The sequence below is a fragment of the Pseudoalteromonas sp. NEC-BIFX-2020_015 genome (assembly GCF_012952265.1).
Classification (GTDB): domain Bacteria; phylum Pseudomonadota; class Gammaproteobacteria; order Enterobacterales; family Alteromonadaceae; genus Pseudoalteromonas; species Pseudoalteromonas neustonica.
This window is the reverse complement of the sequence record NZ_JABCJL010000017.1, coordinates 1-57,671: the sequence shown is the minus strand read 5'-3', so window position 1 is coordinate 57,671 and position 57,671 is coordinate 1. Positions and strand designations below refer to the sequence as shown.

The following is a 57,671-nucleotide window of genomic DNA, read 5'->3' as shown; positions in this document are numbered from 1 at the left end:
GCGATTAAAATCGATATCTGGGTTCTTCGTGTCTAAACGCAGCTGATATACTTTATCTAACGAAATATCAACATGATCAGTCGTAAAGAACCAACCACGCCAAAACCAATCTAAATCAACACCTGACGCTTCTTCCATAGTCCGGAAAAAATCAGCTGGGGTAGGGCGCTTATACTTCCAGCGCTGGGCATATTCTTTAAAGGCAAAATCAAATAACTCGCGACCTAAAATCACTTCGCGCAGAATGTTCAGTGCAGCAGCAGGTTTAGTATAAGCGTTAGGGCCTAAACGTAATACACTATCTGACTGAGTCATTACAGGAACTTGGTTTTCAGATTTCATATACGCGACGATATCACGCGGTTCAACACCCCATGGAATTGTTGGATCCCACTCACGACCTGCAACACCATCTAAAAAGCTGTTTAACCCTTCATCCATCCACGTCCATTGACGCTCATCTGAGTTAACAATCATTGGGAAATAAATATGACCCACTTCATGGATAACCACGCCGATTAAAAAGCGCTTTTCGGCTTGAGAATAAGTACGCGTACCATCATCTTGTAACTTTGTACGCGGGCCATTAAACGTGATCATTGGGTATTCCATACCGCCAACAGGGCCATTGACTGACTGCGCTACAGGATATGGATAATCAAATGAATAACGGGAGTACACATCCATCGTATGGATCACTGATTCTGTTGAATATTTTTTCCATAAATCGCCCCCTTCTTTAGGGAAGAATGACATCGCCATTACTAATGGCTGCTCTTTGCCTCCTTGTTGGTAACCTTTGGCATCCCACATAAATTTACGCGAAGAAGCCCATGCAAAATCACGCACGTTTTCAGCTTTAAAGTGCCATGTTTTGGTTTTGTCTGAGCCTTCTTTTTCGTTCTCTAGTGCTTCTTCTTCAGTGACGATAAAAACTGGCCGTTTTGCTTTTTCAGCTTCTTTTAAACGGTTACGTTGAGTGCGGGTTAACACACTGCTGGCGTTATCAAGCTTACCCGTTGCCGAGACGATGTGATCAGCAGGAACAGTGATCTCAACATCATAATCCCCAAACTCTAAGGTAAACTCACCACTGCCTAAGAAAGCTTTATTAGTCCATGCTTCATAATCAGTGTAAGCAGCTAAACGCGGAAACCACTGCGCAAGTAAAAATATATCATTGCCATCTTTTTCAAAGTGCTCGTAACCAGAGCGTGCACCTACGGCATCTTCTTCCACAATGTTGAAAGCAAAGTTCATACTAAATTCAACATCTTTACCCGGCTTAAGTGGCTCATTTAAGTCAATACGCATAAGGGTATCAACAACCGTTACTTTTAGTGCTTTACCGTTATCGTCTTTTACATCAGCAACGGTAAAACCTAATTCGTTATCACCCATAAATTGTTGACGACGCAATTGGCCTAAGCTCAACTTTGCTGGTTTTTGATCTGGGCGACCTTGTAATTTATTTGTATTAAAAGTTGATGTGCGCTCTGCAATTGAATCGCTTTTAAAAATATTTTGATCCAGTTGTAACCATAAATACTTTAAAGTGTGTGGTGAGTTATTTTTATATTCAATCGTTTGGCTAGCCGTTAAACGGCGCTTTTTTTCATCTAACTTTACATCAATATCGTAGTTAACTTCTTGTTGCCAATAATTTTCAGCAGGAGCACCGGCTGCATTGCGATATACATTTGGCGTAGGCAATGCCTCATCAAGTTGGCGAAACTTATCAACAAACGAACCCTTAGTTTGCTCAACTGACGACGCCATTACAGTACTTGAAAGTGCCAGAGGTACTAAGAGTGCACCCAAGGTCATCACTGCTTTTTTCATAATTGTTCCTGTTAATTTTGTGTAATGTTACTGTGTCAAAATTGCATACACTATTCAATCTATTAGCGATAAACCCACGCATTTATAGGGTAAAAAATAATGTATTCCTAAATCTCTTACTTTTACAATAATATTGGTATCGTAAAGGGGGTTTACAGTCATAGATTCATGCAAATGTTTTACTGTTAGTACAGAAGCAAACTTGAAATCAGAGCAACTTGAACACGTTTTTGTAAAAGGGAAAGTATGAGATTTTACATCGTAACAAATGATCGTATTGCAACAATTCCAGCGCAAAACGCTCAACTGAATAAATACAAAAAACAGGCTTTAAATTCATCGATATTGCCGATTAATACGATGAAAATGATGCATTAAATCGTATACCTAAATATAAGAAAGTAGATACAATGTGGCTTGTTTTATGCAGTATTTTAGTGCTTTTAAGCCTAATTTCGGCTATTTATACGTTAATTACAAAATAGTGAAGTTTTTAGTTGATCTTTATAGTCATTTGTATTTAAAATCGCCCACTTTTTTGATTTGAGGGGTAAAAGAGCACAGCTTTTTCCTTCAAAAGTGTTTCGAAATAATGCAGAAAATGCGGTGGTCATATGGATTTTTATATCCTAAAAAAACAACAAGAACTAATTGCAATACCAGCCGACGAACAAAGCTGTAAACAATACTTAGACTCTGGGTATTTTTATATTGATAAAGTAGCGGCCTGCAACGAAACAAATGCATTAAAAGTGTTGCAGTCAAAACAAACTAAAGCACTCAAGGTGCCATTAATTATGGCTTTATTTGCTTTACCTCTTGTTCTTTTTGCTTGGTACAGTCTAAGTAATTAAAGATTAAGCTTTTCACCCTTGCATCTTAATATAGCTTGGGTATATTGACGCTCTTAACCGTTTTTAAGAGCGTGACATGAAAGTTTTACATACCTCAGATTGGCATTTAGGCCAGCATTTCTATGAACACAGCCGTAGCCAAGAACATCAACAATTTTTTAATTGGCTGATTGATACGCTCGCTAACGAAAACGTCGATTTATTACTCGTTTCAGGTGATATTTATCACACAGCAACGCCTGCAGCGAGTGCTGAGAATCAGCTTTATCAATTTGTAAAAGACGTAAAAAAACGCTGCCCTAATTTACATATTGTTATTATTGCTGGAAATCATGACTCAGCAAACAGAATTATGACCGCACAGCCGTTACTTGCCCAATTTGATACCCATGTAGTAGGGCGCTTTGATGTGAATAACCCAGATGAGGTGGTCATTCGTTTGAACACTGATTTTATCAACACCCATATCGTTGCTATGCCCTTTTTACGCGCAAGTGATGTTAGCCTCCTCAGCAACAATGAAAACGGCCACGATTACGCTCAGGGCATTGCTAAGGCCTATCAGCTTAGCACTGAATGCGCATTACAAGATAAACCCGCTATCACACCTTTAATCGTGATGGGGCACTTACATGCCAAAGGCGGGGATATCTCCAGCGACTCAGAACGCAATTTAGTCATTGGCGGTGAAGACGCAGTCACTGCACAGGTATTTAGTACCAATGCAGACTACGTCGCACTTGGGCATCTACATAAAGCACAGAAAGTGGCTAAATCAGATTTTATTCGTTACAGTGGCACACCAATGCCTATGTCGTTCTCAGAGCGTCACTATCAACATCAAGTCTGTCTTATTGAATTTAAAACCAGCGAAAAAGGGACTATCGAAACCACTGTAAACCCCCTTTACATTCCACGTACAAATGACGTTATTTTACTGCCCGAAGGTGATTGCGTGCCCCTTGCGCAATTATGTGAGCAAATAACCGAGCTGGACTTAAGTAATCATGCTCATGCCCCCTATTTACGAGTGAAACTCAGCGCAGGTGACACCGATACCACCTTTAGAGAGCAAATTGAGAATGCTCTAGAGAATAAAGATATACACTTTTGTGGCATAGAGCGTGTTCGTCAAACAAATAAAGAGCACAACACACCGGTATTTGAAGACTTAACGCAAGTAGAAATGCTCAACCCGCACACACTATTAGAGCAAGCCTTTGCAGCAAATAAAGATTTAGCGGGTGAAGAAGTATCAAACGAACTTAAAAGTCTACTAACTAATGTAATTGCTGAGCTTGAGGAGCAAGAACAACAATGAAAATCCTCGCGGTACGAATTAATAATTTAGCATCAATCGTCGATGCACAAATAGACTTTGAAAGCGCGCCTTTGAAAGACGCGGGCTTATTCGCAATCACAGGGGATACCGGCGCAGGTAAAAGTACAATTTTAGATGCTATTTGTTTATCTTTATATGCTAAAACCGCACGTTTAGGTGGCGACCATGGTAATAAAGTCGAGTTTCAAGGTGACAATATTAGACTCAATGACGCCCGTAATTTATTGCGCCGTGGAGCAGGGCAGGGCTTTGCAGAAGTTGACTTTATAGGCCAAGATAAACAACGTTACCGTGCTCGATATGAAATAGCCAGAGCAAGAGGCAAAGCAAACGGTAATTTAAAAAGCGCAGAACACACGCTATTTAGCCTGCCAGATGAGTCTTTACTTGTCAGTAGTAAAAGCGCTACCAGTAAAGAAATTGAGCGCATTATAGGTTTAAGTTTTGAGCAGTTTTCGCGTGCGGTATTATTGGCACAACATGAGTTTGCCGCTTTTTTAAAAGCCAGCGCAGATGAACGCGCACAGCTCTTAGAGTGCCTAACGGGTACCGATAAATTTAGTTTAATTGGTAAACGTATTTATGAGCGTCATAAAGAGCAACTCAGTAAATTAGAAATGCTAAAAGCAAGCGTAGCTAGTTATACACTATTAACAGATGAAGAATTGGCAACAAAAACAACCGTTCTTGCTGATTTGAAAAAACAAATTGAATTAGCGAAACAAGACTTAGCCAACACCGAACAAGGGATTAATTGGCATAAACAAGCCAATACATTAGATAAAGCCCAACAGGCTGCATTACAAAACCAACAACAAGCAAACAACGCGCTTGAACTTATTGCTCAAAAAAGTGAGCAAGCAAAACAGGCACAAAGTACACTTGAAATTAAAGATAATCGCCGTCGTTTTAAAGATTTAACAGTTCAAAATACAGAGCTAACAGCTAAAATCAGTGATTTAAAAAAAATTGACCACGCAGCATTAATCACGGATCTTGCTAGTACATTAGAAACACACAGCGATACGCTAAAAACGGCGAAACAACAAAAGCAAAGTGCTGAACCAGTTATAGCTAAAGCACGCGAGCTCGACAACAACATTGCGATACAAGCACAAGCAATTACAACCATCACTCAGCAAACTGAAAAAGAACAAAAACAACTAACTCACTTACAACAGCAACATAAAAAAAACCACACAGATCATAATGAGGCTGTAAAACTCACAGAAAAACACCAGCAATGGCTAGAGCAGCACAACCAACTCAAGCAATTAGCCAGTGATTGGAATTACTATAAACACAGTTTTAATCAGTTTTTAAGTGCTAAGCAGCAATTAAGTATAACAACAGAGCAAAGCCAAAAGTTAAAAAACGAGCAAATAGAGCAAACCGAGTTACTCGCCAAACATAATGAAAAAGTTACGTTTAATGAGCAAGCGCTTATACACGAGCAACAAAAACTAAATCAATTAAATACGCAACAAAATGAATTTAATATTGAGCATTACGACGCCCAACTTAAAGCGATTGATTATTTAAAAGAGCAGCGTGAACGTTATAAACAATTTAACCTTGAGCTTAAGCAAAGTACGCAGCAACAAAGTTCGACTACAGCAAAGCTTGCCCAAAGCCAACAAACACAAACATCGCTTAAACAAAAACTAATTCAATGCGAGCAAGCGCTTAAACACAGTGAATACGCACTGAATCAAGCGCGCCTACGTGCCAGCGAAAATGTTGAGCATTTACGCACGCAACTAGCACCCAATGAGCCATGTGTAGTCTGTGGTGCAACCGAACATCCATTTGCCAGTAACCAAAACCAGCAATTTGATAATTTAATAACTGATTTTGAAAACAACTTTAACAACGTTAAGCAACACTATGATCATGCTTTAACTGAGCTTCACCAACATCAAACCCAGCATGCCGTCTTAGTTGCCGAGCATACTCAGCATAGTCAAGCGATACACACTGCACAAAACAAGCAACTTGAAATTAAAAACACCATGCAAGCGGCCCGCAGTGAGTTGAATGAGCTTACCCCTGAGCAACTTAATACCACATACACACAACTTAGTGAGCAAAAAGCACACTATTTTGAAACTCAAAAAACACAGCGCAGCTTACAAGAGAAAGTAAATCAGCTGCAAAGTACATTAAAAACAGAGCAACAAACTCAACAAGTTTTACACACTAAGCATGTTGATTTAACCAACCAACAAAACCAACTTAGCAACAAGTTGGACGAACTAAATACACAAATTAATGAGCTGAGCACAGCGCTTAATTCGCAGTTTGAAAAGGCCGAGTTTTGGCAGCAATTGCAAAATAACACATTAAATTTAACTGACTTAAATCAGCAAGTAGAGCAATTTCAGCACGCCCAAGAACAGCTAGAGCAAAGTCAAAAACGCCGTGATGCTGCGGATCAACAAATACAACAACTAACCCCACTTATAACCGATGCTGAGCTAATACTAAAAACACTCAATGACGACTCAAGCACAGCTCAGCAACTGCAAAGCACAACGCAAAGCGAACGTTTAGCGCTATTTAATGGGGAACACATTAGTGCAGACGACTATCTGGCAAAACTAACAGCTCAACAAGAACAATGCCAAACACAGCTTAATGAGAGTCAAAAAGCCCACGATAACGCAATTAAAAAGCGCGACGAACACGCTATAAGCCTTAAGAACGATGAACAACGCCTACTTGAAAATACTCAAGATCAAGTTTCACTTAGTGATCGTTATAATGAATGGTTTGCTGAATTTAAAACCCTGTACGTTGATGCTAGCCATGCACAGGTCGAAATTTTACTAACTCTAAACGGTGAGGATATTAAAGCGCAATTAACACAACACGCGCAATTAACCCACGCTTTAGTTGATGCCAACGCCGCATTAAAGCAGCAGCAAAATGCACATGCGCAGCATCAAAATAACGATAAACCAAAGCATGATCATAGCGAGCTTGTTGAGCAATTAAATAGTATAAACGAGCAATTAACAGCGCTACACAAGTCACAACTTGAAACCAATACGGCGCTTGAGCAACACAATCAAAATAGTCATCTACTGCAGAACAAACAAGCTGAATTGATCACATTACAAGCGCAGGCACAGCAGTGGCATTTACTAAACAAAGTACTCGGTGATGCAACAGGTAAAACCATGCGTAATTTAGCGCAAACACAAACACTAAAAATACTGCTTCATTATGCAAATAGCCACTTACGCACTTTGAACAAGCGCTATGAGCTCACTGCAATTGATCAAACTTTAGATATCGCTATTGTTGATAAAGATATGGCTGATGAAAAACGTTCGGTAAATACTTTATCAGGCGGGGAGTCATTTTTAGTTTCCTTGGCATTAGCGCTTGGCCTTGCATCGCTGTCATCAAACAAAGTTAGCATTAACTCTTTGTTTATTGATGAAGGCTTTGGTACGTTAGACAGTGAGACTCTTAGTATTGCCATGGATGCACTCGATTCATTACAAGCACAAGGTCGCAAGGTGGGAGTTATTTCTCATGTAACACAAATGACTGAGCGAGTTGCCACACAAGTACACGTCGCTAAAAAGCCTGGTGGTTATTCAACTATTTCGATTATTTAAAGGATTGATACTATGCCAACATTTACCAATGACGAAGCAACTGAGTATGACTCACGCATAACCCGACTCGTCCCAGGTTATGATTTACTCCATAGCACCACCGCGGCACAGCTAAAAGCAACGCTGGGCGATCACGCGCATATTTTAATCGTAGGTTCTGGCACAGGCAAAGAAATCGCACAGCTTGCCACACTAAACCCAACATGGCGTTTTACCGCGCAAGATATCTCAATTGATATGCTTAACATTGGCCAACAGCGCTTCGCAGATATGGGCATTAGTGAACGCGTGACAATTCATGTAGGGGATGTGGCAACGTTAACAGACCCTGTAGATGCTGCAATATGTTTGTTAGTACTACACTTTTTAGCTGACAATGGCGATAAGAAAACCATGCTAAAAGCAATTTCTAAACAGCTAAAACCGCAAGGGCAACTATATCTAGGCGACCTAATGCGCCCAGAGACGACCTTTGAACGTGATGCTCAGTTTATATTATGTCAGCAGTTGGGCTTAACTGAAGTGGGTATCGAGCGAATGAAACATAATTTTGAGCATGAGTTTTTTGCTCTAGATAGAATGCGTTTAGCCGATCTACTTAATGAGTCTGGTTTCAACACTGCAAAGCTGTACTTTAAAGCGTTAAGCTTTAGCGGTCATGTTATACAAAAACGCTAATAATGGCACTGGGTTAGTCCATGTTTAATAATGTCGGCTAACCCCTGTTATCATATAGGTTACAGTTAACGCATTGTTCAGCAGGAAATAAGAGATTGATTTTTAAGTGTAATTTATTGTTATTAATCTTTGTACCCAATAAACTTGCAACCTAGAAAAATACTGTTACGCTATATATTCATCTTTTACAGGACGTAAACCAATGAATAAATGGATTTTTTTAATCATCCTAGGTTTTAGTAGCCAAGTAAATGCAACAACGCATACTGAATGTAAACTACTAAAAAAAGAACGTACATCCATATATCAGCAGCTAAACCAAAGTGCGTTACTCGTTAACGTCCAGCAATTAAAAAAACGTCACGCGATCCTTACAGCCAGTTTGTCCCAGCATTGTAATAAAACGACACCAAGTAACGCACGCATGACTTTGCCTTTAGTAGGTAGCGTTAATACGTATGAAAAAAAACAAACAACCTTACAAGAAGCATTTCATTTATTACCCTCTAGCTGCGATTCTGCCACACTTATAAGGAATGCCCATTGGTGTGATACACAAAAAAAACCTCTATCGACAGCAAAAGTAAGCACAATGATAAAGCAGATTGAAATAGAATCAGATGACCACATTTTTAATATTTCACACTCATTTGAAAGCGCGACAATAACGACTATTTCACCATCTAAAGTTAAGCAACTAAGCCAAAATAACTTATTTCATAACGCAATTATTGTTGTCGCCGGGCTATTTTTTCTAAGTGTGGCCATATTACTAGGATTGTGTTGGCGACAAACACGTTCAAATAACAATACCTACTTTATATTTCGACCTTAACAGATAATTCTGTAGCGGCAGATAGTTGCCGCACTCATGCTTAATAAAGATTAACCGCTTTGCAAGCAACCTTACTGATACCCTCCTACTGTCCAATACTAAGTAACTTTGCCCACGGACTCGACCTATCCTCTAAGTTTTTTCCCAATTCATCTGGAGCAATGCCTCCTAATAAAGCATTTTTTTGATCTTCCAACTGCGCTGTAAACCCTTTAATTGCATCAATAAAATCTTCTTTATCTGTTGCTAATAATGACTGAGATTCTTTTATATCATTTTCAGCCAGGCTTAGCATTTCTTGGCGAAGCCCCAATTCTTTATAGGCTAAAAAATCAATCCCTAAGGAATTAAACAAAGCAGCTTCGCGCATTTCATCTCGTTCAATCACCACTTTTATAGGGACTTCCATTATTTCTTGAATCGACAGCTTATAAAAATCTTGCTCGTAAGTCCGTGTATCGGGGTTTTTCTGTAACTGAGCACGAACTTCATATTTAATATCTTGATAAAGCGCCTTGGCTTGTTCAGACACGTTCTCATGGTTATTGGCAACATTAACAGCCATGTCGACTTTAACCGGCTTAGGTGCTTGTGCGTGCTGTAGCTTTTTAGAAAATTCTGTGTGCTTATTGATGCTACTTGTATGAGAGTCATCCGCTGTTGGGTTAATAGCCGCATACCCAGCTATCGCCTTGATCATTGAGATTGAAGACATAATAAATCCTTGTTGTGTGTTCCCCCTCTGATACAGCAATTTCAATACCAGTTTTAAAAAAAGGCTAATATCTTAAACGACCAATCTATTTTCATTCCTACCCAAAGGTGCTAATTCTGCAGTTTAAGTATAAAGTGATATTTAGCATTAAATAGATCCGCGTTAATAAAAGGTATTTATATGGAAAACTTAGGTTTTATTTTCGGAATTATAGGGATGTCGATGGGCCTTGCTGGCTTTATATTTAGCATCGTAGCAATGTCAAAAATAGATAAACTTGAAAGTAAACTCAAGCAACTTGATGTCTTGAATCAAGATTTCAAGTTGGACTAGCGCGGGTATTCATGATGTTTAATAAAGATAAACAGGCCTTAATAGTTACAATTAAGGCCTGAATCTAATAAGCATAATGCAGAGAAAGTGTTTAGTACTTCCTCCGTTGCATTTTTACAAGTAATTAAAAATTAGTCATCCGTTTTTAATTGCTTAGCGCGCTCCTCTGCGGCAATTAATTCAGGTGACTTTGGTACAATTTTTTTAGGCTCAATTGTTGGCTTTTCATTTGAATCAGGTGCCCAAGTAGGATCTAAAGATAAGTTGGCAAATGGGTTCGCTTTTTTAGCTTGTGGATCAGCCGATGTTGAAGCCTTTGTTTCAACTGCTTTTTGTTGCTCTGCTACTAATTCATTGTTTAATTCGGTAAGTGCTTGCGCAACTTCATCATTTTCAGCCATATTTTCGGTCTCAGCATTTAATGCAGTAACAGCTTCAACGGATACCAATGGCTCATTTTTAATCGGATCAACAACGGTTGTCGCAGCAGGCACCTCATGTGAGCTTGAAACTTCAGGGTGAATGTTTTGCGGCTGGGTAGGCTGGGTATCTTCAGTACGCTCACTAGGCGTGTCACTTGGCTTCGCCTCATCGGACTCAATAGGCTCTTTAGTTGGTTCACTCTTTATAGGTTTAGTCCCAGGTAAAGGCGCATTAGGATCAAATATGCGAATTTCTGGCTCTTCAAAATCATGTTCATTTTTAAAAATACGTTGGGTTAGATCAATACGGTTGACTGTAGGTTTTTCTACCGGTTCATTAGGCGTAATTGCAGGCTCACAGTTACTGACTTCTTGTGTGTCTGTAACAGGATCGACTGATATTGGTTTAATAGCAGGTTGAGGCGCTTTTACTTGCGTGGTTAATTCAGGCGCTGGCGTTATTGGCTCAACCGCTGTTTTATTTTTTTCTCGTATACGAAAAACGATAAATGCAGCTAATAACAATACACCTAAAAGCAACATCGTAGGAATTAATAATGATGCTGATTCTGTTTGTTGACTTTCAACAACGGGGGGGACATATTTCACAACAGCTTGTGTCGGTTCAGTTTGAACGGTTAGCGGTTCAACTGTTTCTGCATTGTTTGTTTCTGCATTGTTTGTTTCTGAATTGTTTGTTTCTGCATTGTTTGTCTCTTCACTTATGTCAATAATTGCGGGGGTGCTATCTTTTACTTGTTCTAGTGTATCATTGCTATTTACTGACTCCGCTTGTGCACTATTAGCTGCACCCGCTTGAGTGTCAAGGGGGTTTACAGTAACTGTTTGTGTTACTTCTTCTGTTAAAACTTCTATTGGTTCAACAGTCGCTGAAGTATCAGCATGAAAAGTCGGCTCATCTATTACATTCGACTTTGCCGATTCTTGTTTTTCAATTTGGATAGGCGGCGCTTTGCTGCAATTTTTTTTGTAGTCTCTGGCAGCATTGCGGTAACTTTGGCTACTTGTATTATCTTTATGTTGCTGCATTTGCTGCTTATACAAAATACATAAAGCTTCACTGTATTTAGCAAAACTATTAAAACTACAAGTGAGTAAAAAAAATAAGCTAAGTCGTATAAATAAGGTCATCATTAATCTATTAAAGCAAAATAACACAATGACCCCAGTTTAATAGCACTGAAGAAATTAATCTAGCCACGTATTGCTTATTCTATCACCATCAACGCGCGATACTCATCGTAAGCAAATTGATCAGTCATACCACTAATATAGTCTTGGATAAGCCTACACCTGTAATAAAACTCGTAAGCCAATACATGATCAGGCTCTGCTTGCATTGCGTCAATGGCTTGTGAATAGCTGTTCAAATGCTTTTTAGATAGCTTTTTAAGTAATCTAGTTTCAATTAAAAAGCGTTGGTCGCCTTTAGTAACCCGTTTAAAATCGTCATGGCTTAATTGTAATAACGGCTTATAACAATCAAGTAAGCCATTAATAATGCGATAACCTTGTAACTCAAGTTTTTCAACTTCTTTATGAGAAAAAACATGTTCTAAAGCAACCTGTTTTAGCGTTTTAGTTACCGCATGTAAATGACTTCTATCTTCTAATAGTGCTTGATTGAAATCGCCATGAAATACCGCTTCAATATTGTTTATAAAGCGCTTAGCTGCATAATTTACAAGTGGATGTAACAATGAAACGCGTAAATATATAAAAAACTCACTATTAAAATTATAGGGTTGTTGAGCCGCCTTCTCTAACGCATAATTTACTGCTTTTTCAACCATCAGCTGATGTTCACCATCATTAATAGCAAAGTTTATTAGCGCTTTTTTATAATGTAGCTTGAGTTTTTCGCATAATAACTCAACGCTTATAATGTCTTTCTCAACGGCATCTTCAATATCTGCCAGACAATATGAAATATCATCTGCCGCTTCCATTATGTAACTCGCTGGGTGGCGACACTGTGGGTCTATTTCAAGTTCCTTTTGCAATGATTCTACAAAGTTTTTTTCGCTAAAGTAAAAACCCACTTTTTTCATTAAATAATTTTTGCTCTGAGGAATATCTGCTTTTTGCATTGTGGCGGGACGAGTGTATTTTAATATTCCTGCCGTTTGGCTGTACGTTAAGTTTAGACCAAGCAGTGAATGAACAATACGAATACCTTGTGCATTGCCTTCAAAATTACATACATCTTGCGCTAAGTGCTTAAATATAACACCAATACCTGTGTGCGGATCTGCACAGCGCTGTGGTATCAATGCAGTGAGGTTCTTGTCAAACCAATGATTAATTGCTGCTTCACCAAAATGTCCAAACGGAGGGTTACCAATATCGTGCATCAGGCAAGCCATTTCGACCAAACTTTCCAAGGGGCGCTCTAAATCTATTAAACCAAACTCACGCTGCTGCTGATCGCTTAAGTAATTAAAAATACGCTGCACGATAAAGCGGCCAACTTGTTGTACTTCAAGCGAGTGGGTAAGTCGAGAGCGCACCGCAGCATTGCGCTCTAATGGAAAAACCTGCGTTTTTTGCTGCAACCGACGAATTGCAGCGCTGTTAATGATACGGCCACGGTCGCTTTCAAGCGCAGTTTGTAAATTAGGTGTGGAGCGAACTTCTCGAGCGGGGGTTATTTTTTTAGTAAAATCGATCATAGTAGTTCCTTCTTAAAGTCTTTTTAAATTAACAGCTTTATCCAACAATTCTAAATTAATACGTTATATTTATAAAAAAATATCGTTAAACTCAGCAATTATAAATTTTTTATTACCGAACGGAAAAATTATGAAGTGGCTCATCCATCTCTTGCTATTAACTTTTTTAGCTTTTAGCTCCTTAACTATAAGTGCTAAAACCGACAATACTGTCGTACTTATCTCCCTTGATGGCTTTCGCTGGGATTATATTGAAAAACACAGCGCACCCAATCTAGCAAAAATGGCGGGATCTGGTGTACGTGCGAAAAAAATGCGCCCTGTGTACCCAACTAAAACATTTCCAAATCACTTGTCGATCATAACCGGTTTACTTCCGATTAATCATGGTATTGTTGATAATCGTTTTTGCGATAGTGACCGTAATGACTGCTACAGCATGGGCAAAGGATTAAAAGATAGCACATGGCTCAAAGGCATCCCTCTTTGGAATTTAGCCTCTATGCAAGGGCTAAAATCTGCCACCTATTTTTGGCCAGAGTCGGATGCGCGCTTTAACGGTATGACCCCTGATTACTTCTACCATTATTCAAAACATAGCGATTACCAACAACGTATTGATCAAGTGATTCAGTGGCTAGAGCTACCTAAAGCACAGCGCCCACGCCTTATTGTTAGTTATTTTTCATTGGTCGATAGCATGGGTCATGAATATGGCCCTGATGCAACACAAACCCGAGATGCTGTTCATCAGTTAGATGAGTTAATGGGTCAGCTACAGTCACGTATTGCACAGCTGTCGCTTAATATTAATTTAGTGATTGTTTCTGATCATGGTATGAGTGCGGTTGAACCACAGCAAAGTATTGCCCTAAGCAGCCTACCTAAAGATGAAAACTTTATGGTTAAAAATACTGGCCCACGCGTGCTCTTCTATGCAAATAAAGACAGTAAAGCCGATATTCCAGCTTATAAAGAACGTTTAATGAATGCCGCAAAGGGCCGCTATATTGTGCTAACCGATGCACAGCGTAAGGGATATCATTATCAAAATAATGGCCGTACTGGCGATATTATTTTGCAAACTACCGCTCCACGAGTATTTTCAAATAAAGGTAAAGTAGATTACCTTGGCACCCATGGCTATGCCTACACTGATGATATGGCTGCAACTTTTATTGCTAATGGCCCAGCATTTAAACAAGGCTTATTATTAGATGAAGTCAATAATCTTGATATTTACCCGCTGATAGCCAAAGTCCTCGGAATTAAAATACTCAATAAAATCGATAGTGATGGGACAACCTTGTGGCCTGCGTTAGTAGAGTAAGCCGTTTATTGTTACGTTAAAGCTCTGATAGCGATTTAATCGCGAGAGCTTAGAAAACCCTTTATACCCAAGCCACCTCAAGATGCCGTTTCAGTTGGAGTTAAAAGCGATTTAGGCAAGGCATTGATTGCAAATAATGGTTGTTCCCTTGTTAAAATCAATAACGCAGTATAAATTGCTTTTAAACCAACCCGTTGGGCGTTTCACAGGCGCTTACTCTCATCGTTGTTACTTCTTAAAAGGGGCTACCATTGTTGCAAAGTAACGCCTTGATATTAAACACCTGTGAAACGCTGAAGTCTGCATCTTGAGGTGGCTTGGGTATAGACAGGACATGTTTTATCTTTGTGCTCCCATTGTCGTCTGTTTATGAAATAACCCCGTCTGATTTTTTTTGTTTGCTGCCACCACCATATTTGAATAATACTTGCTGATAACATTACGCGGTGGTTAATCCCTACGTTATAAACTCTTTATAATCCGACAATAAAATAAATTGTAAACTAGGTTAATTGATTGTTACCAGATATTGTGCCTATAATAGCACATAGCTAGGTGATGTATCGTTTAACCCCATTAAGGATTGACCAATGAATATTAAAAAATCTATAACATTGGCTGTGATGACAGCGCTGTCTACTATACCGTGGCAGAGCACCGCAAACGATGTATGGCAACAGTCAATTTCATATACCGCTGGCAGTGAAGTATGCTTTGCAAGCACGCTATACAAAGCACGTTGGTGGGCCAATCCAGGTGAAGAACCAGGCTCATCACAATGGGGGGCATGGGTTGCGAAAGCTGACTCAACTGTATGCGATAATACTGTTTCCCCGCCCGTTGAGCCACCGGTCGATCCCGTAGACCCACCAGTTGAACCAATTGTTCCTCCAGTAGAGCCCATAGTTCCACCGATTCAGCCACCGGCAGAACCGCCAGTGACACCGCCATCAGGTGACCCATACGAAACAGGCGTTACAAAAAATCCCGCTGGCGGTTATTTTATTAACCCTGCATTAGTGACAAACACCGAGCTTGAAAAAACATCTTCGCCATTATTTAGCAAAGTAAAAAATACGATTCGTAAGCTTGATAATGCAAGTGTTGAATCTGTAACCCCACTAAGAGCAGCTAACCCTCGCAATGTTAAGCGCTTAGAAGCGATATTAGATCAAGCCAGTTTTGAGTTTTTATTTGCTCAACGTGCACCTGAATATACCTATCGTAAGTTTTTACAAGCGGTGGCAAAGTTTCCTGCTTTTTGTGATGATTATGATTCAGAGCAACAAGCCGAGGCAGTGTGCCGTAAAGCACTGGCAACTATGTTTGCTCATTTTACCCAAGAAACAGGTGGCCACGATCCGCATTCGGCCATTCCACAATGGCGCCAAGGCTTATACTTTATACGTGAAGCTGGCTGTAGCGAAACCAGCGCAGGTTGTGGTTATAACAACTCATGCGGACCCTCAACATGGCAAGGACAAACATGGCCATGTGGTACTGACGAGCAAGGGTTATATTTAAAATATTTTGGCCGTGGTGCAAAACAATTATCGTACAATTATAATTATGGCCCATTTTCAGACGCGATGTTTGGCGACGTAAATGTACTACTTAATAACCCTGAGTTAGTAGCTGATACGTGGCTTAATTTAGCCTCTGCCGTATTTTTCTTTGTGTATCCCCAGCCACCAAAACCAGACATGATGTCGGTTGTTGACGGCTCATGGGTACCAAATGAAGCAGATATCGCTCGCGGTATTAGCCCAGGTTTTGGTGCTACAATTAATATTATTAATGGCGGTATTGAATGTGGCCACGGCTACGACAAACCACAAGCACTTAACCGTATTGCATATTACGAGCAATTTGCAGCGTACTTAAATGTACCTATTGATAATAATGAAGTGCTCAATTGCAGCAACCAAGACAGCTTTACAAATGATGGCTCAGGTGCGCTTAACATTCATTGGAGCGAGGATTGGAGCTGGAAACAATACCGACCAGATGGTAAAAGCTTTGAATGCAAATTAGTGCCTTATCAAACACCTTATTTTGCCCTAAGTGAAGGTGCTTACAAACGCTGTGTAGAAGAGAAATTTAACGCAACAGTAGAATAACGCAAGATTAAATAACAGCCTTGGCGCATAAGGAGCCGGCTAAGGCTGTTATTACTTGAGCTCAATTTAGGTTACTTATAAACGCTGTTTTGATTTACTCTCCAACAAAATAAAACTTAACCCGATTAATGGTATATTCGTTGTTACTGGGTTAAACGCGCCAACAAGTAATTGTGGCTGTAAAACAATAACAAAAAATAACAACCCAATTAATCCTACAATATTGAGCCAGACGACTGTTCGGTTTTTATAAAACAAAATAAAAATTAAGCCAAATACCAGCTCACCAACACCCGCTGCTTTTGTTATTAAATAAGAAATTTCATCCGAAAAACCAAGACTTGCTGTCATCATTTTTTCAATCGGATCAATGTGTAACAATTTTGGAAATAGTCCATGATAGAGCCAGCTAAACCCTATAATAAATCGGGCAATTTGTGTTAATGACATCTAATAACTCCATATGCTTTTAGTCAGATAATCCCTACTACATTAAATGAGTGTACTGTTATACCCAAGCCACCTCAAGATGCAGTTTCAGTTGGCGTTAAAAGGGACGGACAAAGTAACGCCATGATAGTAAGTTCCTTTGAAACGCTGAATTCTACTTTGAAATTACTCAAACATTGAGCGATGATTATTCATAGCCATCAATTTTTATATCTAAACGGGATGTTAACTGCAGTTGCGGTATGAGAAGAAGGAATTTTTATAGAGTTAAATTATTTAATATAAAGAGTAAATAGCGCAGTACCAACTGCGCTATTTAAATCATGCTATATAACCGTTAAACGTTTAAAACGTGTATTTGCAACCAATAGGCAAAATGCACCTAACGCAAGTAACAACATCACGCCGTAGTGTACGCCTTGCAACTGAGCCGGCTGTATTTGCTGTGAAGGTTTAAATAATGGAAAACGTTCAATGTCTTCGGACGTGATCGCTGTATCATTAAATAAATAAGGGTATATAAACTCTCTAATTTGTTGATGGTAAGCGCTCACCTGCAACAAGTAAGCTCGTTGACCCTGTGCATCACTGCCAGCTAATTGATCAAGCGCTTGTTGATACAATAAATTAGGCGAAAGCCAACTCACTAACGCCAAGCTACTCGCACGGGCTTGTTGTTGAGTTAAATGATCTTGCCAATGCTGATCAACTGCAAGGTCGCTAAGTTGTTGCATCGCATAATACCACTTCCAATGAAAGCGTCCGCTAAACTGTGTTTTTTCGCTGTACTGCGGGTATTGCTCAACAAAGCGTTGCAATGAGTCTTGCATATCTTGATCCCAACCATCATTTAAAATTAAGCGTTGCTCTATGCTGGCTTTTAGTGCGGGCTGCTCATTAAATTGCTGGTTAAGCACAAGATGAATAACACCAGGAATTAACACAGCAAATCCGAGCCACACGCTAATAAATGCCAAGCTATTAAATAAGCCGTTCATATTAAAACTAATGATCAAAGTGGCTACTAAAAACCAAAAAGCACAGTAAACAAGGCTGAGCCCTAGTGCTTGTATAAATAGTCCATCAAACGGTAATGAAAGTAGCATTGCTGCAACTAAAAACAGTAAAACAATGATCCCTGCGACTAAATAAAAACGCAGTAACAAAGCGCGGATAATGCTTTTCACAGCCGCATTACCTGCAAAGGCACTAAGCAATCTAAAACGCCCCGATTGACGCTCATCGCTGAGTAAATTAACGCACAATACACCAATCAAAATTGGCAGCATGTAGGCTAATACGAACCCTAAATCAAAACCGCCAGCACGGTATTTCTCAGGGTTGATCACCTCTTTGTTATAAATTTGCCCCTGTAACGCCAAAGCATTGACTTTCATCGCCGCGAGGCTATTTTGACTTTGCCCTACAAACAAAGCAGCCCAAGGTGAAAGCTGCCATTGAGTAGGTGCTTTTGCGTAATAAGCAAGAGAGCCAATTTCAGGTAGCGACTCACGTGCTTTTATATGCTCTCGCTCTTTATCAAACACCACTTGCGCTATGATTTGATCTTTACGCACCTGTTTGTAACCTTGTGCGCCTAAATAAATCGCTAGTAAAACACTGACAAAAAAGACCAATAAACTTATTTGATTTGCACGCGGTGATAGTAAACGCTTTAATTCAAACTTAAGCATGGATAAATGCCCTCCGTTGCACACTCGGTGTTACAAGCACACCGAGTAATAAAGTAATGACCGCTACAAAAGCCAGTATTGCCGTTAAGCTATTGCTTAATGACCAACTTAAACTTGCTGGCTGATAGTGAAACTCAGGGAAATCTTGCCATAAAGATGCAGATACGCGCTGCTCACGGTCATTATGATGGTCAATCTCTTGTGTGTGTATTGTATTTAAACGTTGAATACGTTCAAAACGATGTTGCTCAGCTTGCTGCTCAAATGAAAAGAAATGTCGGCTATCGGCACCACTTATCGCCATTGATAAATCGCGTACGGCTAAGTAAGGATTAAGCCAATAAAAGTAACCAATAAACTCACGCTGTGCTGCAAATTGATCAAGCTGTGTTTGGTAGTGACGTTGATAAATTTCAGCACTAATTCGCTCACCTTCTTGCATTATTAAGCCACCATAATTAACAGGGAGTTGCTCAATGGTATCAACGCCATATTGAGTTAATATTCGCTGTTTAAACTCATTAAAGTGGGGGTCGTTAGGATTATGGCTATCGCCAACTTTACGAATGTCTGTTTGCACTTTTAACGCCAGCATATTACGGCTTTTATGCGGGTGTAATTGTTGGGCAATATCAGCAAGTGTTCTCGGCGCTAATACTAATAGCACAAACCACACGGTAATTAACGCTGTTAAGCTGTGTTTTGGCATACGGGTTAAACTAGAAACGAGTAAAATGACACAAACCCAAAATAAGCAGTACCCTAAATACAGTAAAAACAACAAGCCAATACGAAGCAGCACTTCAGCACTTAGCACTGCATCAGCCAGCGCACTTATCATTATCGAGGCAATAAATACCGGCAGTAAAAACCCAATACTAAGCAGTAAATAAGCAAATCCCTTACCAAGGAGTAAATGATTAAATTTAACGCCAATGGCCAACAATTGCTTTAAAGTCCCTTTTTGCTGGTCGCCGCTAATGCATGAGAAACCTAATGCTATTAACAGTAACGGCCAAACAAACAGTAATAAATTAGCAACCGAAAGTTCAGAAAAACGCAGCAAGCTTGCCTGGCTATCATTGGCAAAGTTAGCGCTATTTTGTTTATGTGCTTCTAAAAAAACACTGTTACCCACCCAATTATTCACACCAATGTCAAAATAGCTCAACGCGCTGGGCGGGCGAAATGCAAAGTGACCAAAGTGCGCTACTCGGTGCGGGTGGCGATCGGGTTGAGCTAACCATTGCTGCTCTACCATATGTTGTGAGCTAATTTGTAAACTGCTACTTTGTTGGTATTGCTGCCAACTTGTTACCAACGCCACCGCGAGCAGTACTTGCATGAGTGCAAATAACAACCACAATGTGCGATTTTTTACTTTTTGTTTTAGCTCGTGCTTGCACACTTGCCAACTAATAAAATGAGACATAGTAATTCCTTTTAAAATCGATACGACACGCTAAAGTTAATCGCACGCCCATCGGTAGGAGAGTGAATTGTTTCATCACCCACTAAGTAAACATAATCTGAGTAGCTATCAAATAGGTTATTGATCCGCAGCCCAGCATTTCCCCAGCCCAAATCATAATCAAAGGCTAAATCAACTAGTTTATAATCACCGTATTGCTTATCTTGGATAACATTACTGACATAGTAATCACCTTGAAAATGACCAAACAACGACACTTTAAGTTTGTTAACCGGACGGTAGATGATCCCTGCCGTTGCAGTAAATTCAGGCACGCCTAATAACCAATTACCTTTTTGAGCAATTTTTGCTTCACCGGGTTCGACCAATTTTGCTTCTTGACGGGTATACGATGCAAAGCCAGACCACTGCGTATTGATATCAGCGCTCAATGCGAGATCCCAACCTTTACGTTTGGTTTCGCCGATGTTTTCAAACCCACCTGAACCATCCGTTTTTGGCGTTAACTCGTCTTTGGCGTCTTGCTGCCAAACTGATAAGCGCGTATTTAACCAATCAAATAACTGCCATTTTGCACCCGTTTCAAATCCATAGTTTTTAGAGAAATCAAACCCTGAGCTTTGCTCATTTATATAGGCTTTGCTGCCTGTAGGTGCTTGGAAACTCACACCATAATTAGCAAACAGATTTAGTCTATCGGTCATCTCGTAAAGCACATTAAACTTAGGCTGAAGGGTAATACCCTCATCATTTATGGTTTTGTATTGCTCGCTTATGCCATCGAACAAATCACCACTGAAGCCATCAAAGCGTAAGCCACCACTAATGAGTAAACGCTCACCTCTGTACTGTAACTGAGTAAAACCGCCATAATTGTTATAGTCAAAATCCCAATTTCTAAATTGCTTTTGGCGTACTTTCTTTACCGTTACAAAACGTTCATTACTGTTATCTTGCGCTTGATAATCAAGACCCATACTGAGTAACCAAGTAGGGCTAAACGTTGCACTTAATGTAGCTACAGCTCCGTATTGACGATCTTTTTCTAGGCGTTCTTGCTGAGCTGAAGATGCTGTGTACTGTAAATAACGATGACGATCAAATTGTTGTATGTAGCTTTTAACACTCAACTGCCATACAGGGTCAAACGCATGATCTAAATGCATACTTAAATGACGTGTTTGTTTATCGCCACTGTCGTTTTGTGCGTAATCGGCAGATTGAGTGGAGTCACGATGCGCTTCTTGCTCAGTTAGGTAACCCGGGGCATCAGCTTCATAGTCAAAGTAACGTGCAATAACACCAAGCTCTGTATTATTGCTTGGTTGGTAGAACCACTTTCCTGAAAAAGTATGTTTCTCAAGGGCACTATGATCTCGATAGCCTTTAGTATCACGCACGCCTATAAAATAATGCTGAGAAAAACCATTATTTACATCACCAAAATACCCTTGTGCTTCATAGGTATCAAAACTACCAGCCAAAAATTCAACTTCCTTTGCGTCATCACGACGGCTGGTAATATTAATATTACCTGCTAAGTTATGCAGGCCATAACGCGCATCTTGGTTGCCTTTAACCACTTCGATAGACTCCACTTCCATCGGAAATAAAGCATCCATTTCGCCTAAACCAACATGTAAGTTGCTCGGTATGCCATCAATTAACAGTTTGGTATGTGGCATCGACCCTTCACCATTAAAGCCACGCATGGCGACGTCTGTTGATACGACACCTTGATTAAAACGCGAGAAATACACACCAGGTATTTTAGTGAATAAATCCACAGTGATATTTACATGCTCATTTTGTAATTGATCACGATTAACTACATCAACAGAGCCCACTAACTGAACATCTTTAGCGCCATTACTTTGACCATGAACCTCGATCACATCACCAATAAATAATGTTGAATCTTTATTTTGCTCATCATCAGCAAAGGCAATCGTTGAGAAGCTCAAGCAGCTTAATAAAGCAATATTAATTGGCGAAATACGGGTACTACACATGATTGTTATCCTATTTTTTATACGAGTTCAGGTTCTGACGATTTAATATTTTTTGACTGTGCTTGCTGTGGTAATTCATCACCGCTAATAATGTGGTGGTAGTTAGCTTCAAGGTCATCGAGCGAAAGATTTTTATTATCAAGTAAAGTGCGTAGTTGACCCTGCTTCATAATGCCTATTTGTGTTGCGAGACAATGAGCGCAATACAAATCATGGGTAACCATTAAAATTGCGGCGCCGCGCTGAGCAAGTAAATCAATAATTTTAATAAATTCACGCGTGGCACTTGGATCAAGCCCTGATGTCGGCTCATCAAGCAGTAGTACTTTGGCTTTACGTAAAATAGCAAATGCAATACCCACCTTTTGGCGCATACCTTTTGAGTAGCTGCTTAGAGGGTTTTTCCATGCATTTTGTTGCAAACCTGTTTGGGTAAGCGCCGCTGCAATTTCTTCATTTGTGGTCGATTGCTTTGTAAGTGAGGCGAGGTAGTGCAGATTTTCTATTGCATCAAACTCTTCGAATAAATTTACTTGCTCTGGTAAATAAACTAATTTTTGCTTACTTTTTTCAGGCTCTAATTGCACATCAATACTATCGATTGTCATGCGCCCGGAGTCAGGTTCAATAAAGTTTAACAGTAAATTTAAAGTGGTACTTTTACCTGCACCGTTTGCACCTAATAAACACGTAACTTGCCCTGCAGGTACAGATAAACATAAATCATTTAGTGCGTGGTTATCGCCGAACGATTTACTTAAATGGCTAATTTCAATCATTACATAATCCCTATTGCATTATTTTGATATAACATAACTTTTGTTATGTTATATCAAAATCACATTTTCAACAATAAGAGTTATTCTCAAATTAGATTTAAGCAAAAGAGGCTCGCTAAGCTAAGGTCATTACCTCAGCATAAAGAGCCTCTTAACCCAAATTATGGTTAGAAATTAAGTAAATTGGCGGGTGAATATTGATCCGTGAGTACTTTTGTATCACTTGGCCAGTCTTGGTTGTTTTTAGTTGAGCGCATGCCTTTGCTCACAGCATCAATATCTATACTATATGGGGCTAATAACGGCGCTAATTTTTTTACTCGCTCAGTAAGGTGTTCTTTAGTCGGGGCTTTGTTAAACCCGGCTAAAATGATCCGATTACTCTTTTTAGCCGTCGTTACATTAATAAAATCACCAAATACCGCATGATATGTAGCAGACTCATGTTCGTATAATTTGCTTGATGAAAAGGTATTAGCCGCAACAATTCCTCCCTCAGCTAAAACACTTTTTATCTCTTCAAAAAACTCTTTTGTGAGTAAATGCTCAGGAATGTAGTCGCCATTAAAGGCGTCAAGAATGATCCAATCAAACGTTTGTTTTTTAAGTGCCGCACGTTTTATAAAAATACGGCCATCTTGCACCTTTGAAGTTACTTTTTCGCTTTCTTTAAAATCAAAATAATCCCGCGCAACTTTTATCACTGCAGGGTCAATTTCAACATTTTCTATTGTCGCTTGTGGGTAAAGCTCATGAATTACATTTGATAATGTACCGCCGCCGAGGCCGATAATTAACACATTTTTTGGGTTATCGATCATCAATAAGCTGGCAAACGTTAATTTCGTATAGTTAAACACCAACTTTTTCGGTTTGCTTTTATACATACAACTTTGGCTACTTTGACGTGTTTTTTCGTCAAATTTTAAGCAACGTAAATCACCTGTTTCTTCCACTAAAATATTACGATAAAGCGAGCGCTCACTGTGAATAACCTTTGCAATACTCACATTTGAAAATAATGTTACACCAACAAGTAGCAAACAACGAACCGTTAGCTTACGCATAGACAGGCTCCTTTATTATTAACTTATCAAATGCAATAGCGAATAACCCAAGGCAACCAATAAATGAAGCAAATCCAATGATAATGGCATTAACGTCAAATGCTAACACCATATAAAATGAAGTAATAATTGTGCCCAACGCACTGCCTAATGTGCTAACAAAGTACAAACCGCCAGCCACTTGACCACTGTGCTCACTGTCGGTGACCAATAAGCGAACGGAGTAGGGCGAGATCATACCTAAAATAATCGTGGGAATAAAAAACAGCGCTGTTGATGCTAACAACGAGCCATAGCGGCTATCTTCAACGTGCGTAAAAATAAACGCCATAATTGGTTGAGCAAACAATGCGATAGGAAGTACGGCAATACTGGCGAGTAAAAAGATTAAGCCGTATTTTGTTAAAGAGGGTCGTTTAATCGATAACTTACCACCAAGCAAATAGCCAAACGATAAGCTCAGCATAAATACTGTAATAATACTGCCCCAAATATGCACACTACTACCAAAAAAAGGCGCTAAAATTCGTCCCCCTAGAAGCTCAATTCCCATGATACTAAAGCCGCTACTAAAGGCTAAAAAATAGATAAGTCCATTGGTTTTATTTAACATTCATTTTAGTTCTTGTTGTTTAATGTTTAAACCATCTTAACGTGATGAAGAGCCATAGGCTAGCCTTAACCGATTAATTTATGTGCTGTAAACCCCATTTACAGCACAACATTAAAAGCCCATACATTTTAATAGTGCAGGGCGTATTTCACCAAAAACAAGCGAAGAAGTGCTGATGGAAAAACCCTAGTAAGCACCTTCGCTATAAATTAACTCATAGCTGTGGCTGTAAATTTCTAAAATATTACCGAATGGGTCTTCCATATAAATCATGCGATAAGGCTTTTCGCCGGGATAATAATAACGCGGCTCTTGCATGCGTTTTTTACCACCTGCGGCAACAATACGATCGGCAAGCTCTTCGAGATGTGGGTCTTGTACGCAAAAATGGAAAATGCCGGTTTTCCAATATTCAAAATTATCTGCGGGGTTTTCTTGGTTTTTAAATTCAAATAACTCCACACCAATTCTGTCACCTGTAGATAAATGAGCGATTTTAAATTTTTGCCAATTTGCACCAAATACATCGGTACACATTTGACCAATTGCGCTGCTATCTTCAACAATTTCAGTGGGCTTCATAATTAAATACCAACCTAATACTTGGGTATAAAACTCAACGGCTTTATCAAGGTCAGGAACCGAAATACCAATGTGCGAAAAATTACGTGGATAAACGTGACTCATAATACTGCTCCTCTTTGTGTATAAAGTCAGTTTACGAAGCAGTTACCATCAAGTAAAATTATCATTCAACATCAAAATAAGTACAATTTGTAATGATTAATCCAATTTGGCTAAATACGTTTTGCACACTTGTTGAAGTAGGGCACTTTACCCGCACCAGCGAGCGACTTTTTATGACTCAATCTGGTGTGAGTCAACATATTAAAAAGCTGGAGCAACAGGTTAATAGCGCTTTATTAGAGCGCCACGGTAAACAGTTTACGTTAACCCCTAAAGGACAAAATTTATATCAAAAAGGGAATCGCCTTCTTAAGCAATGGCAATTTTTAGAACAAGAACTACACCACGACTCGCCATTTAGTGGTGCAGTTAAAATTCAGTCTCCGGGCAGTTGTGGGCTTAAATTTTATAATCTGCTGCTTGGTTTACAGTCACGTTATGAAACATTAACGATAGATTATCGGTTTGCCCCTAATCACAGTGTGGAACAGGCTGTAGCAAATCATAATGCTGATTTAGGTTTTTTAACCCAAGCTCCGACATTAAACGAAGTAACAAGTCATAAAATCACTCAAGAAGCACTTTTGCTGATTACGCCAGTCAACTACAACACGCCTGACTGGCAAACCTTGTGCAAACTAGGCTTTATTGCCCACCCAGATGCCAACCATCATGCTCAGCTATTATTGAGCGAAAACTACCCTGAGTTTGAGCATATTGAGCAAATAAAGCGCACTGGGTTTTCTAATCAAATAAGTTTAATACTCGAACCCGTTAGCCTAGGTTTAGGTTTTACAGTGCTGCCTGCTCATGCCGTTGGTGCATTTAATAAACCTGAACTTATAAAAACACATCACTTAGTTAAGCCAATAAGCGAATCTATTTATATATGTCATCATCGTAATCGTCCGCTAGCAAAACGCATGCATACAGTTATCGAAGTAATTAAAGCGAGTTTATAAAAGCTGTGAATATACCCAAATTGCTCTGCTGCGATAAAGCAATGACAATAAATTTGTATATTCATTGCATAAAAATGTTAAGTTTTAACAAAGTAAAGTGGTTATTTGACGAACAAACTCGTATTAAAAATAATAATAAGGACATTTATGAAAAGAAGTGGTGCGTTATTTGGTGGTGTGTTTTTTTTAGCTGGGTTTGCTGTTTTTTATTTTACGGTGTTATCGCCTGTAATTGACGCAGCTAAAATGCAATTTTGGCATGTGGCACAAGCACAATTAATCAGTGCTGATGTGTCCAGCTTTGAATCACGTGATAATGAAGGCCATTACACCACATTGTATAAGCTTGATATGCAATATAAATATCAAGTCGATGGACAAGAGTACATCGGTTATCGGCCTCAGGTTAACAACCAGAGTAACAGTGACAGTAGCCGCGCATATTCACTCCTTGGTCAAGCCCGAACCGAGCAAAACTCATCTGGCGGGTTAATGATTTGGTATAACCCAAATGACGTTAGTGAATCCGTATATGATCGCTCTTTAAGTGTTAAGTTCCTGCTGCTTATGTCACTTTTTAGCGGTATATTTATGGCTGTAGGCATAGGTGTTTTTATTTATACCGGCTCTCAATCAGCACAGCCGCTAACAAACGTCGATGAAAAAAAACCATGGACGACCCGAACACAATGGGCGTCACCCGTTATTTATTCTGGTGCTAAAAAAAGTGTTAAATATGCTTGGTACTTTGCGCTTTTAGGCTGCTTATTTAGCGGGGCATTTTCTGTAGGCTTATATGGCGGCAATACATTCACTACGGTGCTTGCTGCATTGTTCTTAGTTTTACCTTTGTGGTTAATTATTCGGGCAAGAAAAATTCAAAAACAATGGTTACATTTTAAAGAAGTGCCATTGACCATTAATCCTTACCCAGGTGTGATTGGCGGCAAAGTGAAAGGCAGCTTAACTATTCCCGGTCAAACAAGTACAGCCACGACGTTTACAGCAACATTAAAATGCACCGAACATTTAACCAAACGCAGTGGCACTGAAAGCAAATCGAGTCGCTGTATCGTTTTTTCAGTAGAAAAAGACCTTACACCTAGAACAAGCGCTAAAGGCGCAGGCCTTGATTTTAGTTTTGATGTACCCCCAGGACAGCCTCAATCAAGCATGCCAAGTAAGCGCTACCATGAGTGGGCATTGATTATTCAAGGCGAGATTGATGGACATAGTTTTGACCGTGAATATATCATCCCCGTATTTGTGACAGCGCAAAGTGTATCGGTAGAGCAAGAATTAAAAAATCAGCCATTAACGCCAACCGAACAATCAGCAATGCATGCGCGCTTAACGATTGATGAAGATACCACGACACAAGCACTGACCCTGCAAACGCCAGGCGCTAAAGAGTGCCTGTTTATTATAGCCCTAGGGGCGATATTTTTTATTGTTGGGGTGTTAATTGCAACTTTAAATGGCTCTTTTTTTGGTATTGTATTCTCCGCGATGAGCTGCCTATTTTTAGCTTTAGGCATTTGGGGCTACGGGCGAAACTGCAAAATTAAAGTCAGCAGAAATAGCTTGCAACTGGATGTTTACTTCTTCTCTAAGCATGTACAAGCATTATCATTTACAGCGTCTGAGATAAAAGATATTGACGCTTTTGTATCATCAAAAGTCCAAACCAGCGGCAAACAATCCAGTGAGAAGTTTTCACTGCACTTGATAACACACTCAAACAAAACGATTAACCTAGGCGGAGATTTCAAAACAATGAAAAATGCCTTACACCTGAAACAAAAAATAGAACGCATTTTAGGCTGTCGCTTTGCTAAAAATAGCGACTAGTACCAATAAATCAGCATGGCTTTAATTAAACGAATAGAAACCTCCCTCCAGATAGCTTAATTGGCTGATCTGGCGGGAGTAAATGGGTAAACTACCTCCCCATTTAAGCAATACCCACAACATACTATGACAAAAATTACGCTACTGACTTTTACTTATACATTGCTCCACTCTTTTAGCGCTCACAGTAACCAAATGTACAATCTTGATGGTTTAACTGAAATACAGTCCGCATCAGGTTATTTACCAGCCATTGTGCAGCAGAACGTAAATGTAAGAACATCCCCAAACAGAAGTAGCAATAAACTGGGTTTGTTAGCGGGTGGAACGACTGTGCAGGCTGAGTTTTTATTAGATTCTAATTGGGCTAAAGTTTACTTTGATAACCAAAATGCATATATACATAAGTCAGCACTGATAAAGCAACAATACAAAGCTGATATACACTACTCAATTAAAAGTAATGAAAGCGCTGTATTCTCGATGTCAGGATGGCATTACCCACACTTACCTGGCAGTTACTTCCTAAATTATCAAAGTAACAAATTTGGACACGCGAGCTTTGGACCATTAGCGGGCAGTGGTATCTCAGAGATTGATACCAAATTATTTAAAATCAAACACCCTGATACTAACGCCTACTTAATAACAACCCATATATCTGGGAGTCGAAGCTACTATACTTCTTATTTAGCAATTGTGAATAAGCTCAAGCTGACTATTTTTCAACTTCCAACCCACACCACAACTGATCAAATAAACTATAGCATTGAAGACGGGCGTCTAGCATTTGCTGGTAAGTCATTTCATTCTTGCTGTGATTACGATGCTTTAACAGCCAACATAAATCTCGATACCTTAAGTTATACCGCAACCCAGCAAACTTACACACTAAATGACAACGGTGAAACAAAGGCTCCTGCACCTGAAAATATACCACTGACCATTAATGAAATTAAATTAGCAAAATCAACAGGTTTATAATGTAATTCAAACGGGCGCTAATAATCTTCGCGCCCTTTTAGCTCACTAAAATCGCTCATTATCCATTTTTTATAACCTGCTCTGGTTTTTAAATGCATGTGCCATTTTTCAACATGTGGCGGTAAAGTGAACGTTAATCCCTGTGATATTAAACGGTAAATTATCGCGCCAACACAAATATCAGCAAGAGTAATTTTTGGTCCTGCCAAATAAGTAGATTGTCTAAGCTGTTGCTCAACAAGTGCTAAACAGTTATTACACGCCAGTAAATCTTGATTTACTTTATCCATACAACGTTTACTCGCAGGGGTGCGATAATACCCCCAAAAAGTGCCCATAAAAGCTGGCTGAAACGTCACTTGTGACCAGTCCAACCAGCGCTCATACAAAGAGCGCTCAAAAGAGGAGAGAGAATACCAATCATCGGCCCCATAACTAGCTGCTAAGTAGCGCAGTATAGTGTGCGACTCCCAAACGATATTACCACCATCGATTAACACCGGTACTTTTTTCATTGGATTTAATACTACAAACTCAGTGCTATCAAGACCCCCAAAACGCCCGCCCACTTCAATGTGTTCATAATCCAAAGCAAGCTCATCAAGAAACCATAAAACTTTTTGCACATTAAAAGAGGTTGTTCTACCATAAATTTTCATCAAACATCCTTTTGCTTTTAAATAACCTAAATATTGGCTAAGAGGTTTAGCTGCATATTAATTTATTATCCAAGTTCAGGTTAAACATAATCAGCAAGGCTTAAGCCTTCTTTTTTACAGACCTTAATTATTGCATCTCGTTTAGCTAAGCGGCGTAAATAAAGGCCAAGGTGCTTAAAAGCAAGCGGTGGCTGTTTAAATTCATCCGCCCATATGGCGAGCATAAATAAATAAAAGTCACACACTGTAAGTTGCTCGCCAACCAAAAATTTTTTATCTGCCAGCTCTGTATCCAAGAGCCCAAGCATGGCCGTTATTCGGCTTTCTTGAGTAGCAGTAATATTTGCAATTGCATCAACGTTATTAGTATGGTTTTGCGGATAAAAATGCACCATAAGTTCAGCTTGCAGGGTGTTTGTTAGATACATGATCCATTGTAAAAATAGCGCGCGTTCTGGTTCACCAACTTGAGGGATTAATTTATTCTTTGGATTTGATTCAGCTAAATGAATACAGATTGCAGCGCTTTCAAATAGCACGCTTCCATCATCAACTAAAGTAGGTATTCGCCCAGCAGGGTTTAAGGCTAAATAGTTTTTTGCTTTGTGCGCATTGGTTTTTCGATCAACCAGCACGAGTTCAAAATCGGCGTTGAGTTCTTCAAGTACAAAGTGAGGGGCCATACTGGCGTTCAGCGGGTAGTAAAAGAGTTTATACATGAAAAATGGCATCCATTCGCTGTTATTTTTAGGCAGCTAATTTTACCTTAAAAATGTACAAGAAGGCTATTTAAACAGCTAATTGTGTTTAGCCAAAATACCATCATGATGTAACTCAGTTACCGCTAAAAATATTAAACCAAAAACGCAGCAACGTCGTGTCTCTAGTAATTTTGATAGCCATATATTTTATATGGCTACAGCCTAAAAATGAATGTTAGACCTCTCATTTTGAACACCTACAACGAGCCATATACCAACACTAACTTTTATCATCGTAGATATAATCGCATGGGCGATACCACGTTAATCGCTCCGATGCGAGCGCCGAAATAATGCCATTAACAAAGCTTTGACCGCCGCCAATGGGGTTATATATACCTATGACCCTTGGTGTAATATGCATTTTATCATCATAGAGCAACGCTTTTATTGAACCAAGAGACAAAATAGAGTTTTGCACTGTTGTTCTATTTAATTCACTTGGCAACGGTAAATTAGCCGAAACTAGCTCTCCTGTAGCCCCGAGCGTTTGCACCACTAAAGTACCCGTTAAGTTGCCACTTTGTGCCTCAGCCGCTATTGCCGGCAATCCAGATAAATTAACTTTTCCATTTAATACATTAATAGTGGCTGTTAACCTTAGCCCTACACCTACATAAACGGGTAGGTTAACGACTTCATAGCCTTTCATTAATAGTTTTTCAGCTTGATCAATCCGCTGTTTTACGACTTTTTGATTTAGCTCAGATGATTTATTTTCCACAAACTGAATCGGCGGTTTATTAAAGAGGCTAACTGTTGGGTTTGGCTCTACACTGTATTTTGAAATAACCCGCATAGGAATATCTTCAAATAATTTTACCTGCTTATATGTTTCATATTTTGGCAGGGTGTATTTACCACCCCACCATTTAGTCTCAGGGATTTGACCTGATATTTCACGCTTAACTAAAAAACTGCCTTTTACTGTATCAGTATTCGCATAATCTATAATAACTTGGTATGACTTACCCTCAAACCCAACTGTTGATGGGCCAAAGCTCAGCCCACCATTAGCTGTAAATTCTGCTACAGCGAGGCGTACGGTTTGATCAGGAAATGCATGCCTTAAATCACGTAATACAGGTTGCCTAATTGATTTAAATAATTTTTCTTCTTCGCTAGGTGAGCAACTTGCCCCTAGTAACGTTTGCACAGGGAGAGGGTCAAAAGGAATATAACTATAGGATGTTTGCGTTTCAGCCAACGTTGCAGGTGTGTTAGTGGTCAAATTACAACCAGCGATAATTAGCGAGCTTAAGATTAGTGTAGCTGTTTTCATGGGCAGTCTCCGTTGCCAAGTAAAACCTAACTAACAGCTCAATAGCTAGGGCGGGTTACAAAATAAAAAATAGATGAAGATTAAAAAATAAACAGTAAGAAATTTCCTAAATTTGCTATGAAATAACTCATACTATGGCTGCTTAGTAGGCAGCTGTATGCACATGAATAACCCTAAACTTAGGTTTTTAAAATGAATTTACAGGTGGGATTATAAAAAGGGAATTATCATAACTACGAATTAAAAAGCGGTAAGCGCACATTGATGCACTTACCGCTATAAATTTAACCAAGTAACGCTACTGCCTAAAACTAGGCATTAAAGCAGGGATCCCCGGTAATAAGCCAACCAATGCCATTACACCCGTTAATACTACAAACATAATTAATGGGATGATCCAACGACTCATAGGCGTTAATTCAGAGCTTCTTTCCTTACAGCCTATCAAACCTAAGTTATCCAGTAGCATGGTCAATGACCAACCAAACGCAGGGTTGACCAAGGTTGATGCAAATACCACGATAGCGGCTGATTGTGTTGTTTTGCCAACACGGGTCATTTCCATGCCCGCTTCAAGTAATGGTATGAAAACCCCCACTATGAGTGCAATACACAGTACCGGTTGCCAAATAGCAAGATCCATCGGATAACCCCATAACCCTGCAACAATACAAAACAGAGCGGTTAAAATAGCCCCCGCTGGTATTGGGCGCTTTGCAATAGCCGCAGGGACAATGTATGTGCCCCACGACGAGGTAAAATTAGAGCCCCCTAAAAGTGAGCCAAATGTTTGCCTTACCGAGGCGCTAAGCATGGTATCGTCAATGTTCATTTGAACTTTTTCAGTACGTTGCGGATAGCTAATTTTTTGAAACACTTGATGCCCTAAAAAATCAGGAGACCACATAGCAACAGCAAGAATTGCAAATGGCAATACCACTATAAAGCTTTCAAGTGTAGGTAAACCGAGCATCCAACCAGTATTTTCACCCCACCAATACATAGGGTTCATGTTAGGTAAGCCCGGTGCTGTTTTAAATTCAAACGGTGCGCCTAATGCAAATGCCGTTAACCCACCTAATAGGCAACTAAGCGGGACTGCTAACCAGCGCTTTTTAAAGTGCTCTAATAACGCGTACAGTAAAATAGTTGCCAAAATAACGATGAAAGCAATATGGGTCATTTGAATTTCTTCCGCCCAAGCAAACAATTTTTTTACTTGTGAAATAGTGCCAATAAAACCTAAATAAAGTAATAACCCGCCACATACGCCTTTACTGGTGAGTCGAGCAAGTAAGCTCCCTCCTTTACTAAAAGCAAGGATCAACCCAAACGCACCAATGAGTAAGCCAAATGCCATTGGGTGTCCTCCCGCCGCAACGACGATTGGAATTAATGGAATTAGCGGCCCGTGTGTTCCCGCTAAATTGGCTGTAGGTAAAATAAAACCGGAAAACAAAATAATAAAGAAAGAAACAATCAGTAGCTCATAGCGTACGTTTTCTAAAATAAATGCGTCACTTAACCCGAGTTGACCAGCAAACGTAGCTGCAATTGCACCAACCATAACAACTTTACCTATTGTGCCTGCCATTGCTGGAATAGTGTCTTCAAATTCGAAGCGGTAATCTCTAAAAGGTAAATTAGGACGCCAGCGTTTTGGCTGCATAATTTGCAGTTCATGTTCGAGATATTCATCTCGGCTTTCAAATTCAGAACTAGGTTTGTGAAGATTTTCATAGCTATCGGTAACTGCTTTTTCACCCGGTCTCTTTTTCGCTTGAGCCTCATCGTGTGGCGTTGTGTTCATGGCTTCTCCTGCAACATAGTTGCTTACTCAAAATAAAAATACAGCTTTGTTTAAAGCAAATAAATATTGAGGTTGCAGAGTAAATCAGGCAGCAGATAATTGCGATTAGGCAAAAGGTCTTGCATGGTGAGCTTTTTGTTATTGAAAACATTTAATTTGAGGTTTTAAAATCTAAATAAAATTTAAAAATATTGTTTTAAATCAATTTACTATTATTAAACAAATGAATTAACACTTAAGTGTAAGTGATTATTTTACAAGCTAAAAACGTGTAATATCTTAGGTATACGCCTTTAGTCTAATAAAATCGCGAATTGCCCAGCTCAAATACAGTAAACGGTTTTGTTAACTGCCCTGATATAGTATCCTCACAGTGGTTTTACTTAAGTGCCCACTGGCTCTACGTAGCCAAAAATAGTTAAGTGTAAATAACGACACCTTCTTCTCCCTTTCAAAAATGACACAATACAAATGAATGAAATAACGATAGCAACTCACAACGGTAATTTTCATGCAGATGATGTTTTCAGCATTGCCGCACTCAAAAGCATTTACCCTTCTTTTAAACTCATACGTACCCGCGATTTAGAGCTTATAAATAAGGCTGATATTGTGATTGATGTAGGGGGTGAACATAACCCTGATACTGGCCGCTTTGATCATCACCAACGTGGTGGGGCAGGCGAACGTGAGAACGGCATTCCTTATTCTTCATTTGGTTTAATTTGGCAAAAATATGGCTTAACACTGTGCAATGGCGATCAAGACGTTGCAAATTCTGTTGATTCTAGTCTAGTGTCAACAATCGATGCCATTGATTGTGGTCACGTTGAAGGTGTATCAAAAGGGGTTAGCCTAAGCCAAACCATCTCCATGTTTAATCCTACGTGGCAAGAAGAAAGCGACTTTGATAGCTGTTTTAATGAAGCTGTTGAGTTTGCATCTCGTATTTTAACGCGATTCATTGCAGCAGCAAGCGGCGGCATTAACGCCAAAGCCATTGTTGCTCAAGCAGTCAAAAATGCAGAAGATCCTAGAGTAATCGTATTAGAGAAATACACGCCATGGAAAAAAACAGTCCATGCATTATCTGACGACGCTTTATATATGGTTTACCCTTCGCATTCTGGGCAATGGATAATTCAAACAGTGCCTGCTGAGCTTGGTTCGTTTGAAGACAGAAAACCGTTGCCAAAAGCGTGGGCAGGTTTATCAGACAAAGAGTTTCAAGATGCAACGGGCCTCGATGACGCTATGTTTTGTCACAATGGGTTATTTATTGCCGGTGCAAAATCGTTTAGCAGCGCAATGAAAATGGCCGCGATTGCCCTTGCTGAATAACGAAGTTGCAGCTTAAATTATAAACGTAACAACGTTACTTGTTACGTTTTGTTTAAACTAATTTATACCACTTATCAATTTTAACAATTAGCTTTTAACAATAGACTGATTATTTATGTGCTGCGGATAACTCCAGCAACTGCTTTGCAGGCAGTGGTTTACTAAAATAATAACCTTGCACAAAATCACAATTTAAATCATTCAACAGTAAAAGCTGCTCTTTAGTTTCAACACCTTCAGCAACAACTTTAAGCCCTAAACTGTGCGACATCGCAATAGTTGCTTTAACTAAGTCACAGTCAGGCTTATTTTCAGTTATGCAATTAATAAAGCTGCGATCAATTTTTAGTACGTCAAATGGGTATTGCCTTAAATAGCTTAACGACGAATAACCTGTACCAAAATCATCCATTGATAACTTTATTCCTAACGCATTAATTTCAACTATCGCGTCGTGAATAAAAGATTGCCCCGTCATCAGCACACCTTCCGTTATTTCAAGCTCTAAACTATCGGTATCAATCTGTTTATCTTTGAGTATATTTTTTATAAAATTAAGTAACTCAGTATCGCGAAATTGACGAGGCGATAAATTAACAGCCATAGTGTACTTTTTGTGTTCAGTATTTTGCCACTGATGTAAAAACCAAAGCGCCTGTTTAATAACAAAGCGTCCGATTGGTACAATAAGACCCGAATTCTCAGCAATAGGAATAAACTCTTCAGGTGTTACGTTACCTAAAACAGGGTTGTTCCAGCGAAGCAGTGCCTCAGCACCAATGATATGCCCCTTTTTTACATCAACTTGAGGTTGGTAGTATAATTCAAATTCATTTCGCTCTAATGCACCGCGCATTTGCCCTTCAATTTCAAACCGCCGCTGCATAATAATATTCATTTCTTTCGTAAAAAATGAATAGGTGTTTCGCCCAAGCGCTTTAGCTTGGTACATGGCAGTATCGGCACAGCGTAATAAATCAGACGCGCAATTCCCATTTTTAGGGTATATAGCAATGCCAATGCTCAAAGTAAGAACGAGCTCTCTGCCATCCACTTCAAAAGGTTTTCTAAAGGTTTTAAGTAAGTTTTCAGCAATGACAAGTGCATTATGATGTTCAGTTAAACCACGCAGCAATACAATAAATTCATCACCGCCAAGGCGACCTACAGTATCTTCCTTTCGTAAAACTTGCTGTAAGCGCTTAGCCGATTCGATTAAAAGCTTGTCACCAACCTCATGCCCTAATGAGTCGTTCACTTTTTTAAAATCATCTAAATCCAAAAAAAACACCGCGGCCTTTTCGTTACTTCTTTGCGCTTCAATAAGTATTTGAGATAAACGATCGAGCGCTAAAAAGCGATTTGGTAATGAAGTTAAACTATCAAAATAGGCCTGATGTCGAATAACCTCAGCAGATTTGTATTGCTCTGTAATATCACGAATAATCAGCATTACTTGATGATATTCGGATAATAGACCAATTCTAGCTTCAAAATAAACAACACCGTGGGGCATAGTCAGCGCATACTCAAAACTTACCATTGTTTTTTGTTGCAATGCTTTTGCAATATGGGATTGAAACTTACTCGCAACTTCCTCAGGTAACACATCAGCCATATTATTACCGATAAACTGCTCAGGTGATGCATAAAGATGTTCGTCATCACTGGCGTGATAATCAATAATAGTTCCGCATTCTTCCATCAAAAAGAATAAATCGGGTATAGCACCAAATATTGTTTCAAGCATATGGTCTTTAAATATTGCCTGAGCTTGAGCCTGCTTAACATCGCTTAAGTCAATATCAATGCAATACATTTGTTTAATATTATGCTGATTAGTGAACATTACATGGCTGGAGAAAACAATGATATCCTTCCCACTTTTATCACGCAATATAGCCTCTGACGCTGGAATTTCTATACCATGTTTTACCCAGTCACTGTGCGCCACAATCACTCCCTCACGCATAGGCTCAGGTATAATCAAATCTTCAAGTTTTTTCCCTTTAGCCTCCTCTTCGGTATAACCATAAAGAAGTTCACTACCTTGGTTCCAGTAAATAACTCGTCGCTCTTGATCATACCCCTGAACAGAAATAACATTCACAGCATCAAATAGTTGGTGTAACGGATCATTGATAGCATACTGATGAGTTAACATATTAACGACTGTTTTAGAATTCATGCTAAGGCGTAAACCAATAATTATTTTATTTAATAATAGGATGAAATGATTGAATTAGCATATTTAAAATTAATAATTTCAACCTAGGGCATGTTGACCTTTATTGATTGATATTTGTTCAACCCAGGGGCAGTTTAATCGCGGCGCGAGGTTTGTAACCGAGTGGGCTAAGTAAGAATCGAGCAAAGCTTCCACGTCCTGCTCACGCCCCTTACCTATATCCGTGTAGGCAACAAAGAGTTAATCGCCTCAGGAAGAACCCTTAAGGCAGCGCATGTTTGGTATTTATACTGCTGCAAAATCAATTACGAAAGGTCAGCACGCCCTAGCAACAAACAATTTTCAATCGACTTATGCCTTAATCACACCCAGTACTAAAACTGATATTTAAGGGTCAACTAAATTCATACCACAATTATGTTGATCACTGATGACACAAACAAAATGTAATCCCCCTTTACAGTTTGGCTCTGATTTCTGCAAAGTAGAATAGGGGTTAAACTTAATCCCTTACGATAGACGCTAATTTTGACATTCAAAGAGATTGGCATTGTTATAAACGAACATATTGATATTAAGCTTCTATGAAGCGTTAAATCCAATATTTTTGGTAGCTTAGGTATATGTACTACAACCTAATAGGTTTTCTACGAGTGGAATCTAAATAATCGATGGTTGCAATCGTTTTAAAGCACTGATCGGGATCTAGTTTTTAATCGTTAATACCCTATCATTGATTTAAGCAAGTATGTTGCAATCAACTAAACTAAACTGTAACTGTAGCAAGTAATAGTTTGAGTTTTATTTATCAATAAAGGAGCTAGAAATGAGCAATTCAGGTGCTGGGAAATGCCCCGTCATGCACGGTAGCAACACACAAACGTCTAATTCCAATACTGATTGGTGGCCCAATACATTAAATTTAGACATTCTCCATCAACACGACACTAAAACAAACCCCTATGGAAATGAATTTAATTACGCCGAAGAATTCAAAAAGTTAGATCTTGAAGCCGTTAAAACCGATTTAAAAAACCTAATGACACAAAGCCAAGATTGGTGGCCTGCCGATTGGGGGCATTACGGTGGTTTGATGATCCGTATGGCATGGCACTCAGCTGGTTCATACCGTTTAGCTGATGGCCGTGGCGGTGGTGGCACAGCTAACCAACGCTTTGCGCCTTTAAACTCTTGGCCTGATAACGCCAATCTTGATAAAGCCCGCCGTTTACTTTGGCCTATAAAGAAAAAATACGGAAACAAATTATCGTGGGCTGATTTAATCATTCTAGCCGGTAATATGGCATATGAATCAATGGGTTTAAAAACTTTTGGCTTTGCCGGTGGCCGTGCAGATATCTGGCACCCAGAAAAAGACGTATATTGGGGCGCTGAAAAAGAGTGGCTTGCACCAAGTGATGAACGTTACGCCAACGTAGCAAAACCAGACACCATGGAAAACCCCTTAGCGGCCGTCCAAATGGGCTTAATTTATGTCAATCCTGAGGGCGTAAACGGCCAACCTGATCCGCTTAAAACCGCTGAGCAAGTGCGCGAAACCTTTGCTCGAATGGCAATGGATGATGAAGAAACCGCAGCACTTACTGTAGGTGGTCATACGGTAGGTAAAACGCATGGTAATGGCAGCGAAGAAAACCTTGGCCCAGAACCAGAAGCAGCCGACGTCTTTGAGCAAGGACTTGGTTGGAATAACCATAAAACACGTGGCATAGGCCGCGATACCATGACTTCAGGCATCGAAGGCGCGTGGACCACACACCCAACTAAGTGGGATAATGGCTACTGTTACTTACTTCTAAATTATGAGTGGGAGCTTACCAAAAGTCCTGCGGGCGCAAACCAGTGGGAACCTGTAAACATTAAAGAAGAAGATAGACCTGTTGATGTTGAAGACCCGTCAATTCGTTTGAACCCAATCATGACCGACGCCGATATGGCAATGAAGATGGACCCTGCGTATCGTAAAATTATCGAACGCTTTAATGATGATTTTGAGTATTTTAGCGATGTATTTGCACGTGCTTGGTTTAAGCTTACCCATCGCGACTTAGGCCCAAAATCACGCTACCTTGGTGCTGATGTGCCAAGCGAAGATCTGATCTGGCAAGACCCAATCCCAAGTGTCGATTACACCTTATGTGATACTGAAATCAGCGATCTAAAAGTTAAGCTGTTAAATAGTGGCATCAGTGCCAGTGACTTGATCAGCACCGCATGGGATAGCGCACGTACTTATCGAGGCTCTGATCATCGCGGCGGAGCCAATGGCGCACGCATTCGCTTAAGCCCACAAAAAGAGTGGCTAGGTAACGAGCCTGAACGCTTGACCAACGTATTAAGTACACTTAAAAAAGTACAAGCGGGTTTAAGCAAACCAGTTAGTTTAGCGGACTTAATTGTACTCGGTGGTACAGCCGCGGTGGAACAAGCTGCAAAAGCAGCTGGGGTAAATGTAACTGTACCGTTTTCGCCAGGACGAGGTGATGCAACTGACGAAATGACCGATGCAGAGTCATTCGATGTGCTTGAGCCAATTCACGATGGTTTTAGAAACTGGCAGAAAAAAGACTACACCGTATCAGCTGAAGAGTTGCTGTTAGAGCGCAGCCAACTCATGGGTTTAACCGCACCAGAAGTCACGGTATTAATTGGCGGTATGCGTGTATTGGGCACTAACCACGGTGGCAGTCACCATGGTGTGTTCACTGATAGCGTGGGCACATTAAGCAATGACTTTTTTGTTAACTTAACCGATATGAATAATCGCTGGGAACCTGCCAGCAAAAGCACCTATAACATTGTTGAGCGCAGCTCTGGCAATACAAAGTGGACCGCCACTCGTGTTGATTTAGTGTTTGGCTCAAACTCCATTCTACGAGCGCTTGCGGAGTTTTATGCTCAAGACGATAACAAACAACGTTTTGTAAAAGACTTCGTTAATGCATGGGTAAAAGTAATGAACGCAGACCGCTTTGATATTTAATCAAAACATCGATTATTAATTAAAGCACAAAAACCAAGAGCGCGAGGGTATTAACCCTCGCGCTTTTTTATATCAGAAACCTTAAATCTGAATTTGTAAAACAATATAAACTGTAAACCCCCATTACGGTTTGACTAAAAATACCACAGTAAAGCGTGTGTTATTTAGTCTGTTAAATTGTTCAAAGGTTTATGCATATTACAATTACTCAGCAGCCATATTGGAAAGTTGTTGTGCAAGCTCAGTTGCTTGGCTATAGGCTTTGCTTAACGATTGTTGATGACGAGCATCAGCAAACTCCTGATACTCTGACGCTATCTCATGAATCGTTGTAACACCTAAATATTTGCTTAAACTACGTAAATGCGGCACTAAGTGGCTCATGTGCTCACGAATACCGCCTTGCTCAAAACCAAATTCACCAGTTGATGTGATCACAATCAATGTTTTTCCGCCCAGCAAAGGCTGTAGCGGGAAGTCACCACGGGCCAGATCAAAATCAAAGGTTTTGTTGATCCGAATAACTTGATCAAACCACGCTTTTAGTTGCGCTGGCATGCCATAGTTGTACATAGGCGACGAAATCACAATAATATCAGCCTTACTCACTTCAGCAATAAATTGGTCTGACTCTAAAAGTATGTGCTTTTGCTGTGCTGACTTTTTGTGCTCTGGTGTAAATACTGCGCCAATCCACTCTTGGGTAATAAAAGAGGGTGGGTTCACACCTACATCACGATAAATATACTCACCTATATCTTGTTGCTCTCTAAAGGTATTAATAAAACGCCTAGCAATATTTTTAGAGATTGAATCGTGATCTGGGTTATCATTTTTGGCAGCTCTTACGCTTGCATCAATGTGTAATAGGGTAGTCATAGTGTTTATCCTGTTAATGAACATGGGACAATCATCTAACTTAAAGCGCTATTTCACAAACGAGTTAACCTCACCTATAAATGAGTTATAATCACCTATAGTTATTCCACTTTTTCGCAGGTATCACTTTATGCAAGTCTCACTACAAGCACTTAAAGCCTTTGAAGCTGCGGCACGTTTAGGCAGCTTTAAAGCCGCAGCGAATGAGCTATCACTGACGCCAACCGCAATTTCGCACCATATTAATAATCTTGAAAGCCGTTTAAACGTCGATTTATTTTACCGCCAAGTCAGAAAAATCACCCTCACACCGACTGGTGAATATTTAAGTGCCGCAACGAGCGACGGCTTTAACCGCATAGACCAAGCATTAGCAACTGTGCAAGCTACAGGGGCAACCGTTAAAATAACCACCACCTCGTCACTGGCCGCACTGCGCTTAATACCCGCATTACAGGAGCTATCGGTCAGCCAGCCTAATCTTGAGGTGGATATATCAACCAGTGAAGCCGTTGATAAACAATTGCACACCTTGCCCATTCGCTTTGGGGAACGTCTGCATATAAACGCTGACGACATTATAAAAACCGAGCAATTTAATGTATTTGGCTCATATAAAGCAACAGATACTCCATGGCAAAATGGCCCTGTTACGCTCTATACCACAAAATGGAAAAACAAAGCACTGAGTGAGCCACCACTTAAACAATGGCTTACTCAAAACAACTTAGATCCTGCGTTATTTATTATTAAAACCTTTGACCAAGAACTATTTGGCATCCAAGAAGCCATGGCAGGCTCAGGACTGGTGTTTTGCTCAACCACGCTGGTACAACGATTATTAAATACCGAGTTACTTAAAAGCTTTGATACCCACGCAGTTGAATCAGAGTTTTGCTACTACATACCGGATAAACAGCGTTTTCAAACCCGAGATACCCGCCTAGTTTTAGAATGGGTAGAAGGGTTACTGGGCTTGTAAGGTTAGTTAGATTTGCAGCCACCTAAATTCACAGTTTATTGTGAATTTAGGTGATTTTGAGTCTGTTTAGACATTAATTCACAGAATACTGTGGATTTTGGATTGGTACTCAAAGCCACAATAAAATAGACATGGAGGTTAGTGGTAGAAGTTAATTTAGGTATTATTCGATAGTTTTAGATGAATAACGATCTAAAGTTAATAGCCCTTTTAGCCCTACCATTAATTCACTTCGCCAGAAATAAGTATTTAAATACAATACATTAATTAAATTATTACAAGAGAATTCACAATAAACAAAACACACTTATCTGCTTTCACTATTGACTATTAAAATATTCAAAGGGATACTCGTCCTAATTCCTAGGACTTGGGACGAAAGGTTGGAGATGAAATGAAAAGTCAAGATGTTTTATTGTTACTTAAAATAATTTCAATGCATGCAGATCTTGATGGTAAAGATGTTGATACAGATATTATTCAAATTGATGATACTTGGGCGGATTGGGATGATAAGGGGTTAACACCTACTTTTACAGAAATGGATCAAATTGAAAGCCAGTTTTCATTAAGAAACTTAGAAAGCTTAACGGGTATAAGTAAATCTCAGATTAGTCTTAGTCTTAATCGCATGTACAACGTAGGACTTGCCAAAGTAGACCGTAAACTCAATGTACCAAAAACAAATATTAAAGCCTTTTTAGAATTTATTGCCTATGGTATTCGATACGTTTTTCCTGCAAAAGAGGGGGTGATTGGCAGAGGGATCGCTACGTCAATAGCTGCTCCTGTTCTCAGAGGTAAGCTAATGACATCTGGAGAACTTCAGCCTGTGTGGTCAAATCCAAGAGGTAATACAAAAGGCTTATTAGTTGAACCATTACATCCAAAAATATTTATAGCAGTACAACAAGATGCACAGTTATACGCCATGTTAGCATTAGTTGATGCTATAAGAATAGGTCATCCGCGAGAACGAAATTTAGCATTGGAAATGCTCAATAACATATTTAAGGTAGCAAAATGAATACAATCAATCTGCAAAAAGAGATGTTAATAAAAGTTGCTACAGCACTTGGAGAGGACCTGATCAGATCAATGGTATTTGTTGGTGGTTGCACAACTGGGTTGTTGGTCACAGATGAGTTTACTAAAGAACAAATAAGATACACTGACGATGTTGACCTCATTGTTGATATCATGGGGTATGCAGCTTGGACCGATTTACAAGAGCATCTTAAAACGAAAGGGTTTTCAATTGATATGGGTGAAGAAGTTATGTGCCGTATGATACTTGATAACCTGAAAGTTGATTTTATGCCTGTTGATGAGAATGCACTTGGTTTTACCAATATATGGTATAAAGGCGCGGTAGCAACCGCAGAAGACTATGTACTTAATGATACACTGACCATTAAATTAATAACGCCAGAGTATTTTGTAGCCACAAAGCTTGAAGCCTATTTAGGCAGAGGAAAGGGAGATGCTCTTTCTAGCCATGATATTGAAGACCTACTTAATATTTTTGATGGCAGATCGTCAATAGTTAATGATATCTCATCAGCCTCAGATGATTTAAAAAATTATGTTAGTGAACAACTTAAGAGCTTAATGGAAGATGAGAATTTTGAGTATGCGGTTCAAGGAACTTCTAGAAATAGTTATGATAGAGAGCAGTTGATCTTTGAACGCATTGAGGGATGTATTGCGTATGACTGATCCTTCCTCAATAAAATTGATACACCGAACACAGCAAGGAGCTGAACGAGAAGAAAACAAGGATTGCTTTTCGATTATAAATTCTGATTTTGGCACTTGGGTATTCGTGATTGATATATCAACCTCATCTATCGCTACAACAAACCTAGCTAAAAGGTTTAGTGAAAATTTTCATAATTGTCTCCAAGATTTACTTATAAATAGTGCTGAACTTTTTTCAGAAAAAGTAACACAAGCTAAGCCTCAACTTGAGAGTTATTTTGAAGATCCTGTAAAACGTAAACAGATTATCCAAAAAGCTTTTAGCGCAACTAAAAAAGAATTGAAAATCGGTGTCGCCAGCTTTTTGTCACTGTATCGTAATTATAGCTCCAATAAAGTTTATGGTTTCAGTGCAGGTGATTGCCGCTTAGGTTTAATCAATAATAAAGGTATTGAATGGTTATCTCCTGTTCATACAGGGGCTAACCCATCAGGCAAAAACTTTGAGAACTCAATGAGTCAAGCACCTGAGCGTCATATATTAACTAAAAGTTTAAATTTAAGACGGAAATTTGAGCCTGAAACGTTTGAATTAGACTCTTCAACCGACGATGTCTTGGTTCTAGCTACAGATGGTTTTTGGATGGAATTGAATGAGGCGCAGCAGAAAAGCTTCATCAATAAACCTAACGTATGTTTTACTGATAAATATTTGGTTGATGATACTTCGGTATTACTTATTACCTGGTCCGAACCTGAACAAAAGATTACCCCTCAATTTGATTGTAGTTTAACGTTTGAATTACAGTCATCATCAACAAAAACACCAACAAATGATAACCTCTTGGTTATTAACAGCATAAGTAGTGATTTTAGTCGAAATACCTATAAGAAGAGAGAAGAATAGTGGATATTAATCTGTTCGATTATGGATTTTTTGAGTTTCGTTGCACTCTACCCAACCTTTGTAAACCCCCGTTACATTTTGATTAAAAAAGCCACAAACTACTTGTTAGTATGTGGCTTTTTAGTCTCTAAACTAACTAATCAAATTACTGATTCAATAAGTTCTTTTCAAAAAACTCGGCCATCATAGTGTGGTAGTGCAGGGCAGTGCCTTTGCCTTCACGCAGGCTGTGTGAGCGGTTTGGGTATGAGAAAAACTCAAACTGTTTGTTGTGCTTTACAAGCTCGTCAATTAAGCGCTCTGAGCCTTGGTAATGCACGTTGTCATCGCCGGTGCCGTGAATCAGCAATAGCTTACCGGTTAGGTTTTTAGCAAAGGTAATAGGCGAGGTGTTATCGTAACTCTCAGGATCGGTATTTGGGTTGCCCGCATAACGCTCTTGGTAAATGGTGTCGTACAAACGAATGTCCGGCACGGGTGCTGAGGCAATACCCACTTTGAATTTATCACCATGGCGGAACAATAAGTTAAGTGTTGAGCTACCGCCCCCTGAGTGACCCCACACGCCAACACGATCGGTGTCTATTACATCCCAACGTTTAGCCATGGCATCAAGTGCATCCACTTGATCTTGCACGGTAATTGAGCCAATTTTTTTATAAATCGATTTGCGCCAATCACGGCCTTTGGGTGCGCGAGTACCTCGGTTATCAACCGATGCGACAATAAAGCCTTTTTGGGTTAACAGTGATTTGTACAAATAGCTATTGCCTTCATAGCGGTCTTGCACTGTTGAGCCCCACGGTTCACCGTATACGTAAAAAACAATCGGGTATTTTTTATTTTTATCCATGTTCTCTGGGAACATAATGTAGCCGTCAAGCTCAGTGCCGTCTTGCGCATTCACTTTAAAAAACTCATGGCTTGGTAAGCTTTGCTCAGCCAGTTTTTCTTTTAGTTCTTTATTTTCAACTAACGTTTTTACATTACTGTGGTCTGCCACTTTAATGATTTCTTTTGTTGGCGGTGTGCCAAATTTAGAATACGTGTGCATCGCCCATGAGGCATCTTTAGACATGTAATAGCTGTTTGAGCCTTCAAACTCAGCAGGGGTTACACGCACAGGTTTGCTACTGCCATCAAGTGGCGTGCTATATAAATAGCGCTGACCTGGATCGTTTGGTGAAGCAATAAAATACATGACGTTTTTGTCTTCATTGATCGTGAGCATATCAACAATATCGTAATCGCCAGGCGTTAGGTCAATAATGGTTTTGCCATCGCGCGATACACGGTAAAGATGACGCCAGCCGTCACGTTCGCTGTGCCAAATAAAGAATTTGCCGTCTTTTGACCAATTGGCTTTATAAAACCATTCGATAAACGCATCGTCTTTATCTTCTAAAATTTTAGTCAGTTGCTGCTTTTGCCAGTCAAATAACCACACTTTGTTGTGGCTTTGTGGACGATTTAAATCTTGGATCATTAACTCATCCCCTGTGCCTGCCCAGCTAATACGCGGAATGTAGCGATCGCGATTATCACCTTCGAGCTTTGCCCAGCGGGTTTGTTTGTCGCTAAGGCTTACCACACCAACACGAACTGCTGAGTTAGTTTCACCGGCTTTAGGATACGGAAACGTTTTGAGAGTAGGGTAGAGCTCATCGGTGTTGTTGATCATAGTGAAAAATTTAACACCGCTGGTATCAAGCTGCCAATAAGCGATTGATTTGTTATCGGGGCTCCAACGAAAGCCATCAGCAATGGTGAACTCTTCTTCGTAAACCCAATCAAAGTTGCCGTTAACAATGGTGGCGCTGCCATCGATTGTGAGCGCAGTTACATCGTTACTGCCAACCGCTTGCATATAAATGTTGTTATCGCGCACGTAAGCCACTTTTGAGCTATCTGGCGAAAATTTAGCAAACATGAGCTTAGTAGGCTCAACGTCTGCGCCACCTAATTGCTGTAATTGGTTAGTCTCAAGGTTGAGTAACCAAAAGTCTCCGCGGCTGCGTGAGCGCCAAACTTGCTCGCTATTGGTAAATACCATGAGCCATTTACCATCTTTTGACCACTGGTAGCTTTCTATTGCCAACGGCTCTTCAGCGCCTTCTGGGTGTAGCTTTTCAAACTCAACTAATACCTTACGGTCAGTACCATCGGCATTGTAGAACACAATGTCGTTACCTTTTATGCCATTGTCTTTGTCATCATCAGCTTTTTCGTCATCCGCTTTAGTATTATCAGCGTCGTCTTTTTTATCTTTTTCGCTCTCACGCGCTTCAAGCACTGTGTAGCCAGTGCCATCGTCTAACCATTTAAAGTAAGTGCTACGCTGCGCTTTAAAATATTTATTTTTATAGATTTGTTCAAAGCTCAGAGGGTTACTTATTTGGCTTGTAGCAGCTTGTGTGCTGCCACTTTCGGTCATTGAGCAGCCAGATAACGATAACCCAGCGAGTACCGACAGTACTATAGCGGTGGATTTGAATAATTTCATGTAAGTTCCTAAAGTGGAGTATTTGCTTATTGTCGTTATTTTTAAGGGTTGTCTAACACATTTATCCGATACAAAAATAATGTTAAACAACTTTTACTTTAGCAAATTTTGTACTTAATATCAGAACACTTATCGCAAGCATTCACGCATTGAACTCAATTATTGCATGCAATACTAGCAATTTTTTCTGCTTAATAGCCAAACGACTGCATTGGCAGGCTTAACACCTTTAACGCCATTGGTAATGGCATCACACGTTATTAACTTTAGCGAATAGATGCGATGATAATGATCAAACACTTCCTGAGCGCTAACGCTGTATGGTGTGCCATCATGCTTAGATTGGTCATACACACAACAAATAAGCAATTGCGGGGCACTCTTTGTAATATTAGTGATATGTGCAGTGTATTTTTTACGTAATTTGAAAGGCAAAGCAACCAAGGCACCGCGATCATATATAGCATCGACTGATCCAAGTAACTCAGTTGTTAAAGCAAAAATATCGCCGACCCAAATAGTCACATTACCCGCGCAATACTGCGTCAGTTGACCATACTGAGTTAGGGTGGGTGCTAAACCTAAATCGATAAATAACGCCTTAATCGCACTTACACTAAGCTCAACACCCACAACATGCATTCCTTTATTAAGCAGCCAAGCAATATCCTTTGTTTTACCACACAAAGGCACAAAAATACGGCTATCAATAGATGGGACTAAGTTAGTAAAATAACGATCTAAGTAAGGATTTACATTGTTTTCATGAAAACCAATATCGTCATCTTTCCATCGCTTTAACCAATAATTAGCTGACATAACGATCCTCTAAAATAGTAGTAAAACAATTGAACTGATATAAATCCCCACACCAAACACGCAGTGCGATACACAACTTTTGACTCTGGCTAAAGCAGGTTTAGGAGTTTTACTAGCAGCAATCCCCAAGCCTAGCGCCGGTTGCATAATAAAAAGCGGCATACACACGGTCGCTAAACCGAATAAAAACGCAGGTACTAAGCTTGGTGATGCCAGCCAGCTGGATGATACAAGCAGTAAGAAGACTAAGCTAAAAACGATGCCTATTACATAGTGAATAAACCAGCCAATAACACATTCGTATTTTTGAGTGGGTGCCTGAGCAATCGCAGCATGATTAAATTGGCCTTTTCGCATTAAACTTACCCAACGGCCTACCATGCAAAAATTTAAAGCACTAATACCAAACACCTTGGCAAGTAATAGCGCCCATACGTCGAGCACAGCTGTAGCACCTACACCAATCGCTATAACAGTAACCCAATCAATACCTTCAAACATAAAAATACTCTTTACTAAGAAAACTTAGTAATCATGATATACACTTACACAAACGCTAAATACAAAGCTTTAATCAAACTTAAATTGCAAAAGTGGAATCATGTTAGATGATATAGTGTTATTTGTGCATATAGTGCAGCAAGGTGGGTTATCGCAAGCTGGGCAGTATTTATCGCTGCCTGGTGCGACGGTCACCCGGCGTTTACAACGTCTTGAGTCTCGCCTTGGCCAAAAGTTACTACACCGTTCTGCGCGCCAATGTACGCTGACACAGCAAGGGCAGGTGTACTATCAAAGTTATGCAAATTTAGTTGAGCAATTTGAACAAACCAGTCATCAACTTAATCAACAAAAAGAACAACTAAGCGGTAAACTCAAAGTGCTTGCGCCGCTTAATATTTGCCATGGTTTTTTACGACCCATGTGGTTGTCGTTCACTAAAGCGTACCCTGATATTCAATTAGAGCTTGTTTTGGGTAACCAGCTTGAAGACATCATAAAAAACCAAGCCGATTTAGCCCTAAGAATAGGCCCACAGGAAGATTCGCTGCTACAACAAAAAAAGCTCGGACAAGCAGATTCTATTTTGGTGGCGACCCCTAACTATTTAACTAGCACCGCTGAACTTAAAGAGCCAAATGATCTTAAACAGCACCGCTTAATTGGCACTACGCTTAGAAATAAATGGCCGCTGACCAATACCAAAACTCGCGCCAGTTACACGCATATGTGCCGCTTTAATAGCATTTATAACGATACAAGTTTTATGAAATATCAAATATGCGATCATCAAGGGATAGGATTACTACCGCGATTTGAAATTATAAATGAGCTTAAAACAGGCGAGTTAGTAAGGGTTTTACCTGAATGGCAAAGTCTACCAAGGGAGATTTTTGCTATTTGGCCAAGCGGGCGTTTACTTAGTAAAAAATCGGTTTGTTTACGTGATTACATGCATATATTTATACAACAGCAACTACCAGAGGGCTAAGTGTTTGTGTGCCACCGATATTCCATTTGCTTCGCCGTAAGCTCAGCATGTTCTGGGCTTATTAACTCTGCAACTAGCGCTAAACACATATCAATTCCCGCAGAAATTCCGCCTGAAGTGGTAAATTTACCTTGCGATACCCAGCGTTTATTGGTGATCACATTTAGGCCTGGGAACATAGCAGCAAGATCTGCTTGATCTTCCCAATGTGTGGTAACCGTTAAGCAATCAAGTAAATCAGCTTTGGCTAATAAAAAAGCACCAGTGCAAACCGAGGCTACTTTAGCAGCAGCGTCAGCGGCTTCTCGTATCCAGTTAATTACGGCCCTTTTTTCAAGTTCATAGGTATGTACACCACCAACAACTATTAGCAAGTCTATCGCCGGATGATTATCAAAACTGTAATGGGGGTTTACACTAAAGCCTGCACGCGCAAGTACTGGTTTGTTTTGCTCGGCTACAAAAAATACCTGCCAATCATTATCAGCTAAGCGTTTTGCCGTGCTAAACACTTCAAATGGGCCTGAAAAATCCAGCACTTCTGCATCATTGTAAATATATATACCAATGTTCATCACTTGTTTTCCTTATGCTTTAGTATCATTTACGTCAAAAATTAGTTTTAACCACCTTAAATTTTTAGTCGTTAGATGTGCTTGTTCATGCAGTGATTCATCATCGTATACATCTTTATAAACATGACAAATTGCAACATCGGTAAGCTCACGCCACGTTTCATCTCCTAACTCAGGTATAGAACATTCACCTAAGTTAAAGCTGGTTAAAGGGTCATGCTCTGCTTCGGTTGTTCTAAGTGTGAGCTCCAACTCTTGCAAAATAGGGTTTATTACTTGCAGTGTATTAGCAGCCTCAAATTCTTGAATGATATTGTTTTGAGCTGTTTTGATTTCTTTTTCAAGTTGATATTGGGAAAATTTATCCGCAGAAGCACGCAAACCATATTTGTTCAATAGGCCTGTGACGCTTGGCAACACTGCTTTAGCTGCTATACCTGCCCCTAATAAAGGATTTGCTATGGCAGCAAGGCCACCAACTAATAGCATACCGTAAGTAAGCTTTTGATCTAACGCGTCTATATCATTTGCTAGTGACTGCAAGGTATTCGTTTGCCCAGTCGCTTGTGCTCGCATTATCTCATCAGTGCTGTTTAGCATGTAGAGCCTAAGTCCGGCTTCAGCGTGTTCGTTTGGGAAATGAAACACTCGTCGTTTAGGCAAGTTATTCACTTCGGGGACACCTTTAGGCAGGCAGCGCATGGTGTGTAGAGCAAATTTATACTCTGATAATTCGAAAGGGATTACAAAATAATGTTTTTCGTCAAACGATAGCGGGCTTACTTTTCCACAGTGCTCTAACGACATGAAAATAGGGAGTCCATTGACCTTTTCTTTTGCTAAAACATAGCCTTTACTAAACTCATCGGTGAGTTTATCTGATGCTAATTTTAGCGTAGCAATTCCTTTGTTTAAAAACTGTTTCATTCTCTTTATTAATCCAATTCTAGTTGGGCTCGTTCAACACTTTCAGCGGGTAAGTCTTTTTGCACTGAGACACCAAGCTCTTTAAACTCAGAGGCTTGTTTAATTAAGTTACCTTTACCACGATATAGCTGAGAAAATGCTTTGTCGTAGCTTTCTTTGGCTTTATCTAATTGTTTACCAACACCTTCCATACTGGTTAAAAAACCATTGAGCTTATTATAAAAACGCTCAGCACGATTAGCTAACTCTTTAGAGTATTTGGTTTGCTCTTCAAAGCGCCATAACTGTTTAACAATATTTAAACTTGTGAGTAGGGTAGTGGGAGTCGCAACTAGAATGTTTTTTTCAATTGCTTGTTGGTAGATATCACTTTGGTATTTAAGTGCTTCAACAAAAGCAGACTCTATTGGCACAAACATCACCACAACCTCTGGTGAATTAATTCCTGGGAGGCGATCATATGATTTACTCGCCAATTCATTAATACGCGCTTTAACAGCCTCTACATGCTCTTTAATCGCTTGTTGCGCTTGAAGTTCGTTATCTGCATTTACATAGCGGGTGTAAGCATTGAGTGACGTTTTAGCATCTATAACCAAATGGCGACCTTGCGGTAAATATACCACTACATCGGGACGAAGGCGGCCATCGTCAGTATTAAACGACACCTCGCGTTTGTAATCAGTTCCAGCGCGCAGGCCCGCGCTATCTAACACGTTTTCAAGCATAAGTTCTCCCCAATTACCTTGGGTTTTCTTTTGCCCTTGGAGTGCGTTACTGAGCCTATCTGCTTGATCTGTTATTGCTTGGCTTTTGGCTTGTAAATGCAGTAGCTCTATTTTAAGTGCCTCGCGCTGTTTTACATCTTCAACGTGAATAGACTCTAACTTATCTCTAAAGCCTTTTAACTCGCCTTGCACAGGTTTTAATAGTTGTTCAATGCTCTCTTGATTTAAGGCTTTAAACTTTTGCGATTTTTCTTCAAGGATTTGATTCGCTAAATTTTCAAACTCTTTTTTTAGCTGCTCTTTACTTTGTTTGATGTGTTCAAGCTGCTCTTCAAAGTGTGTTTGCTTTTGTTCAAGTACAGTGCGCATTGTACTAAGCTCTATGCCGCGGGCATTGTGTTCGCCACGCAGGGCTGTTAGTTCGCTTTCCGCTTTACGCCAATAATGGTTGTACTGTTGGCTTTGTTTTTCTTGCTCGGTAAAACGTGTTTTAAAATGTTGGGTTTCATCACGTTGCTCTTGATGGCTTCGCTCGAGCAAATCGTGTTCATCTAATAAGGTGCTGTATTGTTGTTGCTTTTCACTTAGTTGATTTTGTATTAGTAGCAGTTGCTGTTGATGCTCACTCATTTGCTGCGATAAGCGTTTACCTTTATTTGAGTAAACGAGACCTAGAAGTACGGCACCAGTGGTAAAACCGACCCCAACACTCACCCAATCGATGCTTGTAAGTAGCTGTATATACATAAATAAACTTCATTAGCCTAAAGACACTTAATAATAACGAAGATCAAACAAGCAAGATAGCCATATTTGGCTCTAAGATACAGGTAAACATAGATGATTTAATTCAAACGAATAACCAAAAACACGTTTGTATTACGCGCTTCCCCCATTAAAAATATTACACGCTATTACAAATAAACGTAATAGCTTTTATTAGTAAAAAGTATCACCTACAATAAAACTCGTACCAAATAAGTACCGACTCCACCAACTGTAACAAGGAAAGATAAAATGACGATTGCTCAACACCCTGATATTCAAGTTCCATGTAATGAAGACAATTTTTCGCAAACAGCCCACTTTACGCTGCTTCCGCATACAAGTGAAAGTTGGCTTACCTTCCATGTAAACACAGAAAGTAGCACACTTTTAACTGAAACCTTAAGTATCGAGTTTCAAAACCCAAAAGGCACAACCCCAGCCGGGCTTGCAGTAAAACAATTTGCTGAGCTTGTTGTAACACTTGATCAATCTGTTGCTGATGAATGGGTGTTTTATGGTAATGGTGTTGAATACTGTGGTGCTGGCAGTAACTGCCAGTATAACATTTCAACCTCAATAGATGCTTCAGGTAAGGTGCTTACTTTAAAAGTAACAGATGTTGGAGCGACCTATGCGTTTGCAGGGGTCGATACAGGTAACTTGGATAAAGTAATCGAAGTAACGCAAGGTGAAGATACAGCTTACTTACCTATTAGCTTTAGATATGTTGCAAAACATAATTCAGGTCAAATTTATATGTCGCAAGATCCTAAGATTGTTGTACGTAGACCAGGGGCAACTCTTTAATTTAAAGTAAAGCCACAACTAAAAGAAGAGTCATATTGCTGCATTAATGTAATAAACTCTTCTTTTTTGCACCAAGGTTTAAACCAAGGTAACTTAAACCACATCGGGTGGTAACCAATTGTTAATGACTTCTCTATATACATTATCGCTGATTGGTATTCACCAATAACGCTGTAAACAAGTGCCGCAGTAAACACATACTCATAGTGCTCTGACGAGATACTAATTGCTTTATTTAGTGCCTGTAATGCAAGTTTAGCCTCGCCTAATTGGCTATGCGCTTGCGCCACCTCTAAATAACCATCAAGAGTCTGTTTATCTTGCGTCAATTCAATGACTTTTAGGTAATTAGCTGGGTATGATTCAATCAGGCTAAGCGCCTTTTGTGTATCCGCTAAATTAAGCCTAAAGCTAACATGTTCGGGGTTTATATCAACTGCTTGCTGGGCAACTATTAATGCTTGTTCAAACTCACCTTGCAATGAATAAGCAATACTTAAGTTACTCAAATCTGTACTATCAGCCTTAATATTTATAGCCTGTTTATATTGCTTTATAGCAATTACTAAATCACCTTCGGTAAGTGCTATATCAGCCAATAATTGATTGGCCATATAATTTTGTGGGCTGACACTTATCACCTCATTAAGTAACTGCTTTGCTTTTTCAATATCACCTTGCCACCACATAACTAAAGCTAAATTTTGCTTAATTATAGGATTCGTCCGTATTTTTAATGCAAGTTCAAACGCACTTTGAGCCTCAGATAACTTATCTTGATGTAAATACAGCATTCCCTTTAGTTCATAAAGAGTTAAGGTGCTAGCGCCTACTTGTTCAGCTTTGGCCAAATACTGTATAGCCGCAGACCAATCTTGTCTAGCAACCGCTATTAACATGGCATTTTTAGCAAATGCAGGGGTATTTTGATATGCCAACGGCGAGTTAAAAAGCAACTTACTGGCAATATTTAAATACTCATCCTGTTGAGACTGCTGGTATAAACTCAGTGCAACCTCACGTAATAACTCATAGTTAGCGTATAACTGCGGGGTTTGTTCAATCGCGCTACTAATTTGCATGAATAGCTGTTCACTGTAATCGCCTACATGCTGCACTTTTTGATACAACTCGATATGTTCAATTTGTACTTTGTCGCTCAACTGCGACATTACAACATATTTATTATCAAAATCAGGGTAAAGTGCAGTTAATTGCTGACTGCTTGAATGGTGCATTTGACTATAATTATCAATAATAATAGGCCATTGCTTACGTGCTTTGACCGTCCAATTAGGTGCTTCTAAACGAACTAACGTTAAATAACATTGTGGCTGCATACAATTGAGTTCAGCTCTTACAGCTTCTTGCATACCAGTTGCAATACTTAACTGTTTTAACCTCTGTGTTAAAGTTTGTTGGTTGTTACTATCTTCAATAACTTTTATTTCATCTTCTGAGATAAGGTGTAAGTGTTTACTATTAATAATACCTTGTCTAACTGCATCATCTATCGTAGCTTTTACCATATTTATATCAGCTTCGAAAAGCGGAGGCATTTTTATTTCAGGGGCTAAAAATACAACATAATGTTCTTCTGGTTTATGTACTTCAAACTTATACATTAAGCCTGTGGTTATGGCTGCAATCCCCATCACTGCAGCTAAAATCCTCCACTTTTTAGGTGATTTTGTTTTTACGACTAATTGATCAAGTGGAATTGTCTCTTGCGCTAAAATTTCTTGCTGTTTAATAGCAATAATAATGTCTTGTAACCTGCGTTCGACGCTTTGAGCATTTACGGGACGACGTGATTTTTTTCGCTGTAGTAATTGATTGAGTAAATCACATAATTCATTGGGTAGTGCGGGAATTATCTCGTGTGCATTGCTGGCTTTTCCATTTGCAATATTATTAGCTAATGCTTGCGCGGCCCCTTCACCAAAGGGATGACGGCCACTAATAAACATATATGCTAGTATACCAAATGAAAATAAATCGCTTTTAAAATCAACAGGCTCTTTTCTTATCTGTTCAGGTGACATCGCACTTGCACTGCCAAAACTCAGGTCCTGAACAGACTCATCTGATTCTGTATTATGTAAAGCAGCAATGCCAAAGTCTGTAATTTTTAATATGTTTTTATCGGTATCAATTATGATATTTGCGGGCTTTAAATCGCAATGAATTACTTGCTGACTATGTGCATGAGACAAGCCTGCACATAGCTGTAAAAGTATGTTCAGTTTATCCAACAAACAACAAATATGCTGTTGCTGGAACTGTTGTAAGGTTTTGCCTTTCAAATACTCCATAACAATGCATAGTTGGTCTTCAAACATCAGTACATCATGTATTTGCACAATATGTGGATGATTAAGACGAGCTAATAATTGTGCTTCATTAAGAACGTTGATATCTGCCGCCGATTGTGTGGAATTAACTTTAATAAGTTTAATTGCCACATAGCGCTTCAAACGGGTATCTTCAGCAAGATAGACAGAGCCCATTCCGCCTTGATTAAGTAATTTTATTAATTTGTAATTAACGATTGTTGTATTAAATTTTTCCACGCTGTTATGCGGTTGCGACATTCGAGGTTCTCTCTAACTCATGCCCTTTGTATATTTCAAAGGTTTTACCTGCAAAGCGAACTCTGCGTAATTGTCGCTCAATAATATTTTCAGCATCATGAACATGCGTTAAAACTTCAGAAAACTGTTTGCGGGCACGATGAATCTGAATATTTAAATATCGCATATCAACCCCTAAGTCTTTAACTAACCGATCTGTTTCTACCCAGCCTTGGTTAGCGGGTGTAACACCACGCTGTGCGTCTTCAGCACGATATCGCGCTAAATTAAGTGTTAGATAGTGATGACAGCGAGCATGTAAATCAATTTCTTTGTTATTGTACTTTATTGTAAGTTCAGAGATTTCTTCATCAAGGCTCAGGTTAAAATGAAACTCCAAATCATTAATATACAACTGTGGCACACTGCTCATTTGTGTTACATCGTCTATATGACTAGATAGAAACATCCAACGAGAATCGCCAAGGGTAATTATATGATTATCTTGCAACACTTCAGGGTCATCTTGTGTGGCGTCATCTAATGATTCTAAGTGCCACTGACCGCTGCTGTTTTCAAAAACAACAACATGATCAGGATTGTGCTCAGGTACTAGATGATAATGACTAAGCGAAATGACGTCTGTTGTTTTTTTATTATACTCATCAAGTCGAATTAATTGATCTGCAGGTGCTGCTAGGTTTTTTACAACATACGTTGTTTCTGAGTTACCTGAAAAATATATTTTGTCACCAATGCAAAGTAACTTGGGCTCATCTTTTACAAGGCGTTTATTGTTTAGCCACGTTCCATTTAGGCTCAAATCTCTAATAAACCATTTACCGTTTACCCATTCAATAATAGTATGGATTTTAGATACACTCGGATCACTTATCAAAGTATCGACTGAGTATTGATAACGACCAAAGGTATGATGTGCGTATAAAAAACAATAATCGTTTGTACGTTTATCAATTAAGTGAGCCATAATTGCACCTTGTTCTATCGTTGAATAAAGAAGCCAAATGTATCAGTAAAAATTCCTTACATTTTAAAGCTAAATGCAAGAGATTTACATTACTGAGTATATTGATAATTAGTGAAGATTACACTTTGAAAAGTAAATAATATGTACTTTTTTAAGGTAATTGTGCCCAATATCATAAAAAACAAAACTATCCTAAGTATATGAACTCATTTCTTATCTATTACACTCCAGTAAAGTGACTATTTTCAACTAAATAGATTAGTTATTTTTTATAAATTAAATCAACAGGTTCGTAAATCTCTTAATCAAAGTTAGGTTAATGGATATGGATATGGATATGGATAAAATTAAAACAAAAAAAACCAGCTTAAAAAGCTGGTTCAATCATTACTAAATTTAGTAACCAATAGGGGGGAAATCAACATGATGCTTGTGCAAACTGCAATTTAACAACAAGCACAATAGTAGACGCCGCCTTACTGATTAAGTTCAAAATAATTAAAATTTAATTTAGTCTCTAAGCTACGGGCATAAAAAAAGCCAGCTCAAAGTGGGCTGGCTCAATCATTACTAAATTTAGTAACCAAATAGGGAAATCAACATGTTGCTTGGATAAACTGCAATTCATCAACAAGCACAATAGTAGACGCCGC

General features: G+C 39.4%; 46 protein-coding genes (1 of these 46 running past the window's edge). 20 read left to right on the top strand and 26 right to left on the bottom strand.

Annotated features, from left to right (window positions below):
* Nucleotides 1-1,842, bottom strand: partial view of a M1 family metallopeptidase gene (locus HH219_RS13620; RefSeq protein WP_054452533.1) — the 5' portion only. The gene continues 600 nt to the left of window position 1, outside the view; 1,842 of the gene's 2,442 nt are visible here — the first part of the coding sequence; its start codon is at nt 1,840-1,842; its stop codon lies beyond the left edge, outside the window.
* Nucleotides 1,843-2,088: 246 nt separating this feature from the next.
* On the opposite strand from HH219_RS13620, the gene HH219_RS22315 reads away from it, so the two are divergent.
* The 6 genes from HH219_RS22315 to HH219_RS13595 all read left to right on the top strand — a co-directional run bounded on the left by HH219_RS22315 (nt 2,089) and on the right by HH219_RS13595 (nt 9,180).
* Nucleotides 2,089-2,220 (top strand): hypothetical protein, encoded by a 132-nt coding sequence (locus tag HH219_RS22315; RefSeq protein ID WP_282960308.1) that lies wholly within the window; start codon nt 2,089-2,091, stop codon nt 2,218-2,220.
* A 236-nt stretch (nt 2,221-2,456) separates the two neighbouring features.
* Nucleotides 2,457-2,696: a hypothetical protein gene (locus HH219_RS13615; RefSeq protein ID WP_054203949.1), complete on the top strand. Its 240-nt coding sequence runs from the start codon at nt 2,457-2,459 to the stop codon at nt 2,694-2,696.
* Between the two features lie 76 nt (nt 2,697-2,772).
* Nucleotides 2,773-4,017, top strand: coding sequence for an exonuclease SbcCD subunit D C-terminal domain-containing protein (locus HH219_RS13610; protein WP_169327779.1), 1,245 nt, complete (start codon nt 2,773-2,775; stop codon nt 4,015-4,017).
* The gene (locus HH219_RS13605; protein ID WP_169327778.1) at nt 4,014-7,667 is read left to right on the top strand and encodes an AAA family ATPase; all 3,654 of its coding nucleotides are present in this window, start codon (nt 4,014-4,016) and stop codon (nt 7,665-7,667) included. The genes HH219_RS13610 and HH219_RS13605 overlap by 4 nt, the downstream gene beginning before the upstream one ends.
* Before the next feature lie 12 nt (nt 7,668-7,679).
* Nucleotides 7,680-8,345 (top strand): class I SAM-dependent methyltransferase, encoded by a 666-nt coding sequence (locus HH219_RS13600; protein ID WP_054452547.1) that lies wholly within the window; start codon nt 7,680-7,682, stop codon nt 8,343-8,345.
* A gap of 202 nt (nt 8,346-8,547) precedes the next feature.
* The gene (locus HH219_RS13595) at nt 8,548-9,180 is read left to right on the top strand and encodes a hypothetical protein (RefSeq protein ID WP_169327777.1); all 633 of its coding nucleotides are present in this window, start codon (nt 8,548-8,550) and stop codon (nt 9,178-9,180) included.
* 85 nt (nt 9,181-9,265) lie between these two features.
* Here the strand turns inward: HH219_RS13595 and HH219_RS13590 are convergent, their stop codons facing one another.
* Nucleotides 9,266-9,895 carry a hypothetical protein gene (locus HH219_RS13590; RefSeq protein ID WP_169327776.1) on the bottom strand — a complete coding sequence of 210 codons (630 nt, stop codon included), beginning with the start codon at nt 9,893-9,895 and terminating at the stop codon, nt 9,266-9,268.
* 180 nt (nt 9,896-10,075) lie between these two features.
* Between HH219_RS13590 and HH219_RS13585 the strand changes: the two genes are divergently transcribed.
* Nucleotides 10,076-10,228 carry a hypothetical protein gene (locus HH219_RS13585; RefSeq protein WP_167349693.1) on the top strand — a complete coding sequence of 51 codons (153 nt, stop codon included), beginning with the start codon at nt 10,076-10,078 and terminating at the stop codon, nt 10,226-10,228.
* Nucleotides 10,229-10,359: 131 nt separating this feature from the next.
* Here HH219_RS13585 and HH219_RS13580 read toward each other — a convergent pair whose 3' ends face one another.
* Together HH219_RS13580 and dgt are read right to left on the bottom strand one after the other, a co-directional pair.
* Nucleotides 10,360-11,805, bottom strand: coding sequence for a hypothetical protein (locus HH219_RS13580; protein ID WP_169327775.1), 1,446 nt, complete (start codon nt 11,803-11,805; stop codon nt 10,360-10,362).
* A 74-nt stretch (nt 11,806-11,879) separates the two neighbouring features.
* Nucleotides 11,880-13,343: a dGTPase gene (dgt, locus tag HH219_RS13575; protein WP_054203942.1), complete on the bottom strand. Its 1,464-nt coding sequence runs from the start codon at nt 13,341-13,343 to the stop codon at nt 11,880-11,882.
* A 130-nt stretch (nt 13,344-13,473) separates the two neighbouring features.
* Here dgt and HH219_RS13570 point away from each other — a divergent pair, with 130 nt between their 5' ends.
* Together HH219_RS13570 and HH219_RS13565 are read left to right on the top strand one after the other, a co-directional pair.
* Nucleotides 13,474-14,673: an ectonucleotide pyrophosphatase/phosphodiesterase gene (locus tag HH219_RS13570; protein ID WP_054452563.1), complete on the top strand. Its 1,200-nt coding sequence runs from the start codon at nt 13,474-13,476 to the stop codon at nt 14,671-14,673.
* 590 nt (nt 14,674-15,263) lie between these two features.
* Nucleotides 15,264-16,793, top strand: a complete 1,530-nt coding sequence (locus tag HH219_RS13565; RefSeq protein ID WP_169327774.1) for a glycoside hydrolase family 19 protein — start codon at nt 15,264-15,266, stop codon at nt 16,791-16,793.
* Nucleotides 16,794-16,868: 75 nt separating this feature from the next.
* Here HH219_RS13565 and HH219_RS13560 read toward each other — a convergent pair whose 3' ends face one another.
* From HH219_RS13560 to HH219_RS13525, 8 genes are all read right to left on the bottom strand, one after another.
* A complete protein-coding gene (locus HH219_RS13560; RefSeq protein WP_054203939.1) occupies nt 16,869-17,243 on the bottom strand; it encodes a DoxX-like family protein in 375 nt (124 codons plus the stop codon).
* Nucleotides 17,244-17,569: 326 nt separating this feature from the next.
* Entirely contained in the window at nt 17,570-18,937 is a 1,368-nt protein-coding gene (locus HH219_RS13555) for a DUF3526 domain-containing protein (RefSeq protein ID WP_169327773.1), read from the bottom strand.
* A complete protein-coding gene (locus tag HH219_RS13550; protein WP_054203937.1) occupies nt 18,930-20,369 on the bottom strand; it encodes a DUF3526 domain-containing protein in 1,440 nt (479 codons plus the stop codon). Before HH219_RS13550 ends, HH219_RS13555 begins: the two co-directional genes overlap by 8 nt.
* Before the next feature lie 11 nt (nt 20,370-20,380).
* The gene (locus HH219_RS13545; RefSeq protein WP_169327772.1) at nt 20,381-22,381 is read right to left on the bottom strand and encodes a TonB-dependent receptor; all 2,001 of its coding nucleotides are present in this window, start codon (nt 22,379-22,381) and stop codon (nt 20,381-20,383) included.
* Nucleotides 22,382-22,398: 17 nt separating this feature from the next.
* Complete coding sequence (locus HH219_RS13540; protein WP_169327771.1) at nt 22,399-23,160, bottom strand: ATP-binding cassette domain-containing protein; 762 nt, start codon at nt 23,158-23,160, stop codon at nt 22,399-22,401.
* Nucleotides 23,161-23,327: 167 nt separating this feature from the next.
* A complete protein-coding gene (locus HH219_RS13535; protein ID WP_169327770.1) occupies nt 23,328-24,227 on the bottom strand; it encodes a fused MFS/spermidine synthase in 900 nt (299 codons plus the stop codon).
* Nucleotides 24,220-24,840 carry a fused MFS/spermidine synthase gene (locus HH219_RS13530; protein WP_169327769.1) on the bottom strand — a complete coding sequence of 207 codons (621 nt, stop codon included), beginning with the start codon at nt 24,838-24,840 and terminating at the stop codon, nt 24,220-24,222. Before HH219_RS13530 ends, HH219_RS13535 begins: the two co-directional genes overlap by 8 nt.
* Before the next feature lie 186 nt (nt 24,841-25,026).
* The gene (locus HH219_RS13525) at nt 25,027-25,527 is read right to left on the bottom strand and encodes a lactoylglutathione lyase family protein (protein WP_169327768.1); all 501 of its coding nucleotides are present in this window, start codon (nt 25,525-25,527) and stop codon (nt 25,027-25,029) included.
* Between the two features lie 92 nt (nt 25,528-25,619).
* On the opposite strand from HH219_RS13525, the gene HH219_RS13520 reads away from it, so the two are divergent.
* From HH219_RS13520 to HH219_RS13510, 3 genes are all read left to right on the top strand, one after another.
* On the top strand, nt 25,620-26,489 hold the full coding sequence (locus HH219_RS13520) for a LysR family transcriptional regulator (protein ID WP_169327767.1): 870 nt from the start codon (nt 25,620-25,622) through the stop codon (nt 26,487-26,489).
* 147 nt (nt 26,490-26,636) lie between these two features.
* Nucleotides 26,637-28,340 carry a DUF3592 domain-containing protein gene (locus tag HH219_RS13515; protein ID WP_169327766.1) on the top strand — a complete coding sequence of 568 codons (1,704 nt, stop codon included), beginning with the start codon at nt 26,637-26,639 and terminating at the stop codon, nt 28,338-28,340.
* A gap of 126 nt (nt 28,341-28,466) precedes the next feature.
* A complete protein-coding gene (locus HH219_RS13510; RefSeq protein ID WP_169327765.1) occupies nt 28,467-29,324 on the top strand; it encodes an SH3 domain-containing protein in 858 nt (285 codons plus the stop codon).
* A 17-nt stretch (nt 29,325-29,341) separates the two neighbouring features.
* Here HH219_RS13510 and HH219_RS13505 read toward each other — a convergent pair whose 3' ends face one another.
* The 4 genes from HH219_RS13505 to HH219_RS13490 all read right to left on the bottom strand — a co-directional run bounded on the left by HH219_RS13505 (nt 29,342) and on the right by HH219_RS13490 (nt 33,836).
* Nucleotides 29,342-29,983, bottom strand: a complete 642-nt coding sequence (locus HH219_RS13505) for a glutathione S-transferase family protein (RefSeq protein WP_169327764.1) — start codon at nt 29,981-29,983, stop codon at nt 29,342-29,344.
* An 80-nt stretch (nt 29,984-30,063) separates the two neighbouring features.
* On the bottom strand, nt 30,064-30,702 hold the full coding sequence (locus tag HH219_RS13500) for a glutathione S-transferase family protein (protein WP_169327763.1): 639 nt from the start codon (nt 30,700-30,702) through the stop codon (nt 30,064-30,066).
* A gap of 262 nt (nt 30,703-30,964) precedes the next feature.
* The gene (locus HH219_RS13495) at nt 30,965-32,026 is read right to left on the bottom strand and encodes a hypothetical protein (RefSeq protein ID WP_169327762.1); all 1,062 of its coding nucleotides are present in this window, start codon (nt 32,024-32,026) and stop codon (nt 30,965-30,967) included.
* A gap of 298 nt (nt 32,027-32,324) precedes the next feature.
* Nucleotides 32,325-33,836, bottom strand: coding sequence for a DUF3360 family protein (locus tag HH219_RS13490; protein WP_064435562.1), 1,512 nt, complete (start codon nt 33,834-33,836; stop codon nt 32,325-32,327).
* 471 nt (nt 33,837-34,307) lie between these two features.
* Here HH219_RS13490 and HH219_RS13485 point away from each other — a divergent pair, with 471 nt between their 5' ends.
* On the top strand, nt 34,308-35,177 hold the full coding sequence (locus HH219_RS13485) for an MYG1 family protein (protein ID WP_169327761.1): 870 nt from the start codon (nt 34,308-34,310) through the stop codon (nt 35,175-35,177).
* Nucleotides 35,178-35,286: 109 nt separating this feature from the next.
* Here HH219_RS13485 and HH219_RS13480 read toward each other — a convergent pair whose 3' ends face one another.
* Entirely contained in the window at nt 35,287-37,365 is a 2,079-nt protein-coding gene (locus HH219_RS13480; protein WP_169327760.1) for a bifunctional diguanylate cyclase/phosphodiesterase, read from the bottom strand.
* A gap of 826 nt (nt 37,366-38,191) precedes the next feature.
* Between HH219_RS13480 and katG the strand changes: the two genes are divergently transcribed.
* The gene (gene katG, locus HH219_RS13475) at nt 38,192-40,369 is read left to right on the top strand and encodes a catalase/peroxidase HPI (RefSeq protein ID WP_169327759.1); all 2,178 of its coding nucleotides are present in this window, start codon (nt 38,192-38,194) and stop codon (nt 40,367-40,369) included.
* 204 nt (nt 40,370-40,573) lie between these two features.
* Here katG and HH219_RS13470 read toward each other — a convergent pair whose 3' ends face one another.
* The gene (locus HH219_RS13470) at nt 40,574-41,248 is read right to left on the bottom strand and encodes an NAD(P)H-dependent oxidoreductase (protein WP_169327758.1); all 675 of its coding nucleotides are present in this window, start codon (nt 41,246-41,248) and stop codon (nt 40,574-40,576) included.
* A gap of 130 nt (nt 41,249-41,378) precedes the next feature.
* Here HH219_RS13470 and HH219_RS13465 point away from each other — a divergent pair, with 130 nt between their 5' ends.
* The 4 genes from HH219_RS13465 to HH219_RS13450 all read left to right on the top strand — a co-directional run bounded on the left by HH219_RS13465 (nt 41,379) and on the right by HH219_RS13450 (nt 44,838).
* A complete protein-coding gene (locus tag HH219_RS13465) occupies nt 41,379-42,230 on the top strand; it encodes a LysR family transcriptional regulator (RefSeq protein WP_169327757.1) in 852 nt (283 codons plus the stop codon).
* Nucleotides 42,231-42,624: 394 nt separating this feature from the next.
* Nucleotides 42,625-43,257 carry a hypothetical protein gene (locus HH219_RS13460; RefSeq protein WP_169327756.1) on the top strand — a complete coding sequence of 211 codons (633 nt, stop codon included), beginning with the start codon at nt 42,625-42,627 and terminating at the stop codon, nt 43,255-43,257.
* Complete coding sequence (locus HH219_RS13455; RefSeq protein WP_169327755.1) at nt 43,254-43,949, top strand: hypothetical protein; 696 nt, start codon at nt 43,254-43,256, stop codon at nt 43,947-43,949. Before HH219_RS13460 ends, HH219_RS13455 begins: the two co-directional genes overlap by 4 nt.
* The gene (locus HH219_RS13450) at nt 43,942-44,838 is read left to right on the top strand and encodes a hypothetical protein (RefSeq protein ID WP_169327754.1); all 897 of its coding nucleotides are present in this window, start codon (nt 43,942-43,944) and stop codon (nt 44,836-44,838) included. The genes HH219_RS13455 and HH219_RS13450 overlap by 8 nt, the downstream gene beginning before the upstream one ends.
* A gap of 145 nt (nt 44,839-44,983) precedes the next feature.
* On the opposite strand, the gene HH219_RS13445 is transcribed toward HH219_RS13450, so the two are convergent.
* The 3 genes from HH219_RS13445 to HH219_RS13435 all read right to left on the bottom strand — a co-directional run bounded on the left by HH219_RS13445 (nt 44,984) and on the right by HH219_RS13435 (nt 48,661).
* The gene (locus tag HH219_RS13445; RefSeq protein WP_169327753.1) at nt 44,984-47,341 is read right to left on the bottom strand and encodes a S9 family peptidase; all 2,358 of its coding nucleotides are present in this window, start codon (nt 47,339-47,341) and stop codon (nt 44,984-44,986) included.
* 174 nt (nt 47,342-47,515) lie between these two features.
* Nucleotides 47,516-48,160 carry a thiopurine S-methyltransferase gene (gene tmpT / locus HH219_RS13440; protein ID WP_054203917.1) on the bottom strand — a complete coding sequence of 215 codons (645 nt, stop codon included), beginning with the start codon at nt 48,158-48,160 and terminating at the stop codon, nt 47,516-47,518.
* A 9-nt stretch (nt 48,161-48,169) separates the two neighbouring features.
* Nucleotides 48,170-48,661 (bottom strand): DUF2938 domain-containing protein, encoded by a 492-nt coding sequence (locus HH219_RS13435; protein WP_169327752.1) that lies wholly within the window; start codon nt 48,659-48,661, stop codon nt 48,170-48,172.
* Nucleotides 48,662-48,761: 100 nt separating this feature from the next.
* On the opposite strand from HH219_RS13435, the gene HH219_RS13430 reads away from it, so the two are divergent.
* Nucleotides 48,762-49,652 carry a LysR family transcriptional regulator gene (locus tag HH219_RS13430; protein WP_169327751.1) on the top strand — a complete coding sequence of 297 codons (891 nt, stop codon included), beginning with the start codon at nt 48,762-48,764 and terminating at the stop codon, nt 49,650-49,652.
* On the opposite strand, the gene HH219_RS13425 is transcribed toward HH219_RS13430, so the two are convergent.
* Genes HH219_RS13425 through rmuC form a run of 3 tightly spaced genes read right to left on the bottom strand, consistent with a single transcriptional unit; the run spans nt 49,649 to nt 52,629 of the window.
* On the bottom strand, nt 49,649-50,227 hold the full coding sequence (locus HH219_RS13425; RefSeq protein WP_169327750.1) for a DJ-1/PfpI family protein: 579 nt from the start codon (nt 50,225-50,227) through the stop codon (nt 49,649-49,651). The genes HH219_RS13430 and HH219_RS13425 overlap by 4 nt on opposite strands.
* 12 nt (nt 50,228-50,239) lie before the next feature.
* Nucleotides 50,240-51,154: a hypothetical protein gene (locus HH219_RS22045; protein ID WP_235575684.1), complete on the bottom strand. Its 915-nt coding sequence runs from the start codon at nt 51,152-51,154 to the stop codon at nt 50,240-50,242.
* Nucleotides 51,155-51,162: 8 nt separating this feature from the next.
* Nucleotides 51,163-52,629, bottom strand: coding sequence for a DNA recombination protein RmuC (gene rmuC / locus HH219_RS13415; RefSeq protein WP_169327749.1), 1,467 nt, complete (start codon nt 52,627-52,629; stop codon nt 51,163-51,165).
* A 270-nt stretch (nt 52,630-52,899) separates the two neighbouring features.
* Between rmuC and HH219_RS13410 the strand changes: the two genes are divergently transcribed.
* Nucleotides 52,900-53,457, top strand: a complete 558-nt coding sequence (locus HH219_RS13410; RefSeq protein ID WP_054203912.1) for a hypothetical protein — start codon at nt 52,900-52,902, stop codon at nt 53,455-53,457.
* On the opposite strand, the gene HH219_RS13405 is transcribed toward HH219_RS13410, so the two are convergent.
* On the bottom strand, nt 53,454-56,051 hold the full coding sequence (locus tag HH219_RS13405) for a serine/threonine-protein kinase (RefSeq protein ID WP_169327748.1): 2,598 nt from the start codon (nt 56,049-56,051) through the stop codon (nt 53,454-53,456). The two genes, HH219_RS13410 and HH219_RS13405, sit on opposite strands and share 4 nt — an antisense overlap.
* Complete coding sequence (locus tag HH219_RS13400) at nt 56,035-57,018, bottom strand: FHA domain-containing protein (protein WP_169327747.1); 984 nt, start codon at nt 57,016-57,018, stop codon at nt 56,035-56,037. Before HH219_RS13400 ends, HH219_RS13405 begins: the two co-directional genes overlap by 17 nt.
* Nucleotides 57,019-57,671: the final 653 nt, after the last annotated feature.

What these genes read in the sequence shown, in the direction of transcription:
- HH219_RS13430 (WP_169327751.1), top strand. Translation starts at nt 48,762, where the DNA reads ATGTTAGATGATATAGTGTTATTTGTGCATATAGTGCAGCAAGGTGGG.
- HH219_RS13465 (WP_169327757.1), top strand. Translation starts at nt 41,379, where the DNA reads ATGCAAGTCTCACTACAAGCACTTAAAGCCTTTGAAGCTGCGGCACGT.
- HH219_RS13535 (WP_169327770.1), bottom strand. Translation starts at nt 24,227, where the DNA reads ATGCGTAAGCTAACGGTTCGTTGTTTGCTACTTGTTGGTGTAACATTA.
- HH219_RS13585 (WP_167349693.1), top strand. Translation starts at nt 10,076, where the DNA reads ATGGAAAACTTAGGTTTTATTTTCGGAATTATAGGGATGTCGATGGGC.
- HH219_RS13480 (WP_169327760.1), bottom strand. Translation starts at nt 37,365, where the DNA reads ATGAATTCTAAAACAGTCGTTAATATGTTAACTCATCAGTATGCTATC.
- HH219_RS13445 (WP_169327753.1), bottom strand. Translation starts at nt 47,341, where the DNA reads ATGAAATTATTCAAATCCACCGCTATAGTACTGTCGGTACTCGCTGGG.
- katG (WP_169327759.1), top strand. Translation starts at nt 38,192, where the DNA reads ATGAGCAATTCAGGTGCTGGGAAATGCCCCGTCATGCACGGTAGCAAC.
- HH219_RS22315 (WP_282960308.1), top strand. Translation starts at nt 2,089, where the DNA reads ATGAGATTTTACATCGTAACAAATGATCGTATTGCAACAATTCCAGCG.
- HH219_RS13510 (WP_169327765.1), top strand. Translation starts at nt 28,467, where the DNA reads ATGACAAAAATTACGCTACTGACTTTTACTTATACATTGCTCCACTCT.
- tmpT (WP_054203917.1), bottom strand. Translation starts at nt 48,160, where the DNA reads ATGTCAGCTAATTATTGGTTAAAGCGATGGAAAGATGACGATATTGGT.
- HH219_RS13410 (WP_054203912.1), top strand. Translation starts at nt 52,900, where the DNA reads ATGACGATTGCTCAACACCCTGATATTCAAGTTCCATGTAATGAAGAC.
- HH219_RS13470 (WP_169327758.1), bottom strand. Translation starts at nt 41,248, where the DNA reads ATGACTACCCTATTACACATTGATGCAAGCGTAAGAGCTGCCAAAAAT.
- HH219_RS13545 (WP_169327772.1), bottom strand. Translation starts at nt 22,381, where the DNA reads ATGTGTAGTACCCGTATTTCGCCAATTAATATTGCTTTATTAAGCTGC.
- HH219_RS13550 (WP_054203937.1), bottom strand. Translation starts at nt 20,369, where the DNA reads ATGTCTCATTTTATTAGTTGGCAAGTGTGCAAGCACGAGCTAAAACAA.
- HH219_RS13580 (WP_169327775.1), bottom strand. Translation starts at nt 11,805, where the DNA reads ATGATGACCTTATTTATACGACTTAGCTTATTTTTTTTACTCACTTGT.
- HH219_RS13485 (WP_169327761.1), top strand. Translation starts at nt 34,308, where the DNA reads ATGAATGAAATAACGATAGCAACTCACAACGGTAATTTTCATGCAGAT.
- HH219_RS13505 (WP_169327764.1), bottom strand. Translation starts at nt 29,983, where the DNA reads ATGAAAATTTATGGTAGAACAACCTCTTTTAATGTGCAAAAAGTTTTA.
- HH219_RS13570 (WP_054452563.1), top strand. Translation starts at nt 13,474, where the DNA reads ATGAAGTGGCTCATCCATCTCTTGCTATTAACTTTTTTAGCTTTTAGC.
- HH219_RS13495 (WP_169327762.1), bottom strand. Translation starts at nt 32,026, where the DNA reads ATGAAAACAGCTACACTAATCTTAAGCTCGCTAATTATCGCTGGTTGT.
- HH219_RS13530 (WP_169327769.1), bottom strand. Translation starts at nt 24,840, where the DNA reads ATGTTAAATAAAACCAATGGACTTATCTATTTTTTAGCCTTTAGTAGC.
- HH219_RS13520 (WP_169327767.1), top strand. Translation starts at nt 25,620, where the DNA reads ATGATTAATCCAATTTGGCTAAATACGTTTTGCACACTTGTTGAAGTA.
- HH219_RS13605 (WP_169327778.1), top strand. Translation starts at nt 4,014, where the DNA reads ATGAAAATCCTCGCGGTACGAATTAATAATTTAGCATCAATCGTCGAT.
- HH219_RS13540 (WP_169327771.1), bottom strand. Translation starts at nt 23,160, where the DNA reads ATGATTGAAATTAGCCATTTAAGTAAATCGTTCGGCGATAACCACGCA.
- HH219_RS13450 (WP_169327754.1), top strand. Translation starts at nt 43,942, where the DNA reads ATGACTGATCCTTCCTCAATAAAATTGATACACCGAACACAGCAAGGA.
- HH219_RS13455 (WP_169327755.1), top strand. Translation starts at nt 43,254, where the DNA reads ATGAATACAATCAATCTGCAAAAAGAGATGTTAATAAAAGTTGCTACA.
- HH219_RS13490 (WP_064435562.1), bottom strand. Translation starts at nt 33,836, where the DNA reads ATGAACACAACGCCACACGATGAGGCTCAAGCGAAAAAGAGACCGGGT.
- HH219_RS13565 (WP_169327774.1), top strand. Translation starts at nt 15,264, where the DNA reads ATGAATATTAAAAAATCTATAACATTGGCTGTGATGACAGCGCTGTCT.
- HH219_RS13560 (WP_054203939.1), bottom strand. Translation starts at nt 17,243, where the DNA reads ATGTCATTAACACAAATTGCCCGATTTATTATAGGGTTTAGCTGGCTC.
- HH219_RS22045 (WP_235575684.1), bottom strand. Translation starts at nt 51,154, where the DNA reads ATGAAACAGTTTTTAAACAAAGGAATTGCTACGCTAAAATTAGCATCA.
- HH219_RS13425 (WP_169327750.1), bottom strand. Translation starts at nt 50,227, where the DNA reads ATGAACATTGGTATATATATTTACAATGATGCAGAAGTGCTGGATTTT.
- HH219_RS13615 (WP_054203949.1), top strand. Translation starts at nt 2,457, where the DNA reads ATGGATTTTTATATCCTAAAAAAACAACAAGAACTAATTGCAATACCA.
- HH219_RS13515 (WP_169327766.1), top strand. Translation starts at nt 26,637, where the DNA reads ATGAAAAGAAGTGGTGCGTTATTTGGTGGTGTGTTTTTTTTAGCTGGG.
- HH219_RS13435 (WP_169327752.1), bottom strand. Translation starts at nt 48,661, where the DNA reads ATGTTTGAAGGTATTGATTGGGTTACTGTTATAGCGATTGGTGTAGGT.
- HH219_RS13405 (WP_169327748.1), bottom strand. Translation starts at nt 56,051, where the DNA reads ATGTCGCAACCGCATAACAGCGTGGAAAAATTTAATACAACAATCGTT.
- dgt (WP_054203942.1), bottom strand. Translation starts at nt 13,343, where the DNA reads ATGATCGATTTTACTAAAAAAATAACCCCCGCTCGAGAAGTTCGCTCC.
- HH219_RS13595 (WP_169327777.1), top strand. Translation starts at nt 8,548, where the DNA reads ATGAATAAATGGATTTTTTTAATCATCCTAGGTTTTAGTAGCCAAGTA.
- HH219_RS13460 (WP_169327756.1), top strand. Translation starts at nt 42,625, where the DNA reads ATGAAAAGTCAAGATGTTTTATTGTTACTTAAAATAATTTCAATGCAT.
- HH219_RS13590 (WP_169327776.1), bottom strand. Translation starts at nt 9,895, where the DNA reads ATGTCTTCAATCTCAATGATCAAGGCGATAGCTGGGTATGCGGCTATT.
- HH219_RS13555 (WP_169327773.1), bottom strand. Translation starts at nt 18,937, where the DNA reads ATGCTTAAGTTTGAATTAAAGCGTTTACTATCACCGCGTGCAAATCAA.
- HH219_RS13610 (WP_169327779.1), top strand. Translation starts at nt 2,773, where the DNA reads ATGAAAGTTTTACATACCTCAGATTGGCATTTAGGCCAGCATTTCTAT.
- HH219_RS13500 (WP_169327763.1), bottom strand. Translation starts at nt 30,702, where the DNA reads ATGTATAAACTCTTTTACTACCCGCTGAACGCCAGTATGGCCCCTCAC.
- HH219_RS13525 (WP_169327768.1), bottom strand. Translation starts at nt 25,527, where the DNA reads ATGAGTCACGTTTATCCACGTAATTTTTCGCACATTGGTATTTCGGTT.
- rmuC (WP_169327749.1), bottom strand. Translation starts at nt 52,629, where the DNA reads ATGTATATACAGCTACTTACAAGCATCGATTGGGTGAGTGTTGGGGTC.
- HH219_RS13400 (WP_169327747.1), bottom strand. Translation starts at nt 57,018, where the DNA reads ATGGCTCACTTAATTGATAAACGTACAAACGATTATTGTTTTTTATAC.
- HH219_RS13600 (WP_054452547.1), top strand. Translation starts at nt 7,680, where the DNA reads ATGCCAACATTTACCAATGACGAAGCAACTGAGTATGACTCACGCATA.